45 protein-coding genes and 3 pseudogenes are annotated in these 57,671 nt (G+C 56.0%); 20 read left to right on the top strand and 28 right to left on the bottom strand.

Annotated elements, in window-relative coordinates:
• Positions 1–109 precede the first annotated feature (109 nt).
• Entirely contained in the window at positions 110–1,855 is a 1,746-nt protein-coding gene (locus ACOYW2_RS18685; RefSeq protein ID WP_482767531.1) for a sigma-54 interaction domain-containing protein, read from the bottom strand.
• Between the two features lie 690 nt (positions 1,856–2,545).
• Here ACOYW2_RS18685 and ACOYW2_RS18680 point away from each other — a divergent pair.
• The 6 genes and pseudogenes from ACOYW2_RS18680 to ACOYW2_RS18655 all read left to right on the top strand — a co-directional run bounded on the left by ACOYW2_RS18680 (position 2,546) and on the right by ACOYW2_RS18655 (position 6,505).
• Positions 2,546–2,968: a putative ATP-dependent zinc protease gene (locus tag ACOYW2_RS18680; RefSeq protein ID WP_482767530.1), complete on the top strand. Its 423-nt coding sequence runs from the start codon at positions 2,546–2,548 to the stop codon at positions 2,966–2,968.
• Positions 2,856–3,155: a putative ATP-dependent zinc protease gene (locus ACOYW2_RS18675; RefSeq protein WP_482771056.1), complete on the top strand. Its 300-nt coding sequence runs from the start codon at positions 2,856–2,858 to the stop codon at positions 3,153–3,155. Before ACOYW2_RS18680 ends, ACOYW2_RS18675 begins: the two co-directional genes overlap by 113 nt.
• Before the next feature lie 84 nt (positions 3,156–3,239).
• Positions 3,240–3,680, top strand: a pseudogene (locus ACOYW2_RS18670) (UUP1 family membrane protein); the annotation flags it as partial.
• Entirely contained in the window at positions 3,660–4,670 is a 1,011-nt protein-coding gene (locus ACOYW2_RS18665; RefSeq protein WP_482771055.1) for a 7TM domain-containing protein, read from the top strand. The pseudogene ACOYW2_RS18670 and the gene ACOYW2_RS18665, both read left to right, overlap by 21 nt.
• Positions 4,671–4,685: 15 nt before the next feature.
• Positions 4,686–5,807: an alpha-L-glutamate ligase-like protein gene (locus tag ACOYW2_RS18660; RefSeq protein ID WP_482767529.1), complete on the top strand. Its 1,122-nt coding sequence runs from the start codon at positions 4,686–4,688 to the stop codon at positions 5,805–5,807.
• Positions 5,808–5,824: 17 nt separating this feature from the next.
• Entirely contained in the window at positions 5,825–6,505 is a 681-nt protein-coding gene (locus ACOYW2_RS18655) for a spermidine synthase (RefSeq protein WP_482767528.1), read from the top strand.
• A 348-nt stretch (positions 6,506–6,853) separates the two neighbouring features.
• Here ACOYW2_RS18655 and ACOYW2_RS18650 read toward each other — a convergent pair whose 3' ends face one another.
• From ACOYW2_RS18650 to ACOYW2_RS18630, 5 genes are all read right to left on the bottom strand, one after another.
• Positions 6,854–7,744 (bottom strand): DUF1207 domain-containing protein, encoded by an 891-nt coding sequence (locus ACOYW2_RS18650; RefSeq protein WP_482767527.1) that lies wholly within the window; start codon positions 7,742–7,744, stop codon positions 6,854–6,856.
• A gap of 282 nt (positions 7,745–8,026) precedes the next feature.
• Positions 8,027–8,320 (bottom strand): hypothetical protein, encoded by a 294-nt coding sequence (locus ACOYW2_RS18645; protein WP_482419476.1) that lies wholly within the window; start codon positions 8,318–8,320, stop codon positions 8,027–8,029.
• 8 nt (positions 8,321–8,328) lie between these two features.
• Positions 8,329–12,018 (bottom strand): hypothetical protein, encoded by a 3,690-nt coding sequence (locus ACOYW2_RS18640; protein WP_482767526.1) that lies wholly within the window; start codon positions 12,016–12,018, stop codon positions 8,329–8,331.
• A 140-nt stretch (positions 12,019–12,158) separates the two neighbouring features.
• Positions 12,159–13,157 (bottom strand): hypothetical protein, encoded by a 999-nt coding sequence (locus ACOYW2_RS18635; protein ID WP_482767525.1) that lies wholly within the window; start codon positions 13,155–13,157, stop codon positions 12,159–12,161.
• An 81-nt stretch (positions 13,158–13,238) separates the two neighbouring features.
• Entirely contained in the window at positions 13,239–14,555 is a 1,317-nt protein-coding gene (locus ACOYW2_RS18630) for a LysM peptidoglycan-binding domain-containing protein (RefSeq protein ID WP_482767524.1), read from the bottom strand.
• A 708-nt stretch (positions 14,556–15,263) separates the two neighbouring features.
• Between ACOYW2_RS18630 and ACOYW2_RS18625 the strand changes: the two genes are divergently transcribed.
• From ACOYW2_RS18625 to ACOYW2_RS18600, 6 genes are all read left to right on the top strand, one after another.
• Positions 15,264–16,064 carry a hypothetical protein gene (locus tag ACOYW2_RS18625; RefSeq protein WP_482767523.1) on the top strand — a complete coding sequence of 267 codons (801 nt, stop codon included), beginning with the start codon at positions 15,264–15,266 and terminating at the stop codon, positions 16,062–16,064.
• On the top strand, positions 16,064–16,249 hold the full coding sequence (locus ACOYW2_RS18620) for a helix-turn-helix transcriptional regulator (RefSeq protein WP_482771054.1): 186 nt from the start codon (positions 16,064–16,066) through the stop codon (positions 16,247–16,249). Before ACOYW2_RS18625 ends, ACOYW2_RS18620 begins: the two co-directional genes overlap by 1 nt.
• A gap of 732 nt (positions 16,250–16,981) precedes the next feature.
• Positions 16,982–18,391 (top strand): TonB-dependent receptor, encoded by a 1,410-nt coding sequence (locus ACOYW2_RS18615; protein WP_482767522.1) that lies wholly within the window; start codon positions 16,982–16,984, stop codon positions 18,389–18,391.
• Between the two features lie 159 nt (positions 18,392–18,550).
• The gene (locus ACOYW2_RS18610; protein ID WP_482767521.1) at positions 18,551–19,021 is read left to right on the top strand and encodes a TonB-dependent receptor domain-containing protein; all 471 of its coding nucleotides are present in this window, start codon (positions 18,551–18,553) and stop codon (positions 19,019–19,021) included.
• A gap of 462 nt (positions 19,022–19,483) precedes the next feature.
• Complete coding sequence (locus ACOYW2_RS18605) at positions 19,484–20,443, top strand: AEC family transporter (RefSeq protein WP_482767520.1); 960 nt, start codon at positions 19,484–19,486, stop codon at positions 20,441–20,443.
• Positions 20,444–20,739: 296 nt separating this feature from the next.
• Positions 20,740–21,642, top strand: coding sequence for an ADP-ribosylglycohydrolase family protein (locus ACOYW2_RS18600; protein ID WP_482767519.1), 903 nt, complete (start codon positions 20,740–20,742; stop codon positions 21,640–21,642).
• Positions 21,643–21,662: 20 nt separating this feature from the next.
• Here the strand turns inward: ACOYW2_RS18600 and ACOYW2_RS18595 are convergent, their stop codons facing one another.
• From ACOYW2_RS18595 to ACOYW2_RS18580, 4 genes are all read right to left on the bottom strand, one after another.
• The gene (locus ACOYW2_RS18595; RefSeq protein ID WP_482767518.1) at positions 21,663–22,907 is read right to left on the bottom strand and encodes an APC family permease; all 1,245 of its coding nucleotides are present in this window, start codon (positions 22,905–22,907) and stop codon (positions 21,663–21,665) included.
• 334 nt (positions 22,908–23,241) lie between these two features.
• The gene (locus tag ACOYW2_RS18590; RefSeq protein WP_482419466.1) at positions 23,242–24,888 is read right to left on the bottom strand and encodes an alpha-keto acid decarboxylase family protein; all 1,647 of its coding nucleotides are present in this window, start codon (positions 24,886–24,888) and stop codon (positions 23,242–23,244) included.
• 303 nt (positions 24,889–25,191) lie between these two features.
• Entirely contained in the window at positions 25,192–25,569 is a 378-nt protein-coding gene (locus ACOYW2_RS18585) for a nuclear transport factor 2 family protein (protein ID WP_482419465.1), read from the bottom strand.
• Between the two features lie 62 nt (positions 25,570–25,631).
• On the bottom strand, positions 25,632–26,441 hold the full coding sequence (locus tag ACOYW2_RS18580; RefSeq protein WP_482767517.1) for a glycerophosphodiester phosphodiesterase: 810 nt from the start codon (positions 26,439–26,441) through the stop codon (positions 25,632–25,634).
• A gap of 384 nt (positions 26,442–26,825) precedes the next feature.
• Here ACOYW2_RS18580 and buk point away from each other — a divergent pair, with 384 nt between their 5' ends.
• From buk to ACOYW2_RS18565, 3 genes are all read left to right on the top strand, one after another.
• Positions 26,826–27,917, top strand: coding sequence for a butyrate kinase (gene buk, locus ACOYW2_RS18575; protein WP_482767516.1), 1,092 nt, complete (start codon positions 26,826–26,828; stop codon positions 27,915–27,917).
• A gap of 36 nt (positions 27,918–27,953) precedes the next feature.
• Positions 27,954–28,136, top strand: a complete 183-nt coding sequence (locus ACOYW2_RS18570) for a hypothetical protein (protein ID WP_482767515.1) — start codon at positions 27,954–27,956, stop codon at positions 28,134–28,136.
• Between the two features lie 69 nt (positions 28,137–28,205).
• The gene (locus ACOYW2_RS18565) at positions 28,206–29,702 is read left to right on the top strand and encodes a phosphate acyltransferase (protein ID WP_482767514.1); all 1,497 of its coding nucleotides are present in this window, start codon (positions 28,206–28,208) and stop codon (positions 29,700–29,702) included.
• A gap of 869 nt (positions 29,703–30,571) precedes the next feature.
• Here the strand turns inward: ACOYW2_RS18565 and ACOYW2_RS18560 are convergent.
• The 7 genes and pseudogenes from ACOYW2_RS18560 to ACOYW2_RS18530 form a co-directional block, all read right to left on the bottom strand.
• Positions 30,572–32,161: an N-acyl-D-amino-acid deacylase family protein gene (locus tag ACOYW2_RS18560; RefSeq protein WP_482767513.1), complete on the bottom strand. Its 1,590-nt coding sequence runs from the start codon at positions 32,159–32,161 to the stop codon at positions 30,572–30,574.
• 502 nt (positions 32,162–32,663) lie between these two features.
• Positions 32,664–34,094, bottom strand: a complete 1,431-nt coding sequence (locus tag ACOYW2_RS18555) for a sodium:solute symporter family protein (RefSeq protein ID WP_482419460.1) — start codon at positions 34,092–34,094, stop codon at positions 32,664–32,666.
• Positions 34,087–35,304 carry a YgeY family selenium metabolism-linked hydrolase gene (locus tag ACOYW2_RS18550; protein WP_482767512.1) on the bottom strand — a complete coding sequence of 406 codons (1,218 nt, stop codon included), beginning with the start codon at positions 35,302–35,304 and terminating at the stop codon, positions 34,087–34,089. Before ACOYW2_RS18550 ends, ACOYW2_RS18555 begins: the two co-directional genes overlap by 8 nt.
• Positions 35,298–36,530 (bottom strand): diaminopropionate ammonia-lyase, encoded by a 1,233-nt coding sequence (dpaL, locus tag ACOYW2_RS18545; protein WP_482767511.1) that lies wholly within the window; start codon positions 36,528–36,530, stop codon positions 35,298–35,300. Before dpaL ends, ACOYW2_RS18550 begins: the two co-directional genes overlap by 7 nt.
• 9 nt (positions 36,531–36,539) lie before the next feature.
• Positions 36,540–36,875 (bottom strand): annotated as a pseudogene (locus ACOYW2_RS18540) (Rid family detoxifying hydrolase); the annotation flags it as partial.
• 762 nt (positions 36,876–37,637) lie between these two features.
• Positions 37,638–39,071 carry a dihydropyrimidinase gene (hydA, locus tag ACOYW2_RS18535; RefSeq protein WP_482767510.1) on the bottom strand — a complete coding sequence of 478 codons (1,434 nt, stop codon included), beginning with the start codon at positions 39,069–39,071 and terminating at the stop codon, positions 37,638–37,640.
• Positions 39,072–39,098: 27 nt separating this feature from the next.
• Complete coding sequence (locus ACOYW2_RS18530) at positions 39,099–40,496, bottom strand: cytosine permease (protein WP_482767509.1); 1,398 nt, start codon at positions 40,494–40,496, stop codon at positions 39,099–39,101.
• A 625-nt stretch (positions 40,497–41,121) separates the two neighbouring features.
• On the opposite strand from ACOYW2_RS18530, the gene ACOYW2_RS18525 reads away from it, so the two are divergent.
• Both ACOYW2_RS18525 and ACOYW2_RS18520 read left to right on the top strand, forming a co-directional pair.
• Complete coding sequence (locus ACOYW2_RS18525; protein ID WP_482419453.1) at positions 41,122–41,508, top strand: GAF domain-containing protein; 387 nt, start codon at positions 41,122–41,124, stop codon at positions 41,506–41,508.
• On the top strand, positions 41,487–42,869 hold the full coding sequence (locus ACOYW2_RS18520; protein WP_482767508.1) for a sigma-54 interaction domain-containing protein: 1,383 nt from the start codon (positions 41,487–41,489) through the stop codon (positions 42,867–42,869). The genes ACOYW2_RS18525 and ACOYW2_RS18520 overlap by 22 nt, the downstream gene beginning before the upstream one ends.
• Positions 42,870–43,081: 212 nt before the next feature.
• Here the strand turns inward: ACOYW2_RS18520 and pdxR are convergent, their stop codons facing one another.
• On the bottom strand, positions 43,082–44,479 hold the full coding sequence (gene pdxR, locus ACOYW2_RS18515; protein ID WP_482767507.1) for a MocR-like pyridoxine biosynthesis transcription factor PdxR: 1,398 nt from the start codon (positions 44,477–44,479) through the stop codon (positions 43,082–43,084).
• 114 nt (positions 44,480–44,593) lie between these two features.
• On the opposite strand from pdxR, the gene ACOYW2_RS18510 reads away from it, so the two are divergent.
• Positions 44,594–45,514 (top strand): DMT family transporter, encoded by a 921-nt coding sequence (locus ACOYW2_RS18510; protein ID WP_482767506.1) that lies wholly within the window; start codon positions 44,594–44,596, stop codon positions 45,512–45,514.
• A 273-nt stretch (positions 45,515–45,787) separates the two neighbouring features.
• On the opposite strand, the gene ACOYW2_RS18505 is transcribed toward ACOYW2_RS18510, so the two are convergent.
• From ACOYW2_RS18505 to ACOYW2_RS18495, 3 genes are all read right to left on the bottom strand, one after another.
• Positions 45,788–46,180 carry a hypothetical protein gene (locus ACOYW2_RS18505; protein ID WP_482767505.1) on the bottom strand — a complete coding sequence of 131 codons (393 nt, stop codon included), beginning with the start codon at positions 46,178–46,180 and terminating at the stop codon, positions 45,788–45,790.
• Positions 46,113–47,183, bottom strand: a complete 1,071-nt coding sequence (locus ACOYW2_RS18500; RefSeq protein ID WP_482767504.1) for a class II fumarate hydratase — start codon at positions 47,181–47,183, stop codon at positions 46,113–46,115. The genes ACOYW2_RS18505 and ACOYW2_RS18500 overlap by 68 nt, the downstream gene beginning before the upstream one ends.
• Positions 47,184–47,565: 382 nt before the next feature.
• Positions 47,566–47,865 (bottom strand): hypothetical protein, encoded by a 300-nt coding sequence (locus tag ACOYW2_RS18495; protein ID WP_482419449.1) that lies wholly within the window; start codon positions 47,863–47,865, stop codon positions 47,566–47,568.
• Between ACOYW2_RS18495 and ACOYW2_RS18490 the strand changes: the two genes are divergently transcribed.
• Complete coding sequence (locus tag ACOYW2_RS18490) at positions 47,864–48,064, top strand: hypothetical protein (protein ID WP_482419448.1); 201 nt, start codon at positions 47,864–47,866, stop codon at positions 48,062–48,064. The two genes, ACOYW2_RS18495 and ACOYW2_RS18490, sit on opposite strands and share 2 nt — an antisense overlap.
• 240 nt (positions 48,065–48,304) lie before the next feature.
• Here ACOYW2_RS18490 and ACOYW2_RS18485 read toward each other — a convergent pair whose 3' ends face one another.
• Together ACOYW2_RS18485 and ACOYW2_RS18480 are read right to left on the bottom strand one after the other, a co-directional pair.
• A complete protein-coding gene (locus ACOYW2_RS18485) occupies positions 48,305–49,441 on the bottom strand; it encodes an MFS transporter (protein WP_482771053.1) in 1,137 nt (378 codons plus the stop codon).
• 459 nt (positions 49,442–49,900) lie between these two features.
• Positions 49,901–50,365 carry a hypothetical protein gene (locus tag ACOYW2_RS18480; RefSeq protein WP_482767503.1) on the bottom strand — a complete coding sequence of 155 codons (465 nt, stop codon included), beginning with the start codon at positions 50,363–50,365 and terminating at the stop codon, positions 49,901–49,903.
• Positions 50,366–50,807: 442 nt separating this feature from the next.
• On the opposite strand from ACOYW2_RS18480, the gene ACOYW2_RS18475 reads away from it, so the two are divergent.
• Positions 50,808–51,728 (top strand): LysR family transcriptional regulator, encoded by a 921-nt coding sequence (locus ACOYW2_RS18475; RefSeq protein ID WP_482767502.1) that lies wholly within the window; start codon positions 50,808–50,810, stop codon positions 51,726–51,728.
• Positions 51,729–51,995: 267 nt separating this feature from the next.
• Here the strand turns inward: ACOYW2_RS18475 and ACOYW2_RS18470 are convergent, their stop codons facing one another.
• The 5 genes and pseudogenes from ACOYW2_RS18470 to ACOYW2_RS18450 form a co-directional block, all read right to left on the bottom strand.
• Positions 51,996–54,203, bottom strand: a complete 2,208-nt coding sequence (locus tag ACOYW2_RS18470; protein WP_482767501.1) for a molybdopterin-containing oxidoreductase family protein — start codon at positions 54,201–54,203, stop codon at positions 51,996–51,998.
• Positions 54,204–54,208: 5 nt separating this feature from the next.
• Positions 54,209–55,165 (bottom strand): class I SAM-dependent methyltransferase, encoded by a 957-nt coding sequence (locus tag ACOYW2_RS18465; protein WP_482767500.1) that lies wholly within the window; start codon positions 55,163–55,165, stop codon positions 54,209–54,211.
• Positions 55,166–55,604: 439 nt separating this feature from the next.
• Entirely contained in the window at positions 55,605–55,805 is a 201-nt protein-coding gene (locus ACOYW2_RS18460) for a cold-shock protein (protein WP_482417514.1), read from the bottom strand.
• Positions 55,806–56,838: 1,033 nt separating this feature from the next.
• Positions 56,839–56,955 (bottom strand): annotated as a pseudogene (locus ACOYW2_RS18455) (DUF7661 family protein); the annotation flags it as partial.
• 96 nt (positions 56,956–57,051) lie between these two features.
• Positions 57,052–57,531 (bottom strand): GNAT family N-acetyltransferase, encoded by a 480-nt coding sequence (locus tag ACOYW2_RS18450; RefSeq protein WP_482767499.1) that lies wholly within the window; start codon positions 57,529–57,531, stop codon positions 57,052–57,054.
• Positions 57,532–57,671 lie beyond the last annotated feature (140 nt).

Genomic DNA, 57,671 nt, shown 5'->3' with positions numbered 1-57,671 from the left:
TTTTGCGTTTTCAATCTGTTAAACGAAATTGGACGCCCTTTTGACGGGCCGGGCATGATTCGCAATCTGAGAAGTTTCTCATCTTGCGAATCGTTGTGGCGCAACGCGCCTATTTCTCTATTTTTCGGTAGAGTGTCGCCAGGCTGACCCCCAGGGCCTTGGCCGCCTGCTTTTTCCCCTTTGTGGTGTCTCCGTAATAGGCGAGGGCACGCATAATGGCCTGGTGCTCAAGGGTTTTCAAGGGGATGACGGGCTGCTGGGGATCGGGCTCAGGGGGCGCTTTAGGAGACAGATTCTCATTTTGCAAAAAACCGGCGTGGAGGGTGGACTGGTTGATCTCCCCCTGGTCCGAGACCATGTTGACCAGGTATTCGATGGTGTTCTCCAGCTCACGGATGTTGCCGGGCCAGTCATAGTCCCGCATCTTCTGGACGATGGGGGTGGGCAGGGTAAACCGCTTTTTGCCGAAGAGGGTGCAGTATTTGCTGATAAAGTGGTCCACGAGCAGGTCCAGGTCCCCGAGGCGCTGGCGCAGAGGGGGCGTGTGCAGGGGGATGACATTTAAGCGGTAATAGAGGTCGCTTCGGAACATGTTCTGGGCCATGAGTTCCTGGAGGTTGTCGTTGCAGGCGGCGATGACGCGGATATCCACGGAGACGGGGCGGGTGGCCCCGAGGCGGGTGATGGTCCGCTCCTGGAGGACCCGAAGGAGCTTGACCTGGAGGTACAGGGGCATGGAGCCGATTTCGTCCAAAAAGAGCACCCCCCCTTCGGCCAGTTCGAATTTGCCGATCTGCCCTTTGCTCAAGGCCCCGGTAAAGGCGCCGCCCACGTAGCCGAAGAGCTCGCTTTCCAGCAGGGTGTCCGGGATGGCCCCGCAGTTGATGGCGATAAAAGGGGCGTCTGCCCTGTCCCCGATGGCGTGAATGGCCCGGGCCACAAGCTCTTTGCCAGTGCCGCTCTCCCCTGTGATGAGCACCGAAGAGCGGGTGTTGCCCGTGGCCGTGATCTGCTCTTTCAACTGGAGCAGGAGCGGGGATTGACCGATGATGTTGTCCAGGCTGCTGTCGAAGCTGGGGGCGGATCCCTGGGGGCTGTGGGATATGACCGACTGGATGGTGTCGAAGACAAAGACCTTGGAAAACCGGCTGGCGGCGGACTTGGGCTCCACGTACTTGCCCACGATGAGCTGTTGCCTGTTTTCCTGCTCCACGGTGTATTCGTTCAGGTCGGAGAAGGTGCAGCCCGTGGGGGTAATGGAAAAATTCTCAAATTGCGAAGGCAGGGTCTTGTGCAGGATTTCCCTTGCCCGTTCGTTATGATAGACGATGGCCCCTTTGGCATCGTAAATCAGGGTGCCCTTGTTGTTGGTGTTGACCACCTGGCTCATGATGTCCAGCAGGTCGCTGATGTCTTCAAACTCTTGGCGCTCATTGACGCGGGCCGCGATGCTGATGGCAAGAAGGGAAAGAAAATTTAAATAGATGGCCCGCTGGCTCAGGACCCGCTCCCGGGCTTCCTGGGAAAAACAGATGAGGTCGATGGCTCCGAAGGTGGTCTTGCCGTCGGAAATGGGGGCACACACAGACAGGAGTTCATGGCAGTCGGCTTTGGTCTGGCAGCCTTTGCAGATTTCGCTCTCTCTGGGATTGACGATAAAAAGGGGCTTGCTCCCTTTAAGGGTGGTCTTGAGCAGGTTGCCCGCGTTTTTGATGCTCTCGCCGATTCCTTTGGCGCACCTTCCCGTTCCAGCAATGCGAATCAGGTCGGTGTCCACAACATCCACGTCAAGCCCCGTCACCGTTGAGATGGTTTCGGCGTAATACTGTATCTGTTTCTGCAGTTTTAAAAGCATACCGCGGGTTCCTTGTTTGTCTATCAACGTGCCTTGGTCCCTTGTGCCTTTACACCATTTGTATGCGATCCGGGGAATAGGGCCTTACCGGAAAGCCGTTTAGAATCATGATAATATAGAGTTGGTGTCAAGAGGGAACATTGGTAACTTTTACATGCTATGGTTTTTTTAAGCGGTAAATGGGGAAGTATTGTTGAGAGTGATCCAGGGGTTGAGAAAAGGCGGGTTTGTGATGGCTTTTGGTGCAGGTGCACCGGGAAATGAGCACCGGGTGTTCCATGGGGTGCGCCGCGTGTTTTTTTTATCCCCCATGCGGGCGTGGGAAGGGTTGCTATTCCACTGCAGACGCGGTTGCGTGGGGGGGATTTGCCAATTGTTCCTTGACAATAATGACCGCCGGGGGCATTTAGGTCAGTGCTGATTTCGGTGTGTAGCCGCTTAATTAGACGTGAGGCCTCGGTGTGGTGGGCTCTGAACAACAGTGTATTATCGTTCCTTGAAAGGTTACGTCGTTTCGGATGGATCATTGTGGGGGGCATCTGTACAGGAACTGGTTGTACCAAGGTTATGAGGATTAAAATGGATCAAATGCCCTTGTCGTGGCGAAGCGTGTTTTTCATTCTGTTCATGCCGGTATTTTTTTATTCATGCACAACGGTCAGCCCGCCCGTGGCACCTGTGATAAAACCCGTGATTGAGCCCGTTGTCAGCCCTGAGCCCGAACCTGAGGCTGAACCGGATGTCTCTCCCGAAGTGAATCCACCTGAAAAATCAGTTGACGAGCCCCCGGTCAAGAGGTCTGTGGTCAAGAAGTCGGTACCGAAGACGCCTGTTCTGACACCGCAGGAGGCCCCAGCCGTTGACCTCCTTTCCGGCCTTCGCATCATCGGAGAAGTGGAGCCGGTGACCCTGGTTCCGTCCGGGGTGACCATGCCGGCACGCATCGACACCGGGGCCACCACCTCTTCCATTGATGCCACGGAGATCGAACCCTTTGAGCGTGACGGAAAAAAATGGGTGCGCTTTGTGGTGGCCGACAGGCGCAGCGGTGAGAAAGTACCCCTGCAGTGCCCGGCGTGTTGCGGCACATCAACGTCATCGTCATGCGGGTGAGTCCCTCAGACGCCCCGTGGTGATGATTAAGACCATGATGGGCGGAGTTGCTTTTGATCATGAATTTTCCCTGACCGATCGATCGGACTTTTCGTACCAGGTTCTCATCGGCCGAAATTATCTTCAGGGTGAGTTTGTCGTTGATGTGAACCGCAAGAATGTAACCAGCCCCATGAGTGAGAATTAAAATGAAAGAGCGGATTCAGATCATCGCCATTGTTGTTGTGCTTATTGTTGTGGGTGTGGGGGCGGCCCGGTATACAAACATAGAAACTGGGGTTTCCTTTTACCAGGTAAAAAACAGAGGGCCTGGACCGTTGAGGCAACGATCTCCTTTGTGGCCGACGGTGGCCCGGTGGAGGTCTCGGTGAACAGGCCCGATGAAAGCAACGCCGTGGCTGTGCTGGAGAAAAAATCCGTCACCCCCGGGTATGTGGTTTCGAAAAAAGGGGGCAGGACTGTCTGGAAAGCGGAAGACAGGCATGGGCCCCAGAAAATGTTTTTGAGGTCCACCACCTACCGTCGCAGCGGCGGTGAGGCAACGCCCCGCGGGAAGGTTACATACCCTGAGGCACCTGTTTTCAAAGAGCCCCATGAGCTGGCCGCCGACGGTATCGTCTTTGCCGCTCAAAGTGAAAACACCTCCGGTGAAGCGGTGGCCAGGGCGATTTTAAAGGCCTTTAATGACCCCATGAACAACAACGCCTCACTGCTCCTTACCGACGCCGATACCTATGGGGGCGTTGTGCCCCTTGCCTGTGGGCTGATGGCCAGAGCCGGGGTCAAAGCCCGCATGGTGAAAGGGCTCAACCTAGACGAGGAAAAGCCCAAACAGAAGCTGAAAAGCTATATCGAAATAGAAGATGGCTCCGGGTTCAAGCTGTTCAACCCGCGAACGGCAGAGCTGGAAAACAGGGATGCATTCCTGGCATGGCAGCAGAACGGGGAGTCTATCCTTGAGATCATCGGGGGAAGCGGCGGAGACATCTCGTTTTCCGTTATCGCCGATGAGATCGCCGCCCAGAAGGCTGCTGTGCAGCATGGCAAATACACCGGCCATGTGCTCATCGATTTTTCTATTTACAGCCTCCCCATTGCCCAGCAGAACGTCTTCAAGCTTTTGCTTCTCATTCCCATCGGCGCCCTTGTCATCGTCATCCTCCGAAACCTTGTGGGGATTGAAACTTCGGGGACGTTTATGCCGATCCTCATCGCCCTGGTTTTTCTCCAGGTCCATTTGCTGGTGGGGCTCTCCCTTTTTGTCATCATTGTGGGTATCGGCCTGATCCTTCGGTCTTACCTCTCCAGCCTGAACCTGCTCCTTGTCCCCAGGATTTCCGCGGTCCTGGTCTTTGTCATCCTCATTTATGTGGGGGTGAGCGTCGCCAGCATCCGCATGGGGTTCGAGGCGGGACTGATGGTGACCTTTTTCCCCATGATTATCATCTCATGGACCATCGAGCGCATGTCCGTCCTCTGGGAGGAGGAGGGGCCCAAAGATGTCTTTATCCAGGGCGGCGGCAGCCTTTTTTCCGCGTCCATGGTCTACCTTGTCATGCAAAACAGGGTCGTCGGCCACCTGACTTACTCCTTTCCTGAGCTGTTGCTGGTGGTGCTCGCCGCGATCATCATGATCGGGAGCTATTCCGGCTACCGCCTCACCGAGTTGAGGCGCTTTGAGCCGCTTGCAGGGGGGGAGTGATAGTCACCTCGCCCTATGGAAACAAAAAAAGCGGGTGTCGTGGGCATGAACCGGCGCAACGTGGTGCTCATCGCCCGGAACAACCCGCGGCAGCTTTACCCCAGCGTGGATGATAAGCTCAAAACCAAGAGACTCCTCGCAGAGGCGGGGATCTCCGCTCCACGGCTCCTGGGGGTGGTCAAAACCCAGGGCAACGTCCGGGAACTCGAATCCTTTCTGGGCACCTGCCCGCCCTTTGTCATCAAGCCGTCCCGGGGCAGCGGGGGAAAAGGGATCCTCGTCATCAGCGGGCACCACGGGCAGGACTACCTGAAACCCGACGGGCATCGGGTGACCATCGGGGAGATCAAGCGCCATGCCTCTAACACGCTGAGCGGCCTCTTCAGCCTCGGCGGCCACAGCGATGTGGCCATGATCGAAGAGATGGTGGATTTTTCCGACGCCTTTGAGGGCTTCTCCTACCAGGGGGTGCCGGACATCCGTGTGATCGTTTACAAAGGCTACCCCGTGATGGCCATGACCCGGCTCTCCACCGCAGCTTCCGATGGAAAGGCCAACCTCCACCAGGGCGCCGTGGGCGTGGGTATTGATGTGGGCACGGGTGAGGCACTGAAAGCCGTGCAGTTCAGCCGTCAGGTGACCCACCACCCGGACACGGGAAAAGAACTCTCCACTCTGTTTGTGCCCCAATGGCCCGATTTTCTGGCCCTTGCTGCACGGTGTTACGAGATCACCGGGTTGGGGTACCTTGGAGTGGACATCGTTCTGGACCGGCTTAAGGGCCCCATGATCCTGGAACTCAACGCCCGGCCCGGTCTTGCCATTCAGATTGCCAACGGGTATGGTCTTCAACCCCGGGTGGATCGTGTGGACGCGGAGGGGGCAAAAGAAAAAAGTGCCTCGGAGAGGGTGCAGTTTTCCATGGAGGGTTTTTTCAGTTTGCAAGAAATCTCTAGGGGGCGTGGCACCCTGCCTTGCCTTCGTCTGGCCGCGACCATCAAAAAAAATGAGAAGAATCAACCAGGCCAAACGCCGCACTCCGGTGCGGCTTTTTCGTCCGTCGCTACCCATGCAGCACAGGAGTGCGGCGCTCCAGAGGACAAGGGGCAAAGCACAGCGACATTCTATGGACATTGATTAATTAAAGGAACCCCATGGCTTTACCCTGGAAAACCCTGGATAGATTCACCGACGGCAACGAAACCCTGGAGCTGCGCCAGCGCGGAGCAAAGGATTTTCTTATTACCCTGGGCTCCCAGGTGCTCATGAACAGCATGGCCCAGCGCTCGGAAATGGCCCTGGGGACCATGGGATGCAAGGGCCTCGAAGGCCATGCCGCCCCCCGGGTCCTTGTGGGCGGCCTGGGCATGGGCTGCACCCTCCGGGCCGTTTTAGACGCCCTTCCCGAAACCGCCGAGGTGGTGGTGGCCGAGCTTAACCCCCGCATTGTCGAATGGTGCCGGGGTCCCCTGGCTCCCCTCACAGACTGCGCCGTCTCCGACCCGCGGGTGAAGGTCTCCGTGGGGGACGTGGCAGCCCTTATTGGCGGAACCGCATGCGGAACGGGCGAAAAGCCCTTTGATGCCATTATCATCGACCTCTACCGGGGGCCCCATCCCAAAACCGACAAAACCAACGACCCCTTTTACGGCTCCGGGGCCATCGCCAACGCCCGCAAGGCCCTAAAGCCCGGGGGCACCTTTGCCGTGTGGGGCGAAACATTTGACGAGGCCTTTTTAAAGCGCATGACCAAGGGCGGCTTTAAAGCCACCTGCGAGCGGCCGGGCAAGGGCGGGTATCGCCATGCGGTGTTTTTGGGGAAGAGGGCGGGGTAGGTGCGTCTGCACGCATCATGTTGATAAATTCGTTACGATTCAGCCGGTGCGGGAATGACGCGTTGCCAGCCCTGTCCGGACGGTGAGGTAGGGTGCGGCTCCCGCACCGATTAAGTAACGATCGGTGGGAATCCCTCGTTACACCAGATGGGCACGGCGCCAAGGATTTTGTCACTCGCGGGGGTAGCGGCTTGCCTTTGCCCATCCTACGGGGCACACGGGCACACGGGCACACGGGCACACGGGGACGCGGGGACGCGGGGGGCGATGGGGCCGATGGGGGCGCTTGTGCACCGTGGAAGGTGCGTAGCGGTCATGAAAACCCATGGCCGGGTATGTGTCTGGCGTTTAATAAAAATCAAAAAAGATGCCCAATGTCAGATAGGATTCGTCGTAATCCAGGGCGAACTCGCCTAAAATAGCCCTTCCGGTATAGGCATCCAGGCCTATCCGCAGATTCGAGCTGCTCTGGTCCCTTGTCACGTGAAAACCGGTCTGCAAGCTTACTCCGGGTTCCCAACTGGTTTCGTCAAACGTCCTCACATGGGCGGCAGCATAAAAGGCCGTGGAGTTGTTCCACAGGTTGTGCGGCCCCTGATACTGGATGCCGCCTTCGGCTGCCCATCGCTTCTGAAGGTCGTCATTGCCCAGGGACCAGGCCCAGCTGGGCTCGACATAGATAAAGATCTCCTGATTCAGGAAAATGCCCATGCCGAAGGCCAGGTCATCGCGGGTGTAACCGATGCGCTCCCGGCCGGTTTCCTCGATATATTCGTCACCTAAATGGGCTGAAATGTGACGGTAACCGATTCGTGCCACCACCTTATCGCTCCAGTCCCAGACGCCAAAGATCCCGTAGCGACCGTCCCAGCCAATGTTGTCCAGATTGTTGCCCGGATCAAACTGGGTGAAGAGGCAGCCCTCAACGTCCAGTGCAAATTCGTTTTTCCCTTCCTTTGTGGGGCTGACTTTGAACAGTGTGTAGCGCGTCCCCAGATCACACATGACACGGCCGGATGAGGTTTCCGGAATTTCGCTGTCGGTAACGGAGATGCCCAACTGCATTTGTGGGCGCCGCGGATCGGCCAGGTAGTCCGGGTAGGGCTGATCGTTCGGGTCCAGTTCCAGTACCCATCGGGACCCCAGGTTGAAGGTGGTGTCTGCCCGTTCTTCACTCTGGGCCGCAGCCCACTCAACACATAAGAGAACGGTGAGTATCGTCGCCATGAGTATTTTCATTTTAACCTCCTTGCTCGGCTCGCCCAAAGAATGAGAAAATTGACAAGAAAACTGTGGTTTATGTTTTTGCTGCGTTAGAATGATTGCACGTGTCTTTGGTCATCATTTTGGTTGAACCGTTTTCTCATGAACTACCCGGGTAGCTGACGGTTCGCGTAGGGATGTCTTCATACCCAATAAAGGAGCGACGAACACCCATGGACTCCTTCCTGATCATCCATGTGATTTTTATCCTGGCGGCAGTGCTTTGTTTTGCGTTTGGCTGAACGACAGGGGGATGGGTTATCGTGCATCAATACTACTCGGGATATTCCCGACCCATGAGTCGATGGACGCGATGCCGTTCCATTTCTCCACGGCTGAGTAGTCGGTGGGGGCCTGGAAGTGGAATTGATACTCCATGGTGGTTGTGTTTAATTTATTTCCCTCCACGCGGGAGACATCCAGGCCGATTCGATTCGGCATCGTGATGTCTGTGAATGCATAGGTGTAATACTCGGGATAGACAATGCGGTTCTTGCCGATGAGGTGCTTGCAAAAAGGCCGGATGCCCGAAACGTTTCGTTCGTCGGCCACATCATAGTTCATGGAAAAGTGAGCGGCAAAAAGTTCGTAACTTCCTGATTCATGATCGATGGCTTGGACCCATTCGTTTTCCGTCGCGGAAAATCCGATCTGCATGGCCAGGTCTCTTCGCGCGGAGTTAGATGATTCCAATGTAGAGACGGTGGAGGAGCGTGGTGGTGGCCGGTGTCGATTTTTTTAGTGAAGGTGGCATTGCCTCCGGGATTTGCGGGTTTGTCCATGGATCCCAGGTGATTCACGGTGCTTCTGACCAGGGGGCCGTTTGTGTCCAGAATACCCTCGCGATTTACCAGCCGGGCGGTGATGGGCAGGTCATTGTATGGTAGGTTAAGCTCTTCGTAACGCTCGAAATTGGTGTGGTCAGTCCTGCACCAGACGATCATGATGATTTCGAGTGGGGTATCCCAGCACGACGGCCCTCCAGGCACGATAAATGGCCCGGGATCGCACCGGGTGTAAGGCCCATGGTCGGCCGTTCGGATGTAATAGGGGCCCGCGCCTTTGATACTCGTGTTGAACGATTCCAAGGGGCCAGTGTCAAAGAGCTCAGGGTATTCGAACTGTGATGATCTCAGGGCCAAAAAGCCGTTGTCGAGCATTTTTGCCATTTTTTCTTTGTGTTGCGCAGAGTCACTCTTTTCCGTAGATAGCCCATTTCTGACGACCTTGATTAATTCCACTTTTGGTTTTTCGATGTCAATGGCAACCGGGATCTCCGTTTCGCCGCTTTTGACGCTCCGGCCAGCTTCGACTTTTCCCACATCCAGCATACACCCGGAGTTTCCCGTGCCCACAGTTGCATAGACAGCGTATCGCATCTTGCTGAATGAGCCGAGACGGTACTTGAAATCGGCATCGAGTACGTCAAATGCCAGGGGCTTTAAGCCGAAGATTTTCTCCTTTGTGAGGTGGTAAAAGGGGTAGAAGACACAGCCCCGATGTTTCACTGTCTTTCCGTTTACCACGGCCTCGGACCATGTTGGCTTCTCCGAGTCCAGAAGGGACGATTCAATATCATGGATGAATCGTTTGTACTTAGGTCCCTTGACATTGAAGAGACCGTCCGTTCGAACAACCCTTATGGAGGCGGGATAGATGCCTTCAGGGGTATCGGTCTTAAGGATGATGAGTACCCTGATCTGGTTAAGGGGGGTGATGGGCTCTTCCCCTCTCGTATGGATGGGAGTCCACCCTTTATCAGGGAGTCCCTTTTCGTCCGCTTCTTCATCGGTCATACCGCAATCGCGGTAGTAAATGGCCGAATGCTCAATGCAGTTGTGGTGGATGTCCGGAAAAATCGTTTTGAAATGCTCCGACAGGGCACGGTAACTATCGGAATGCGTCACATGCACAGGATAAATCTTCTGGAAATCAGCTGCGACATTGTTGGAGCTTCGCATCGATTCCTTGGTGTTGTTGCCCCACTCAAATTTATGCTTTGAATCGGAGTCGCTGTTGGCAAGGTCGTTTTCGTTGAGGTCGTTTTCATAATACCAGTCCTCGTCAAGTCCCACCGGGTTGAAACCATCCTTGTTGATTACCCACTTATCCTTCAGGAGATAGCGCCTGATATAATCATCGATACGGTACTCTTTGATGATGTCGGTGTAGCAGTATTTGGTGGCTTCTGCCGTCAGCCCAGCCCGGGTGATGAGCCTCACCAGTCCGGAAACGGCCTCATAGCGGATACAGACCTGGAGAACAAGGCGCTGGCCACCGTCGTTTATGTCCAAGGACCGCATGAAATTTCTGTTCTCCTCTCCGATATTGGCCAGCATGCCCAGCATCTTCTTGTTGTCTTTATAGTCCTGATACCTTGACTTGCAGATGGCAGAGTCGATGAGCTGAATGCCTGTTTTTACAAGGGTGTATCCGCCCATAAAAAAGGCGATGAGCATGCAGGCCGGCTGGATGGGCCCGGGAATGGCGCAACCGGTGGCAAGGACCGTAGCAATACTACTTTTGGTGAGTTTGATGGTGGCATCGTCGATGCCCGCTTTATCAAGGATGGTGGCCAGGTGGTAGGTTTCAATTTCAGCCATTTCCTCCCGGTTGAAGGTCTCTTCACCGTAACGTTCGATGTACCGATTGGCTTCGTTAAAGAGATGGACCCTGTAGTTTTCGACGTTTTGTGCCTTTGTGTCGATTTCTGCGCCGCTGGAGACGGCAGACGTGGCCGCTGTCATTACCTCAAGCCAGGCAACCGCCCTTGGGATATTGGACAGGCCCGGGACGGATTGGACGAATTTTTTCGTATTGACATGATACAGGGTAATTTTCTTGCCAAACTTGCTATCGGACAGGGCCTTTGACATTCTGTCCAGTTTCGCGCCCCGCATAAAAACGCGCGCATAGTTGGCGTCATCCAGTTTATCCACCCATACATACCCAGCAAGGTCCTTGAGGATGTGCGTGTTCATACTTTTGGCAAAGTCATTCCAGGCGTTGATGGTGTTTTTTGTAGAAAAGGCCAGGGCAATGGAGTTGCGAGCGTTTTCATTGAGAGCATTATCTCTTCGTATAAAGCCGTAAATGATGTTACCCAGCAACCAACCTCGTTCATATCCCCCATCGGCGTCGATGTATTCCAAGATCATATGCGCCTTTTTGCTCATCCAGTTCATGCGGTCTGCGATCACCTTGAGGGAACTCGGCAGGCTGGCGTACTTGTCGTCGCCTTTTCGAGTGTACTTGACGTCGGCATAGGGCTCACGATCTTTTACCGCCTGGATCAGGTGTGGGTAGGTGGATGAAAACGAGCACAGCAAAGACTCTTCTACGGATACGGGGTCGCAGCAGACAAGGTCAAACTCGCCGGCATCGTTTTTGATCTGGAAGTCAATTTTTTGGGTGAACTCGTATGAATTTTGTTGCTGAGGGCTGGATGAAGCGATGTCTCTGAATTCTCCGCCTTTGTAATCGTTCGGCAACATGACCTTTATTGAATAAATCCCACTGCGAAGTTGAATTGTTTCATTTTGAAATAGAGTTGTACTTACAACTCCTTCTTGTGTTTTTATGACATTAAGACGCCAAATTTCATTATCTGGTGTTGAAATGACTAACCTTGAGTTAACCATATATTGATTTGAAAAAAAGAAGACAACAGCTTTGGTTTTGAGCATGTGATAACCGTAGACTGTTTCGTTTTTTGCTTTGATGGCGTTGTACCAGGTTGTGTAGGATTTTTCTTCTTCAGAATCATTCGTTGGATAAGGTGTCCTGAATTTGTCATAGGTCAGAGCAGTAACTGGCAAAGATGTGAACTCAATGTCGGTATGATATTTGAAATAGGTCGAAAAGAATGTGGCCCATTTCTCTTTTTGAGCATACATGGTTTGGAGCACGATATCCCGGGGGGGGAGGTGAAAGGACCGAGATTGTTCGACTTTGGCCACGCGACCGGGGCCTTGCCCAAACCCTTTGTCCGAGACGTGGTGAAGCACCCCATTGACGTTGGTACACCAGGCTACGTATCGTTTTTCTCGTTTGAATTCAGTCGGGAGTTGGGGATGGTTGATTTTTGTTAAAAAAGTCTCTTCGGAAAAAATAATTCTGTTTCGGAGCAAGTCATAGCTGCCTGCTTCTGGAATGATTTTTTCCGTCTTTGGGTCCAGGGTTCCGTATCCTGAAAATATGTAGAGGTATGGAATTTTGGGGTTTTTGGCGCCGCCAAGTGAATATGTCATGATTGCTCACTGTTGAATAGTTATTATTGATGGAATTGTTTTGAACTTAGTATGTGACTGGTTTTATAGGCTAAAGAAAGGCTTCTTGGGGTGTTTATTATTTTTGTACTCATTAGGATTAGTTTTTAGGGCGGCCTAAGCTAAATGCGCGTGGTGTTATAAACCGATAGATAAATGATGGCACCACCGTTCAGACCAAATACTCTTTTGTCTTTTTTTGTTTTGAAATTTAATTTTTGAACCACGCCATTTGAATAGTATAAGTTCTTGTTTTCTGGGCCAAATGTGGGGTGTGAGTAGTCGTTCGTGGTTGACTTAAAGAGTATTTTTTTAGGGTCATTCAATGGAAATAAAACGTAAAGTGGGTCTTTGTGTCCATCTAAGAGGCAAAATATCATACCACCGTTTCGAGCAACTGTCTGGTATGTAGATGATACAACACCTCCTTGAATATCTTTATCAAATAGCTTTTTTCTCTCTTTGGAATAAACACTATAAGAACCAGAATGAAGAGCCACGAACCTGTCATCGTTCAATATATATAGCCCTCTTGAATAGATCACAGGGGTGTCATGGTTTGTTTTTGATTCGACATCGTATTTCCAAAATCCGTCGTCATTGTAGTAGTAGAGGTATCGGCTGTCCGACGTCCACTGAAAGTCTGGCACATATGCCCCCCTTCCCAACTCTGTGGCTGTTTTCTCTTTCAAATCGAAAAGCATTTTGATCGTTCCCATGACCTCACTACTGTCCAATGAAACCGCAAGATAACGGTTGTCCGGTGAGCGTATGGGCAAGTGAAAAATTACGCCACCCTTTGTGAAAAGCAGATCAGGAGGTAAAACCCTTCGAAGGTCGGACCCGTCAAGCCGCGTACTCCAGATGGTATATTCCTCCTCAGTGGGCGCTTGCCAGACAAACTGAAGCCTTGGCTCGCTAAATATGCCGGGGTCTCCGTAGATCTCTTCTTTGTACACCGGCTTTTGCGGTGGCTTTTCCGGCACGGTGAATTTTTCCCTGCGGGCCTGTCCGCCGGATTTTTCGGGGGTTGGGTCTGAACAGCCGAAGAGGCCGGTCATGATGATGAGGAATAAACCGGTGACAATGCAGATGTAGTTATATGGCTTTTTGGTGTTCACGGTGTGTCCTTGCGTTTCCATGAAAAGGTTTGTGAGGAGAGGTATGCTCCCTCAGGTTTCTGTCCAGCACGTGTCTTATTTTCAGGCGAACATCTCTGACTTCAGGGCCTTGGTTACGTCGTAACGCAAATGGTCCTCCGGCAAACTTTCGAATATAAACAAGGCCTCTTTGTCGACTCCCGGGTTGTGGATGAGCGAGTATTTTTTCTTTTTTGGAGGGCTCGGGAACATAAGCCGGACCCAGTCTTCTTCGACCTCCTGGAGGTCATTCAAAGGCAGGGTGTATTCCCAGGTGTTGTCGTCGCTGATCAGGGTGACGGTGTCGTTTTTTACTTCCGGGTCGTTTAGGTCGATTTTGTACATGTATGTCAGGTCGTAGCCGGTTTTTTTGACCCGGATGGTGTGCTCTGTGTTTGTGGGAAGGTCGGAGATGGTCAGGGGCGTGGGGATGTAGACAATACCGGGTGATTCGTCGCCCGTAAAGCGAAGGTCCCGGCCGTCCGGGGGGGGTGTTTTGCAGCCCACGTCGTGGGCCATGCGTGCCAGGACCTTTTTCCTGTCGTAGGTTCCCCAGTTGAAAAAGGCAAGGTCCCGAAAGGTGGTGTTGTTGTCCCTGGCAATGGAGGTGAAGGTTTCCCCTGCCGTGACCTTGTGCTCTGTGATATGGGCCATGTGGCGCATGTTTTGTCTGGCGTTTTCTTTTTTTCGGGTATGGACCCGGGTGGCGCCGGGGGCGCTGGTTTCGGCTTCGATGGGAGAGGTGCCCATGCCGACGTAGGCAAAGGTGTTGTCCAGGGTGGCGCCGAAGAGACTGGATGTGCTCAGGTCAAAACCGCTTGTCTTGCCCTTGACGTTTTTGAGGATCACCTTGCCGTCGTTGGCTGAGACCAGCTCCTTGTGGCGGTCTTCCGTGAGGGTGACGTTGACCCGCACGCCGGGGAGGATATCGCCGGGGCGGTCTTCCACGATTTTGTAAGTAATGGTGGCGCTCCCATAGTCAGGGAGCTTACTGCCCATGCTGAAGGCATTGGTGAGTGTTTCGGTCGGTACATGGTTGGCGGTGATGCCGTGGGCGGTGTTTGTCATTGCCCTGGGGTAGACCGCGATGTCCCGTTCCACGATGAGCTCCGCCGCCTGTTGGCGAAGGGTCATGTCCGATGAAATCCAGGCCGAGCCGTGATGGTGCCTGGCCACAAAACCCTGGAGTTCGTGGGTGTCCCCTGTGCAGCCCATGGATGTCTGGATCAGCTCTTCCGCCTCACGGGTGGATGCAAGGCGCATGACGTCGGCCTCGGAATCCGCCGAGCCGCTGGGATCCAAAACATGGTAATCGTAAACGCCGTCGGTAAGTATCAAGTCACATGCATCTTCAGTCGGTTCCAGATCCACAGTGTCCATGGTTCAGCCTCATTTTTTTCTGCTTTCAACTTCGCGTTATGATGAAAATTCCTGGGCAGGCAGCATGGCTTTGTGGGGGATACGTTTGCCGGTGCCTGCTCATTATGTCTCGTGTGTGGGGTTGATGGTGGAATGTATGCGCTTTTTTATGGTTGCGACAAGTAATTTACATAGGCTTATTGATGTTGTTTTGTCAATGAATATGAAAATTTAAGGTTTTCCTTTTTGATGTTATGGTTTGGGCTTCATACCTTGCTCTTGCGCGAATACCGCGCAATGGTATCAACACGCCATAAGCAGGCTTATGGAGAATCGCCCGACTTGTTCGGGTAAGCCGAGACAGTTGTCTGGTTGCAAGGCCGATACCGTAAATATGCGGGCAATCTTTGAGGAAATAAAATGTTAGTCAAACCAAAAAAAGCTTGACTTGCCTTTGGGGTGTTTTTAGCATGCACCTACTCGCTCCATGCCCACTGCAAAGAATTTACACCGGCACATGGAGCGTCTTCTTCTGAATGCTTTAGATGCACTGTGGGGGGGGGCATGTGAGGGGCATCGAGGGTATCAAGAAAATGGCAATGTGTTTTTTCTGAGCCTTACACGAAAACGCCCGTTTCACACTCCTCTATAAAACAAGGACCTTCCAAGACCCGCCGGTTTTCCTAAGGGGACGTGGCATGAATCATTTTTCGTTAATGGAGAGCTGAAATGTCCGATGCTGTGGCCATTCGTTTCAATGATCGGGACCTCCCCCCTGGGGGTGGCTCTTCAGAGGACGCACGGGACAATGAGCGGGAGGCATTCTGTCGTGTTTCCGGTCCAGATGGGTGCTGCACGCTGCGCCGGGTGATGATTCGGCCAGGGTTGCTCCTCTGGTTTTCGGACTGCATATACGACAGGAAGACGGTTTTTCATACCGAAAGAGAGCAGTCCTTTCTGAGTTTCAGTTTCATGCTGTCGGGGACCTGTGTTGCATCGGACCCTTCATCGGAGGATGCATCAGAATTTTCCTGCGGTCAGCATGGCCTTTTTTTCTTTCCCGATGAAGGGCAGACGGGGTGGGCCCTTGCAGGTCAGCCGTTTCAATGCGTCACTGTTCAGGTCGATCCCAAGCTTCTTTCTGCTTATGATGAAGAGGGATTGCAGCGGTTGCCTGCAGGTCTCTACCGTATTTTGAAAAAGAACCGCAAAAAATCTTACCAGCACACCGGTCCTATGACTTCTGTCATGCGAACCGCATTAAATCAGTTGGTCCATTGTCCCTATGGTGGGATGGCCAGATGGCTTTACCTTGAAAGCCGGGCCCTGGAGCTGGTCGCATGCCACCTGGACCAAGTCAGCACACAGTTGAAGGCAACGGCATCACACGGTGTGCTTCATCCTCAGGATCGCCTGCGGACTCTCCAGGCCAGAGAGTTTCTTGAAAGTCGCTTAGATAACCCACCTGATCATCTCGAACGCTGCGCAATGGCGGGTATGTCCCATCCAGAAAGCGGCGTTTTAAGGTGATGTTTGGGGTAACTCCCTTTGAATTTCTGCGGCATGAACGCCTCGAGTGTGCAAAGGGGCTCCTTGAGGAGGGCAGGAATGTAACGGAAGCGGCACTTTCCGTAGGATATTCCAGCCTCAGTCATTTCTCCAAGGCCTACAGGGCTCGTTTCGGTATCTCCCCCGGAGACCACTGCCGAAGGTGAAACGTGTACACAGGCCTTCTCTGCGGCGCGACGTGATGAAGACGGCAGCAACGGCTTTCATGCCTGCCGAGTCGAAGGGCGAAGTGCATCTTCGTCCAACCCGGCTACGTCATGAGAAAACAATTAGAAGCGAGTCCGGAACGTTGCGGCTGAATGTTGCAAGGCCATCGTGTGTCAATTCACCAAGTTGACTCTTGCCACAGACCAGCCAAGGCCCTGCACCCATTTTTCCCTGTGCAGAATCATCAGACTCACAATGGGAAGGAACCATGGATAGCCATGGAGGGTCGGCATAGGTGGTCTCCTTCAATGAACAGGTTTTGATTGTGCGTTTTAGGGATGGCAAAAATTTTATGTGGCGTCAATTTTTGTTGGTCTGTCGTTAGCGACTGTCATCATGCCCCTTTAGGACAATCGGGTCCGGTTGTTCAATCACATCCGTTGTGAATGAAATTATTGGATAAGGGCTCCGGCAGAGGCAAAAACAGCCATGCCGCAAAACGGTGAAATAGACGCGTATTCCTCGCCATTCAGAGTCTTGGTTTCACCGTTGAGAAGGTGGTTATCAACCCCACCATGCAATGGCCATTTGCCTGAGCCCTAAGCGGTTTTGATGAGGAGATTGAAGAAGAGGAGAATCCAGCCAAGAGAAGGGCGGAATCGTTCGCCGCTGCGTTTAATTTGTTTCATGGCGGTTCAGGCCCCCATGGCCGGAGCGGCAGGAGAAGAGATGTGAGCAGTTGCCCTGAAAGTGTCACCGTGACCGCCCAGAAGCGTGAAGAGAATGTTCAAAAGGTGACAAGCTCTATTACGGTGCTTTCGGACGTCGCCATTGAGGACTCTCAAATACAGACGACCCGGGATATTCAGGGATATGTGCCTAACATGCGCACACTGCACTCAGGCTCTCGGGATTACTTCAGCCGGATCTCCATTCGGGGGATCTCCAACACGGGCATCGGGGATCCAGCTGTGGCGCTTTACCTGGATGATGTCTCTTATGCTGATGTCTATCTGTTCGACATGCCGATTTACGATGTGGAACGGGTCGAAGTTCTGAAGGGCCCGCAGGGAACCCTCTATGGAAAGAACACCGAGGGAGGAGCCATCAATATTTTGACCAAGGAGCCGAGTAACAACGTGGAGGCAAAGGTCAGGCTTGAGGCGGGGGATTACAACAAACGTTATATAGACGGCCTGATCAATGCCCCTGTGGTGGATGATAAGGTGTTTGTGAGGCTTTCGGCTTTGAAATCATCGCGGGACGGATATGTTGAAAATGTTGTCACTCATGGTGATGTGGACAATCAGGATACCCTGGCCGGAAGAGCAAGCGTGATCCTGAAGCCAACCGGTAACCTGGACCTGAACCTCACGCTGGGTCTGAGCCGGTATGATGACGACGGCGGGTTTCCCATGGTCCCAAAGGATAAGGAGAAATACAAGGCGGGTACGGGGATCACCTCTCTGGATGATTTCCAGGTGGGTTACGATTATATAGGGAAAAGCAAAGCAGAGAGCAGGAACACATCACTTCGGGTGAAGTACGAGCAGGACCTTTTTGATCTGGTTTCGGTTACGGGGTACCGTGGCAATGAGGGTGATTCGACACTGGACGGAGATTTTACTCCGGCTGACCTGGCTATCGGTTTCAACAAGCACGATGCTGATGCATGGACCCAGGAGATGAGGTTGATGTCCAGGCCTGAGAATACCCGTTTGAAATGGCTTCTCGGGCTTTATTATGCTGACGAGGCGGTGGATGTGGAGACCGGGTACCGAATGGGCAAGGGCTACGCGGCATTTTATGGGGTCCCCATCGGTACTGAAGATCTGATGTCCGCTGATCTGGAAGCACGGGATTCCGCTGTTTTTGGTCAGAGCACCTTGCGATTCCTTGATGAATCTGTGGGTGTTACGGCAGGCCTTCGATACGAAAGGGCGAAACGCACCATGGATCGAACCCATACCTTCGGAGGAATCGAGACGGCCCCTGCCATGAGTGGACTTGAAAAGACGTACTCGGAGCTGCTTCCCAAATTTGCCATGGATTATCGTCCCACCGATGATGTCATGACCTATAAAACCGTAAGCGGATCGCGGGGTTACAAGGCGGGGGGCTTCTCCTATGCGGGCAGATAACCCGAGATTGGCCTGGCCTTTGACCCGTACGTCCCTGGCCTATGAGGTTGGTGTGAAGAGCGATTTTCCAGGCATCGGGCTGCGTACAAACATCGCGGCTTTCTATACCTGTGTGGATGACTACCAGGACAGGGTGATGCTTGACCCCACGCAAGGTGCTTGAGTAACGCCGCAGCGGCTATTTACGGTGCTGAACTGGAGACCCACTTTGCCGTCACGGATTATCTCTCACTCAATGCCGTTTTCGGGTACACCCATGCGACATATGAGGATTATATCGATCCGGTGACGAAAGAAAACTATAGTGACAACCATGTCTCCCTGATTCCTGAGTACGACTTGGGCGTGTTTCTCCAGTACCGCAACCCCTGGGGGTTGATGGCCAGGGTTGAGATGCAGAGAACGGGGGAAAGCTATCTGGACCGAAGCAATAGCGTAAAGCAAGAACCCTACACTCTGTACAATGTAAAAATGGGTTACGAAAGAGAGACATGGGATCTCTCCCTTGCCGTTCGGAACCTTACTGATGAGCAGTACCTCCTCGATGTGTTCGAGGATCCAACAATTGGGTATATGGGAACCGTTGGCGATCCGAGGACGGTCAGCGTATCGTTTAACTACCGGTTCTGATGTGGCCCTCAGCCCGAATATTTCGCGAGTCGAGTGCGCCTTTATTCAAGATTCTGATAGCGCAGACGATGGGTGTACTCGGCTCGTAAGAAAAGCGATCAGAAAACGATGAATGACATGTTGTGTTTTTCAAGTCATTGAATCTTTAGCAGGTAAAAGATTGCGGCGCTGTTTTATTGGCTTGATCTGATCCTTTGCTCATGAAATATCCGTAAATGAGATATGAAAGGCCGCCCCATCAAAGGGGCGGCCAACAGGGTGTGCGGATTAGATTTTCTAATAACTCGGTTATGATTACTGACTTGAGCTTTCCGTCGCGGCCTCTTATGGTTTGCACCGTTTTTTCCGATCGCTGCGGTTGACACCCCGATATACCCATACAGAGATGCCGACCCATGGTGAATTTTTCATTTGTTTTCCGGCGTGCAAGCCGGGAGACATTATCTTTTGGGAAGGTGTGGTATGCTGACGACGATGATCAATACGCTGTTGCCTCTGTTTGCGATGATGGGGTTCGGCCTTGGGGCCGGTTACAAGGGGATGCTGCCGGAAGAAAGCTCCTCCATTCTGAACACCTTTGTTTACAGGTTTACCCTGCCGAGCCTGATCTTCGGCTCCCTGGCCTCGTCTCCGGCCGCCGAGATCTTTCAATGGCAGTTCATGGAAGGGTTTGCCCTTGCCATGCTCTGTGCCTATCTGGTGGCCTTTCTTATCTCCTGTTTTTCCTTTAAATGCCATTTCACGGAAGGGGGCCTTCGGTCCACGGCGGCCAGCTTTCCCAACACAGCCTATCTAGGATTCCCTATCCTTTTGTCCCTGTTTGAGGGGAGCTCCCATGCGGTCATCGCCGTGACCCTGGCCACCTTGATGCCGACCCTGGTGCTGATGCTGGCCATCGGCAAGCTGGAGTTTCACCGGGCGGACAAGGGGCGATCTTCGTGGCATACCCTGGGGACGGTCTGTTTTTCCCTGCTGAAAACCCCCGTTATCGGAGCCTCTGTGGCAGGCATTCTCTGGTCCTGCCTCGGGCTGGGATTGCCCGAATCCCTCACCCTGTTTTTTCACGATTTCGGCATGGCGTCCGTGCCGTGCGCCCTCTTTGCCATGGGCATGGTCATCGGCAAAAGCGGGTTGTCGGTCTCTCCCATGGATCTTTTGTCCGTGAGCGTGGTGAAGATGGTGATCCAGCCCGTGCTGGCCGCATTTTTTCTCGTCATGTGCCACGTTTCAGGGGACTGGCTGATTATGGGGATTCTCCTTTCAGGGCTGCCCACGGCCATGGTCTCCTATCTGGTGGCCAAAGATTACGGGCTTTACGAAGACGGAAGCTCGGCAGCCGTCCTTGTGTCGACCCTGTTGTGTGTCGTGACCATCCCTGCCACCCTGGCCCTGGCGTCGCGCTTTGGCTTGGCCCTTGCCTGACCCGGATATTTCATGAGAAAACGACAGCCCCAAAAATACAAACTGTAATTCATCGTTTTCTGAACAATTTTCTCATCCTTCGGACGATGTAGCGATCCTCCTTCCTTCTGCCTCCGGCGAATCCGCCGGAGGTTCTCGTAAATTTATCAAAATATCAATGAGGTGTGTGCTGTCTCCTGCTATACTCGGTGGGTATGGTGTGGCGACGTGTGGCGTCGCCCGTGCGAACCTATCCGGGCCATGCTGGTCCCGGGTAACCTCGGCCGTATTGTTAACAAACCGTCAAGGAGGAGACCATGGAAGATCGCATCAGGGATGCCGTGATGGCGTCGTTTGTGGGGGATGCCTTAGCGCTGGGAGTGCACTGGATCTACAACGTGCGGGTCATTGACCGTAAATACGGGCGTGTTGAAGAGCTTCTGGCCCCGGAGCTGGCGTCGTTTCACAAGGGCAAGGCCAAAGGCGAATTTACCCATTACGGAGATCAGATGATGGTGCTTCTGGAGTCCGTGGCCCAAAACGGGGGATTTGATGCCAAAGGGTTCATGTCTGCCTGGGTGGGTCTCATGAAGGGGGGCTCTTGCTACCTGGATAAAGCATCCCAGGCGACCTTGGAGAATCTTGATGCGGGGGCGGCCTTTGACGGGGCTGGATCGGACTCCACGGACCTGGCCGGGGCGGCTCGGATTGCTCCGTTGCTGCTCGGCAACCATGCATCGGCCGGGGAGCTGGCGCAGCTGGCCACGTCCGAGACAGCCCTGACCCATGCCAACACGGCCGTGACCGATGCGGCGGCCTATTTTGCCTGCGTGGCCCGCCTCGTGCTGGACGGGTGCGGGCCGGTGGAGGCCTTAAGCCTCGCCCTGGATGAAGCCGGAGGCGGCGCCGAACTCAGGGAGGGGGTAACCATGGGCCTTCAGAGCCGCGAGACCCCGACCCGTGAAGCCATCGCCGAGTTTGGCCAGATGTGCGAGATCGAGGCATCTCTTCCTTCCACCGTTCACCTGATCACCCGCCATGAAAAAAGCCTGAAAGAGGCCCTCGTCGAAAACGTCATGGCCGGAGGCGATTCCGCAGCCCGCGGCATGCTTACCGGGCTGGTTCTGGGGGCGTGCCACGGGATTTCTGAGATTCCGGATGCCTGGGTTACCGGCATGACACGGTATCAGGACATCGTTAAGCTCATGGCGCCATCGTAAGTCCTTGGTCGACGTCATTGTCAATGGGTGAGGGCCGGGACCATGCGGCGGCCCCCCAGAAAGAGGGCGGCCACGGTAGCCGGGTACCACAGGGCCTGATAGCCCCCCATGGCGATGATGACCAAGGCCAGACTGGAAAGGGTCAGCTGGATTTTGAAGGGCTCGTGCACCAGCATGCGCCACGACGCCAGGATGATGATGACATAGGTGGTGAGAAAGTTGGCGCTGGCGAGCTTGAGGTAGTCGTCCACCTCAAAGCCGCAGCCCCAAAAAAGGAGAAGGGACAGGCCCCAGATACACCCCAGGGCCAGGAGGGCGCGACGGGGCGTGTGGGTTCTGGGGTCTACCTCTGAGAGCCAGGCGGGAAAGGAGCCGTCCCGGGCAAGGCCGAATACCAGGCGGGAGGCCCCTCGGACCCAGGAGATCATCATGATGAAGATGATGGAGATGGCAGCCACCGCCGAGATGCATTCCGCATGGGCACCGATGGAGACGCGCAACAGGTCGGAGATGGATGCGTTGCTCGATGCCAGGGTGGCTTTGGACAGAACGCCCACGATGGCAATAGAGAGCATGGTGAAAAGAACGCCTACCACGGCAACGGATGCCCCCAGGGCTTTGACCATGTCGTTGGGGTCGTGGAATTCTTCCCCGGAAAAGGCCGCGGTTTCCCATCCCACAAAGGCAAAAAAGCAGATGAGGGTGGTCTTCAGGATATGGCTCGGGCCCACCCCTTTGATGTCGGTGAACCGTGCGGGGTCGATGTGGGCAAAGGAGAGGAGGATGCCCATGGTCACCAGTACCAGGAACCCTATGAAGGTGTAGCGCTGGATCCGCATGGTCATTTCCACGTCCGCCAAGTTGATGCCGATGAGGGCCGCGAGGAAGCAGAACGCCACCAGCACCTGGCTGCCGTGGCTCAGCGCCATGAGCTTGGTCAGGTACTCGGAGAAAAAGAGGGCGGTGGCCGGGGCGCCCACGATGATGGCCGTCAGGTAGAGGACCCCGGTCAACTGGCCCATCTCTTTTCCCAGGCCGTGGGAGATGAACTCGATGACGCCGTTTGCCGAGGGGTGTCTGCGGGCCAGCTCGGACATGACCCGCGCCATGGGGTAAGAAATTCCCGCCAGGGCCATCCAGATGACGATGGACCAGGGGCCGGCCAGCCTGGCCGCGATGGAGGGCAGGACAATGATGCCGAGGCCCAGGACAGAGGTGGTGTACAGGACAAACCCGTCGGTTGCCGTGAGATGTTTGCGCAGCATGTGTCGCCTCGTGTGTGAGTATAAAAGTCGTGGTAACGGTTCAGCTCATTTTGCCGTCGGTGACCCTGTTAAAGCCTGCTTTATCTCTTTGTGTGTTAAAGCTGGATGGTTGTTTTGGCGGCTTTTATTAATGCATAGTAAATGGGCATAGAACCTTTAAAGCATATAATCGGGTGTTGTTGAATTCTCTTTGTTTTGTGGGAAGTTTTTTCTACCAGGAAATCCGGGTGAAGGTCAACGGGAAGGTTTCCCGTTGGGCGGGGCAAAACGAAAAACAACGGTGCAGGCCATCACATGGGCCTCCGGCGGATCTGCCGGAGGCCCATTGCTTTTTTTATTTCCGTACACGCTGGGCCAGGCGTTCGCTCAGGCGCAGGAGGGCGGGGGATCGATCGTCCCGGCCGATGGAAACATGGATCAGGGAGAACCCGTCCTCATAGGCCTCGGCATTGTCCAGGGCTCGGTCCAGTTGGGCTTCGGTGGTGACATGAAAACCCTTTCCCGCGCTCAGGACCTCGGGGATGCGGCTGAAGTTCCATGGCAGGATGTCATTGAAGGGGCCGTCCAGCATGGGGCGCTCCGTGCTGTAGCCCTTGTTGTCGAGCACGACGATAATGGGGTTGAGCTTGAAGAGGGCCAGGGTGGAGAGCTCCATGCCGGTCATCTGGAAGGAACCGTCGCCGGTGAGGACCAGGGGCCTGTGGCGGGGGTTGGCCAGCTGGGCCCCGATGGCCGCCGGAACCGCAAAGCCCAGGGACGCATAGTAGGCCGGGGACAAAAACTCCGTGGCTTCGTGGATGAGAAGGTCGTTGGCGCCGAACAGGGTATCGCCCACATCGGCGATGACCACGGTGTTGTTTTTCAGGAACCCGTTGAGCCTTTCAAAGAGCCGCTTGGCCGTGATGGGGTCGTTGCCGTTGCCCGCAGGTACGGGGTCTGGCTCTTCAGGTTGGGGCAGGGCTTCCGGCGTTCTGGGCTGTATGTTGGTTTCGTAGAGGCCGCTGACGAACTCTTCGAAGAGGATGTCGTCGTAGTGGTGGTGCTTGATGCTGACCCTCTCGCTGATGGCATAGATGCACCTGCCCGGGTCGATGTCGGCGGTGTAGACCCCCAGGTTCAGGTCGGTCATGAACGCGCCCAGGATGATCAGGCAGTCGCTTGATTCGACATATTCGCGAACCTCCTCCCGCCCGGTGGCCCCTTCGTAGATCCCTAAGTACAGCGGAGATTTTTCCGAGATAACAGATTTGCCGAGGATGGTGGATGCCACCGGGATCCCCATTTTTCGCGCAAACCCCAGGAGCTGGGGCTGCAACCCGAATCGGTGGATTTCCACCCCGGCAAGGATCACGGGGCGCTCGGCCTCATTGATGAGTTCGGCTGTTTCGGCCAGGGCCTCCTTGAGGCTCTCCGGGTCGCTCGTCTCTTCGGCCTGGGGGTGGGTGTGATGTGCGGGGCACTCCTTTGTCACCATGTCCCGGGGAATCTCAATGTAGACAGGGCGCTTGTACCTCAAGGCCGCGTGAATCACCCGATCGATCTCCGCAGGGGCCGTGTCCGGGTTGTCCAATAAGGCCGTTGCCACGGTAAACTCCTGGAACACGCGGAGCTGGGTGTCGAATTCCTTGACCTTGTGGTGGAGCATGGGGTCGTTGAGGCGCTCTTCCACGCCCGGAGCACCGCTGATCACCACCACCGGGGATTTTTCGGCGTAAGCCTGGGCCGTTGTGTTGGCGATTTTGAGTCCACCGACGCAATAGGTTACGCAGACGGCCCCCAGGCCGCGCACCCGGGCATAGGCGTCGGCGGCAAACCCGGCTCCCTGCTCATCGCAGGTGTTGATAAGGCTTAAGGTATCGTTGCGGGCCATGAGATCGAAGAAGGAGAGGACATAGTCTCCGGGAATGCCGAACACATGGTCGACGCCATGGCCCTGGAGTTGTTCGATCAGGTAATCGCCAATGGTCTTCGATGCGGTCATCGTAACCTCCTCAAATGGAAAAAACGGTTATGGGTGTGTCAATGAAACAGCCCTCACAGGAGGGCGGTGCGGGCAGGGCGTTGAGACATGGCGCTGTGTCGGGACGAATGCCCCGGAATAATAAGTGCCACAGAAGCGGCGGAGGCGAGGTCTTTGGTGATTTTTCAGGATGTGTGCGGGAAAAGGAGTTGTTGCTAATATACCAATTTTAATGGCCCTTTGGCAAACAGGTTGCCGAAAAGAAACAGGCTGAGGCGGGTGTTTTTTTACCCCCCCCCGGTACGGGCGGGGAGGGGGAGGCCGCTACGCAATGAGGGTGGAATGGGCGGTGGCAACCTGCCAGTTGCCGGACTCCGAAAGGGTCCAGGCCCGGGTGAACCGGAATTCGCCGTTTGCAGGCTCTCCGCCGTAGGAACCCGTCAGGTTTACCCGCACGGATACCGTGGCAACGGTGGCGCAGAGTGTGTTGATGCGCATCTCCGACGACACAATATCGTCAATTTTCAGTACGCCAGATTCATGGGCAGCCAGGTCGTCTTCTTTGCTGACGATGAGCCCCAGGTGGTTGGTAAAGACAAGCTCCGGGGACAAAAGCCTGTCCAGGGCCTCGACGTCTGAGCGAAGCATGGCCGAGCGAAGGGCCTCTTCAGCGGTTTCAATGGCTTTGTAAATGGTGGTCATGATGGCCTCCTTGAGGATGGCATGCGTTTCCAGTCATACGTGGGCATGCGGTAAATCGTTTGTTACTGGTTTTCGAGAATCGGTTTCAGCACCTGGGGAAAATCCGTAATCAGGGTGGTGACACCGGCCTCAATGAATGCCTGCATCCGCTCGGGGTCGTTGACGGTCCAGAGGTTGACATCTTTCCCCCTGGCGATAATGTCGCGAAGCTCGTCCGGGGTGATGAGGTCCTGGTTGGCGTTGTAGGTGTCGTAGGCAAGGTCACCCCAGTTGTTCTTGGGGCCGCCCGTGTCCCCGATGAGGGCCTGCACGGCAAACTCAGGGGCTTTGTCTTTGATCTCGTCCAAAAGGCTGTGGTCAAAGGAGGAGAAGAAGACCCGGGAGGGCTCAAGGCCGCTTCGGCGGACCTCGGAAAGGGCTTTTTCCACCACGGGAAAGCCCACGGCAGACCCCAGAAGGGTCTTGATCTCCAGGTTGACGGGCCAGTTTTTGGAGGCGGTAAAGGCCAGGCCCTCCTGCAGGGTGGGGATGGTGAGGCCCCGGAACGATGCGGCTTCTTCCTGTGAAATGGCACCGGATTCGATCTGGCCGAAGGGGTCGGTGCGGACAAACCAGGAGCCGGCGTCGAGCTGCCGGAGCTCGTCCAAGGTAAAGTCCGAGACAGCGTAGCTTTTCCGCCCGGGGAACCGGGTGAGGGCGTCGGTTGTGCGCTTCAGGGTGTTGTCGTGGAAGAGGACAAGGGCGCCGTCCCGGGTGACGGAGATGTCTGTCTCCCAGAGGTGGGCTCCCACGTGAAATCCTTTTTCGATGGCGGCCAGGGTGTTTTCCGGTGCGAGGCTTCGGGCGCCTCGGTGGGCTGAGTTGAAAACCATGATGTGGTGTCCTTTGCAAGGGTGACGGGCTGGGGGTCCCACCCCCGGCCCGGACACCCGTTATAATACAGAACCGGTGGTTAATCCAGGCGTGGTGGTGGGCTGGCAACGCTCTGTTTCCCTGACAGGAAGATGGCAAAGCGCGGGTGCACCAGGTCTGAGAAGGAGCTGGCGATACATGGTGGCGGTTTGCTCTGTATCTGTAAATAGATACAGAGTAGGGCTGAACGGTGTTAGTGTTTGGGGTGGTGGTTTTATCTCCTGCTTGACAAAAAGATAAACCTTACGTTAACGTAAAGTCCAAAAATCGCCGGTGGGACAACACGAAGCTCCGAGCCTGCCGGACTGTCACCGTTCATGTTCTGATGCTTTACCGGAGGGCGTATGAAGATACTGGCCATTGACCCCGGTTCCACATCGACAAAAATCGGGGTGTTTACCCACGGTGAGATGATCCAGGAGGGCATGGATCACGACCGGGACCTGATCGATTCATTTTCAGAGATCCACGAGCAGGAAGAGATGCGGTTTGCCTGCATCACCAGGGCCCTTGAAACCCGCGGTCTCGGTACGGTGCGGTTTGACGCCGTGGTGGGGCGCGGTGGATTGATACGGCCCGTCACAGGCGGTGTCTACCGGGTGTGCGACAGTCTTCTTGCCGACTTAAGGGAAGGTGTCAGCGGCAGCCACGCTTCGAACCTCGGCGGGATTCTGGCCCGTCGGTTTGCCGCCTCCTCCGGGTGCGAGGCCTTTATCGTGGATCCCGTGGTGGTGGACGAACTTGACGACGTGGCCCGGCTCTCCGGTCTCGAAGGCATCGAGCGCAAAAGCATTTTCCACGCCCTCAACCAGAAAGCCGTGGCCCGCCGCGTGGCCCAAGAGAGGGGCGGCTCCTATCATGAGGCCCACCTGATCGTGGCCCACATGGGGGGCGGCGTCACCGTGGGGGCCCACAAAAAGGGACGCGTGGTGGACGTCAACAACGGCCTGGACGGCGACGGGCCTTACGCTGCGGAGCGCTCCGGCTCCCTTCCGGTGGACGGCATGGCAGAGGCCCTGCGCACGGGCCGATTCACCCCGGACTCCCTGGTGCGTACCGTGAGCCGAAGTGGGGGGATCTTCTCCTATCTCGGCATTGTGGACCTTCGTGAGGTGGAGCGCCGCATGGACGAGGGCGATTCCAAAGCGGTGCTGGTCTGGCGCGGCATGGTTTACCAGATAGCCAAGGAGATCGGGGGGCTTGCCGCGGCCATGGACGGAGAGGTGGACGCCATTGTTCTCACAGGGGGGATGGCCCATAGCCGACGCCTCACCGAGGCCATTTCGGAAAAAACGGGGTTCATTGCCGACGTGGTTGTGGTGCCCGGTGAGTTTGAGCTGGAGGCCCTGGCCGAGGGGGCCATGCGGGTGCTGGAGGGGGAAGAGGAGGTCAAACGGTATGAAACGGGGGAACAGCGAATGGTGAATAGTGAGTAGTGAATGGTGAATGGTGAGTGGTGGGGGCATTGAACTGTGGTGGTGTTTTTGGGCTCGGTCGGGTACACAGGTTTAAAAAAAGCGTTTGCTAAACCCTACCTATTCAGCTTGCCTCCGGCGGGGCGTTTTTTTGAAAAAAAGCTCCGCAAAAATGTCGATATTGTTTCGGCGGAGCCTGAAAAAAAACTTGCTTCAGGCCTGTTTGTCGAACTTTTTTAAACGTTTGGCCCCGGCAGGGCCACCGGAAGCAAAGATGAACGGAATAGCTACAAAATCAGGAAGGACGATATGGATATTGGGAAGCACCTGAGGCGGTACATGGAGCGGGAAGGGGTCTCCGAGGCGGAGGTCATGGAGACTTTGGGGGTGGACGCAGGCCGGTTCGACGAGCTGGAGAGCGGTGAGCTGGCCCTGGGGGTTTCGGATCTGCTCAAGCTGGCTACCCTGTTGAAGACTGACCTTCCAGCCCTTTTGCACGGCAAGGAGTACAGGGAGCGAAAGGCGATCAAGACCTCGGTGGCCGACCGGGTGGTGGTGCGGAACGAAAGGGCACTGGACTACGAGAGCCTGGCGCCTTCCTATGTGGGGCGAAGCATGGAGCCTTTTCTGGTGACCATCTACCGCAGGGACGACGCCGAGGTGGAGGTGAGCCGCCACGACGGTGAGGAGTTTCTCTTTATCACCGAAGGCACCTTGAAGATCGTTGTGGACGGTGAGGCACAGATTCTGGAAGAGGGGGACAGCTTCTATTTTGACTCCAGCCTGCCCCACTCGGTGAACGCCGTAACGGACAAGGTGGTGCTGGTCTCCTCCATCTACAAAGGCGAGTCCATGGTCCACCGCACGCGGGGGCGGCGCATGAAGGCCATCATCGAGGCTGCCAAGCTCTTGACCCGCCGCAACATCGTGGTGATCTCGCCGGACAAGACAGCCATCTCCGCCATCAACATCGCCATTGAAGAGGAGATCATCGACAAGGCCTACCTCGTGGGCAAAAGGGCCTGGATCGACGAGCGGTGCGACGGAGAACTTCGGTTCCCCGCCGCCTACGAGTACGTGGAGGTTGCAGCCGAGGGCGACGACTTTGAACCGGCGGCAGCCCGGGCCGGTGTGGCCATCATCCGCAAGGGCCTTGGTCACATGATCATGAAGGGCAAGGTCAACACCAACGCCTTTTTAAAGGCCATCCTGAATAGAAACGAGGGCATTGGCACGGGCCGGAGGCTTTCTCTGGTGGGGATTTTCGAAGTGCCCGGCGTGGACCGGCTTCTCATGCTCACCGATCCGGGCATCAACCCCGAGCTCTTTGTGGGGGACGACGTGGCCAGCGGTGTGGATATTGTCCGCAACGCCATCGACGTGGCTCGTTCCCTGGGCGTGGCCCGCCCCAAGGTGGCCCTTCTGGACGCCAACGAGGTGCCCACGGACAGCATCCCTACCACCGTGTTCGAGCGGAACCTTTCGGAGATGGTGTGGGAAGACGCCGACGTGGCAGGGCCCCTTTCCTACGACCTCGCCCTTTACGACACCTTTGTGAAAGCCAAGGGCATCACCGGTGATCCCGTGGCAGGCAAGGCCGACATCCTCGTGGTACCCTACATCGCCACCGGCAATATCCTCTACAAAAGCTGGGCCATGACCATGGGCGCCGAAGTGGCCAACGTGGTTCTGGGCGCCTCAGCCCCCATCATCCTCACCTCCCGCTCGGATTCGGACATCGTCAAGTTTCTTACCATCTGTGCCTCTGCCTTGTATTCACGCTGGCTGGAGGAGAAAAGCTCGTAATGCAGCGCATCCACGGGGGCCCCGAAGCCTGTCGCGAATCGTAGGGTGCGGCCCCCGCACCGCCTGGCGTAACGCGGGCCACCGGCTTTTGCTTTTCATGGTCTCTCCCATCACCGCAATGGATACCGGTTTTCGAGACGCTCTGCGGTTCTCACGGCGCACCGACGGGCCCCCGAAGCGTGTCGCGAATTGTAGGGTGCGGCCCCCGCACCGCCTGGCGCAACGCGGGCCACCGGCTTTTGCTTTTCATGATCTCTCCCATTACCGCAATGGATGCCGGTTTTCGAGACGCTCTGCGGTTCGCACGGCGCACCCGACGGGCCCCCGAAGCGTGTCGCGAATCGTAGGGTGCGGCCCCCGCACCGCCTGGCGTAACGCGGGCCACCGGCTTTTGCTTTTCATGGTCTCTCCCATCACCGCAATGGATGCCGGTTTTCGAGACGCTCTGCGGTTCGCACGGTGCACCCGACGGGCCCCCGAAGCGTGTCGCGAATTGTAGGGTGCGGCCCCCGCACTGCCTGGCGCAACACGGGCCACCGGCTTTTGCATTTCATGGTCTCTCCCATCACCGCAAGGGATACCGGTTTTCGAGACGCTCTGCGGTGCGCACGGCGCACCCTACGGGCCCCGAAGCGTGTCGCAAATCGTAGGGTGCGGCCCCCGCACCGCTTTGCGATGGGTGACGGAGGCCGAATGATATGAGTCTTCATTTAATAGCGGTGGGTGCTTCAGGAAGAAAGACAAAAGCCGCCGCACGTTGACGTGGTCTACGATCAACGCGCGGCGGCTTTCGTTTTTTGAGGAGGCAATGCCTCGCAATGGCAAGGTGAAATCGAGGTGACCGGACGGCCCCCTCATGGCGACCCTTTTTACATGCGGATTACGCGTCCCGGGGCCTTGCCTGTGGTTTTGCCCTCTGATACCACGGGCGTGCCGTTGACCAGCACGTGGGAGATGCCGTCGGGGTGCTGGCAGGGGTCGGTGTAGGTGCCTTTGTCGCAGACGGTCTCGGGGTTGAACACGGTGACGTCGGCATGGTAGCCGGCTTTGAGCAGGCCCCGTTTGTCGATGCCGAAGACCTCGGCGGTGCGGCCCGTCATCTTGCGGACGGCGTCGGTTAAGGAGAGGGCTTTTTTGTCACGTGCGTAGCGGCCCAGAACGCGGGCAAAGGAGCCGTAGACCCTGGGGTGGGGTTTTCCGCCCAGGAGACCGTCGGTGCAGACGTTCATCTCGGGCCGCCTCATGAAGCCTTCCACGTGCTCTTCCAGTCCGTAGAAGTCCACCATGCCCACGGCGTTCTCTTCGGCCAGCAGGAGGTCGAAGGTGGCCTCGTAGGGGTCTTTGCCCCGCAGCTTGCCCAGCTCGGTGAGGCTTTTGCCGATGGCGTCCTTGTTGAGGTGGGTTTTGACGTCGGTGACGAAGATGCCGTCCAGGCCTGCAAAGTCCACGAAGTTGTCCCATCCCGGAATGCCCGCCTTGATGTCCTTCACCATTTTCTTGCGGAGGTCTGCATCGCGCAGCCGCGAAAGGAGCTTGTCCGTGCCGCCGTCGTGGACCCACGGGGGCAGGATGACGCCCAGCATGGTGCTGCCCGCCACATAGGGGTACTGGTCAAAGGAGACCCGGATGCCCTCTGATTTGCATTTCTCCAGGAGTTCGAGCACTTTCTCGTACTTGTCGGCGTTGTTTTTGCCGCACACCTTGAAGTGGGAGAAGTGGATCTTAGCGCCGGATTCGCGGCCCATGGTGATGACCTCTTCCATGGAGTCCAGGATGGTGTCGGCTTCGCTTCGCTGGTGGATGACCAGGGGACGGTCGAACTCTGCGCAGACCTTGCAGAGGGCCACCATCTCACGGGTATCGCTGTAGGCGCAGGGCATGTAGATGAGGCCGGTGGAAAGGCCCATACCGCCGGCGTCCAGTTCCCGCCTCAGGATGTCCTGCATGCGGGCCAGGTCGTCGTCGGTGCCGATCTTGTTGTCCAGGCCGATGCCCTCCATGCGCACGTTACCGTGGGGAATGAGGTAACCTTCGTTGGGGGCGGAGCCGTTGGCCTCCAGGAGTTTCAGGTAGCCGTCGGTGGTTTTGAAGGTCCAGTCCAGGTCTTCCACGTCGCCGTCGAGGCCGGCCAGGTTCTTGCGCCAGGGGCTGATGAACTCTTCGGGGAGGGGGGCGGCGGAGATGCCGTCCTGGCCGAGGATCTCCGTGGTGATGCCCTGGCGGGTTTTTGCTTCTACCAGGCGGTCTTCAAAGAGGAGAAGGTCGGAGTGGCTGTGGGAGTCGATGAAGCCCGGGCAGACCACCTGGCCTGCGGCATCGATCTCTTCGTCAAAGGTGCCTGCCGGTGCAGGTCCTTCTGCTACGGCCGTAATGCGGTCGTCTTCAATAATCAGGTTGCCGGAAAAGGCTTCAGCGCCGCTTCCGTCGATAATGGTTCCGTTTTTGATAAGACGTTTCAATGCAGGTCTCCCTTGAATACGTATCGTGTGTGAAGCAGGGTTCAGCTTGCCGGAGGGTTTTTGCGCAATACCCGATACCCGGCCGCGCTGAGGCCTCGGTGCCTAAACCCGGATATTTCACGAGTCGAGTGCATCCATATTCAAGGCATCAGAGCTGCAGATGTAGTGGTTTACCTCAAGGCTCTGATAACGCAGAAGATGGGTGCACTCGGCTCGCCCAAAGAGTGAGAAAATCGAGCAAAAAATCATGAATAACATTTTGTATTTTTGAAATGCCTGATTTTTTCACAATAACCGATTGTAATGATTTTTCATTGTTGCAATCGGGCCGTTTTCTAATGAAATGTCCGGGTTAAGGGCACCGAGGCTCTATTGTATTGATTCGGTGTGGTTTTCCCGGCCGGAAAGGGCATCGTTGCTCTTTTTCAGACCGGGGAAGGCATCGGCCGTGTCCGCATCATCCCGCCATCCGGGATGATGCGAACCGGCGTAGCCGTTGGTCTTATGCTGCGTCGTCCTTGGCCATGGCCTCGTGTTCATCGGTGATGGCCAGGGGGGCGGAGGGTTTGCCCATGGCGATCTCGATCTTGGCGATGACAAAGAAGGTCGCGGTGCTCACAAAGGACCCGAAGATGATGGACATGATGCCGAAGGGCTCGCCCATCTGCTTCCAGACAATGGCAGCCACCGAGCCCAGGATGATGGACCAGAGGCCGGCGTTCACCGTGGCTTTCTCATAGACCAGGCCAAAGACGAAGGCCGCAAAGGGACCTGCCGCCCGCATGGTGAAGGCCAGGATGAGCAGGGAGATGATGGGGTAGTCGTTTAAGGCGATGACAATGGCGCTTGCCCCCACCACCACGATGGCCCCTTTGCTCCAGGTCATGAGGTCTTTGTCGGCTGCTTTGGGGTTGAGGTACGCCTGGTAGACGTCCTTGGTGAACAGGGTGGAGACGGCCAGCATGTTGCCGGAGGCGCTGGACATGGTGGCTGCCACAACCGATGCCAGCACGAGCCCTGCGATGATGGTGGGGGCAAAGTGCTGGGCTGCCGTGGGCAGGGCGCTGTTGGCCGAGATGTCGGGGAAGTGGGCCAGGGCCACCAGGCCGATGACGGCCGGGATAAAGCCGTAGCAGGCCATGAGCAGGGAGCAGATGAAAGAGCCTGCCTTGGCCACCTTGGCGTTTTTCGCCGCAAAGTAGCGCTGAACCGCTTCCTGCCCGGTGGAGAAGGTCATGAAGTACATGAGGATCAAACCGGCGATGGTTTTCCAGCCCACCTTGGTGAGGCCAAGCTGTCCCGGAGGCAGGTTTTCCACCAGGTAGTTCCAGCCCCCGGCGTTTTTAAGGATAATGGGCATGGCAATGGCCATCCCCACGGTAATGAAAAAGATGTGGACAATATCGGTGTAGGCCACGGAAACCAGCCCACCCATGAGGGTGTAAGCTGTAACCACGCATCCGACGATGACCACCACGGTTTTGAGGTCGGCTCCGGTGACCACGTGGATCACCGAGGAGGTGGCAACCACCTGGGCGGCGGTGGCAAAAAAGAGCGCCGAGATGGAGAGGATGGTGGTGATCATGTGGGATGGCTTGCCGTAGCGGCGCCCGATGATCTCAGGGACGGTGGTGGCCATGGACTTTCGTAAGAAAGGAGCCACAAAGGAGACCAGGAAGATCCCGATGCCCGCGCAGACCACGTACCAGCCTGCGGAAAGGCCCCATTCGCCGTAAGCCTTGGAGGCCACGCCCAGGGTGGATCCGCCGCCGATCTCGGCGGCGGCCAGGGTTCCGGCCACCATGAGGGGACCGAGTTGCCGACCGGCCAGCATGAAGTCGCTGGATTCCTTGATTTTGCGTTTGGCAACCCAGAGCCCGATACCGACCATGCCTGCCATGTATGCGATGATGATGTAAAACGTGCTAGTCATGATACTCCCCCTTTTTGGAATCAGTCGTTGAGCAGGCTTTCGATAATGGCGGCATACCCGACCACGGCTTTTTCAAGCTGGTCGGTGGTGATGTACTCGTCGTCGGTGTGAGCCAGGGTCTCAAGGGAAGGTCCAAACCCCAGGGTCTTGATCCCTGCTTCCCCTGCGTAGTGGCTCCCGTTGGTGCAGAAGGCGTAGTGGGAAATATCTGACTGGGGTTTTTCCCCACGGTTTTCAGCCCGGCCAGGGCCTTTTGTACGAAGGGCTCTTTTTCTTCATAGAGCCATGCCGGGAAGAATCGTTCTGCGGAGATGGTTTCGTCGGTGTAGCAGGCAGCCTGGTCGGTGGCCAGACCCGCGGTGGCGGAAAACTCAGGATCGGCGGCGGCGCAGGCAGCCACGGCGTCGTGGATGGGGGCCAGCACGCTTTCAATGGTTTCGCCCACCAGGAGGCGTCGGTCGTAGGTCACCCGGCAGGATGAGGGCACCACCGAGGCTCCGGGGTAGGGTGCGGACTTGATGTCCGTGAGCACGTTGGTGCCCTTGCCGAGCACGGGGTGCTCAGGCGGGGTAATAGCTTCCACTTTTTCCAGGAGGGCCATCATCTTGTGCACGGCGTTGATGCCCTCTTCAGGGGATGCGGAGTGGGCGGGCTTGCCCTGGGTCTCCAGCACGATTTCCGCGCGGCCCCTCTGGGCGATTTTGAGGTTAAGCTGGGAGGCTTCGCCGATGATAACGTAGTCGGGGGCGACCCGCTTTGTGATCTCTCGGGAGGCCACGCCTTCAAAGCACTCTTCGTGCACCGCGCCCACTACGTGGATCTCGCCGTCGAAATCCCTGCCGGTTTTTTCAGCGACCTTTAATGCGGCGCAGGCCATGGCGGCCACGGCGCCCTTCATGTCCGAGGAGCCTCGGCCGTAGATTTTCCCGTCGATGAGTTGGGCACCGAAGGGTTCCTTGGTCCAGCGGTCAGCGTCCACGGGCACCGTGTCGATGTGGCCGTCCAGGAGGACCTTTTTACCGGGGCGCTTGCCGCGGATGGTGCCGGTGACGCTGCCGTAGCGGTCCACGAACACCTCGTCAAAGCCGCTGGCTTCCATGAATGCTTTCAGGACACCGGCAACCCCTGCCTCTTCGCCCGAAACGCTGGGCTGTTTGATCATGTCCCTGCAAAGTCCGATAACCTGTTCCTTGTGTGTCTCACTCAGCATGCTTCTTCCTCCTTTTCGGTGTGGTCACCGAACCAGGTGATGTTGCGATAGATGTCGGGGTCCGTGTCGCCTTCGGTGCTTATCAGGAGCACGCGCGAATCGGAATCAATTTTTAATTGTTCCCTGATACGGGACAGTTCCGGTCGTGTCATGATGAGGTGGAGCAGTCCTGCGGTGACGGCCCCGGATTCTCCGGAGATCACCTGGGGATCGCCTGACACGGGTGCGCCCAGGATGCGCATGCCGTTGGCCGCCACCCAGTCCGGGCAGGAGATGTAGCCGTCGGCGTAGTCCCGAAGGATGTCCCAGCCGATGATGTTGGGCTCCCCGCAGGCCAGGCCGGCCATGAGGGTGTCCATGTCGCCGGTGGTGAACCGAGGTTTACCGTCCCCTGCTTCGGCGGATTTATAGATGCAGTTGGCCTTGTGGGGCTCCACGATGGTGGTGATGGGGCGCTCGTCGCCAAAGGCCGTGGCCAGGAAACCCTGGACGCCGCCGGCATAGGAGCCGACCCCTGCCTGCAGGAAGACGTGGGTGGGGGCGCTCTCTTTGATGGCGGCCAGCTGCTCCAGGGCCTCATGGGCCATGGTCATGTAGCCCTGCATGATCCAGGCGGGGATGTCCTCGTAGCCCTCCCAGGCCGTGTCCTGCACCATGACCCAGCCCTTTTCTTTGGACTGTTTCCAGGCCAGGCGCACGGCATCGTCGTAGTTCATGTCCGTGATGGAGGCTTCGGCCCCTTCGGCCTGGATGTTGGCAAGGCGGGTCAGGGAAGAACCCTTGGGCATGTAGATGACCGCTTTCTGGCCCATCTGGCGCGCTGCCCAGGCCACACCGCGGCCGTGGTTGCCGTCGGTGGCCGAGACAAAGGTGATCTCTCCCACTTTTTTGCGGGTCTCCTCGGAGCGCAGGGTCTCGGCGGTGAGCTCCGAGATGTCGATGCCCAGCCGCTCGGCAATGACGCTGGCGATGGCAAAGCCGCAACCCAGGACTTTAAAGGCATTGAGGCCCATGCGCTTGGATTCGTCTTTGACGTAGACGCCAGCCAGGCCCAGGGTGCTTGCCAGCCCCTTCAGCGATGCCAAGGGGGTTGGGGCGTATTCGTCAAAGCTTTTGAAATAACGGCGAACCACGTCGGCGCGCTCGGGGGAAAGGAAGGCCGTGTCGGCCTTGTCTCCTTGGGTGCGTGCGGAAGGGTTTGCGATAAAATCGATGGATGTGGTCATGAATGGTCCTTAAATATCAGCAGTTACTTCTATCTCAACTTCGGCTCCCATGGGGAGGGCGGCCACCTGCACGCAGCAGCGGGCAGGGTAGTCTCCGTCGAAGAATGTGGCGTAGATCTCGTTCATGGCGGAAAAGTCGACCAGGTCGGTCATGAACACCCCGACTCGGCAGACGCGGGAAAAATCGGTGCCCGCGGTTTCCAGGATGGCCTTGATGTTGGAAAGGCTCTGGCGCGTCTGGTCCTTGATGCCCTTTGCCAGTTCGCCCGTTTCGGGGTTCACCGGAAGCTGGCCGGATAGATAGAGGGTGTCTCCCTTGATGACGGCCTGGGAATAGGGTGAGTTTCCTGGGGGCGTTGGGTGAGCAGACGATCTTTTTCTTCATGCGATCCTCCTGTGTGGCTTGGGGTTGATTCGTGGAATCTGTTCTGTAACGGGAATCTTTCATAAGCAATGCGCGGGCCAAAAATGAGAATTAGTTTATAAGTTGTAGGAAATAAATTACTTTATTTGATCGAGGGGGTGGCGTGTCATCCGTTGAAAGGATAAAAACCATTATTATTTTGATAATGATTATCAAAGTGATAATCCCCCGTTTGAGTGTGTGTTCAGAGGGGTGATGTGACGTTGAATGAATATTTTCGGTGATTGTAGGGGGTTGATGGGGTGCTTGGAATGTGAGGTGGTGTGTGTTTGTATCAAAATGATAATTTATGGTGAGGGGCGGGCGCTTTTTTTTGTGGGCGTTCATGGCCCGGATATGTCATGGGAGAAGAGTCTGGTGAAACCAATGCGGTGCCATTTATTGTTTTTCGTCCGATTTTTTCAGTCTGCCGTTCTGATGTTTTGGGCAGAGGGACTCGGCTGGTGACGTATTGGAGAGGTTGTGGGGCTGAGGCGAGCAAGGGGATGTAAGGAGCGGCATCCGTCAAGGTGACAAGATGCCGTTCCTTTTGAGGTTGGACGATCAATGAAAAGGCGGATCGGAGTATTCTGTGATGCGATATGAAGGCCACCTCTCTGACGGTAAGATGTTTACCGAGCCTGGTGGCTTAATCGTATCATTTGGGGAACGTCCCATGCGCCGAATAGTCGAGTGGGAACACATCACCGGTGGAAAGCATAGGAGGAGAGAACATCCTTATCGATTTGACGATGAATAAAGCGTCCACGCCCTTTCTCTCCCTTAAAAACACCATCTTCCATCACCACGTTTCCGCAAGCGATGGTCATGTCCACGGCCCCTTTTACCTTCATCCCTTCGTGAAGAGAGTACTCAATATTGTTGTGAAGGCTTTTCGGGGTGATGGTCCACTCCTTTTCAAGGTCCACCAGGATCATGTCTGCGTCGCTTCCCGGGGCGATGATCCCTTTTTGCGGGAAGCAGCCTGAAAGTCGGGCCACGTTTGTGCTGGTAATGGCAACCAGCCGGTTAAGGCTGATGCGCCCTTTGGACACCCCTTCGGAGAGGAGAATGGGCAGGCGGATTTCAAGGCCGGAGAGGCCGTTGACCACCTTGGTAAAGTCAGGAATGATGGTCCCTTTTTCATCTCGTTCAAGGAACATCTCCTTTTCTTTACGAGAGTAGGTGCAGTCATCTGAGCCCGTCACGCAGATGCTTCCGTCCGAAAGGCCGGCCCAGAGCTCTTCGGCCTCTTTTTTCGTGCGCAAAGGCGGGGAACAGATGGCCAGGTGCCCCCGGCTCTGGTCGTTGTAGAGATCCTGAAACAACGTCAGGTAGTGAGGGCAGGTTTCGACGTAAACGGGGTGCCCTTCGGTCTGGGCCCTCCGGGCGATATCCACTGACGGGCCGTTTGTGGTGTGGACCAGGAGCAGGGCGTTGCCGCAATACTTACTGAAGAGCACCGCCCTGCTTACCGCCTCGGTCTCGCAAAGCACGGGCTTGGCCCGGGCAAAGTCGGGCCACCCAAGGGTGCCGGCCTCTCGAAAACACTCAATGTTTGTCTCGGCAATGGCGTTTGACTCAGCATGAATCAGGGGCAGCCCTCCATGCTCTCTGGCCAGTTTGAAGATTTTCAAGAGGGTTTCGTCATCGGACATGACGCCCTCTTTTCGGTATGTCATAAACATTTTAAACGATGGGCATCCCATGCCGATGATTTCAGGGATTTCCTTTAAGATGTTGTCCGGCGCTTCCACGAACTTGCAGTGAACCCCGTAGTCCACCGCTGATTTGGACATCTCCTCCTTGCGCTTTTCAAGTTGTGTCTTCACCGAGTCACCGGGAAAGGTGTTGGTGAAATCCATGATGGTTGTCACCCCGCCAAAGGTGGCTGAAACGCTTTGGGTGAAAAAGTCGTTGGCACCGATGCACCCCTGGAACGGTGCTTTCACGTGCATGTGGGCATCAATGGCTCCCGGGAGAATGTATTTCCCCGTGGCATCGATGACGTTGGCTGCTTTTACGGTGTCGTCAAAAAGTCCCAGTTCAACGATTTTCCCGTTTTTGACCGCAACATCGGCGCGTATGGTGTTGTCGGTGGAGACCACGTGGCCGCCGCAAATCAATAGATCAAACATCTGCTTTACTCCTTAGCTTTGCGTAAATTATGCCACTTTTTCAGATGTGGATTCTTCTGCGTTCAGAAAAACTTCTTCCCCGATGTTCTGCTCATACCTGGGGAGAACCATTGTCTTCATGAGGCCCACGTACCCGAAAAGCCCGATGACAAAGGTTACGAAAAAGGCGTAGTCAGGAGTAAAATAGCCCACCACGAAGGCCCCGACGGTTGTGATGATGGCCGCGGGGTTAAACCCGTTTGCGTAGGTATACATGCCATCTGTCTTGTAGAGTTCTGCCACGTTGAGGGTCATCTTGCGGATGAGATAGTAATCCGCAATCATGATGCCACAGATGGGGCCGAGAAGGCTTGATGAGAAGACTTGAAACTGCACCAGGTAGTCGCAAAATTTCCACGGCATGATCACCAGCCCGATGATCCCGCTGATAACGGTGGCGCTGGCGTAGGTCAGCCGGGGGAATGAGTTGAGAAGAATATAGGTGGGGGGCATCAGGTTGGCCGCTGTGTTGGTTGACCACTGGGCAAAGGTGATGGTGATAAAACAGATAAAAAGGATCATGGGCTTGTCCGGCCCAAAGGTTTTGGCCACAACGTCAATGGGGTTCCACTCCCCCAGGAGAATGCTTGAGGTAAGCCCCACCAGGAGAATCAGGGTTCCGGCTAGAACCAACCCAAGAAACTGCCCCGCAAAGGGGATGGTGTTGCGTGCGACAAAGCCCCGGTCATTCTGAGGTTTGATCTTGAGCTGGCGGGTGAGATCGGGGCTGTTTAGGGCCATGGTAATCCAGCCACCTGCAATGCCCATGATGGCAAAGGTCATGGAGTATGTGTTCTCTGCCGGTGCGTAAAGAATATCGGCGATGAAGGACGCGTCGTTGGATTTTAACAGCCAGAGAAAGATGGCGATAAAGACAATGGCCAGCATGGGGATGGCCACCAGGTCGAACTTGGCCATGGCTTTGAGGCCGTAGACGGCGTTAACCACTTGTAGCGCCCCGAACAGGACAATCCATAGGGTAAGGTTTGAAAATCCGGTGAGCATGCTCACCACGGAGTCTAAAGCCAGGGCGCCTACCCAGGTTTGGAACCCGAACCAGAAAAAACAGGGAATGGTTCGGATCAGTCCTGGAATCCAGGAGCCTTTGTAGCCATAGCAGGCACGCATGTATACGGCAAAGGTGATGCCGTATTTGATGCCCATGTCTCCGTTCAATACCAGGAGCAGGGTGACCATCATGTAGGCTGCAAAAATAGCCCAAAGGACCGAAACCGGGGCCAGCTGGGGGTAGAGTTGGGCCCCGATGGCAAAACCTGCGATGTTCACCGTCATTCCGGCCCAAAGGAGGGTAAAGTCGATAAAACTCAGTGTTCTTCCGGACAGCGTTGTCGGAAGAAGGTCTTTGTTGCAAAGATCACTCGCCATTTCATACCTCATTGTCATCCATGGTGGCTTTGTAAGCATTTTTTGCTTCTAAAACCGTTGCGTTAAAACCCTGCCAAAGGGTTCTTCTTGAATTCTGTTTTTTGCAAACCTCCTGTGACGTTAGGCCGGATATTTCATGGGGAAATGGTCAGGCCAAGCCAATAAATCGTGAAATATCCGGGTTAGGGATTGCTGGGCGTAAATGTGTTGTCATGGGATCTATTCGATACAATCGATGCAACTCGCGGGCCATAACTGAAAATTAATGACTAAGACCTTGGAAATGAATTCTTTTCTTCTTTATGAATGCCTTGCATTGTTAGTTATAAAGTAACATGGTGTTATCGTTTTGATAAAAATTATCAGGGTGAGAATTCTGTGGAAGATCGAGATGTTTACGTGAAGTGGATGGTTGCTATTTCGATAACTCTTCTGATTTTCATCGATTGGTGCTATGTCTCTGGATTGGGAATCGGGGGCATTGGGCTTATCAAAATGATAATATCGGGGTGGGGCGGAGACGACTTCCTTCCCATGCGGAGTCGGGTGATGCGGTGGGACGTGTTTAAAAATCAGTAAAAACGGGCGCAATTACCCCAAGTGCTAAGAATGAGGTAAAATCATCATGCTTTACGCGATTGAAGAGTCCATCAGAAAATTTGCCCATGTCATCGCCGTGGTGGTGGGCATTGATGTGGAGGTGGTGGGGGCGGACTTAAAGCGCATCGCCGGTACGGGACGGTATGCGGAAGGGGACGGGAAAAGCATCGAAGACGAAGGGGAGGTCTACCGCCATGCCCTGAAGACCGGGCAGCCGGTGTGCATCGACAACCCCAAAAACGATCCCATCTGTTTCAACTGCAAGAACAGGGACGGGTGCGAGGAGAAGCTGACCCTTTGTTCTCCGATTTTGCGTGATGGGGAAGCCTTGGGGGTTATGCAGATATGTTACGGAGCAGGACAAGCAGACCATCCTGGAAAACAGAAACGATGCAGTCTACTCTCTCCATGATGGCGGACCTTATTGCGGCCAAGGCCGAGGATTACAGCCACATTGCGGAGACCACGCAGACACTGGATGTCTTGCGGCAGGTGATGGATGTGCATGCCGAGGGCATGTTTGTCTTCGGGGCCGACGGCAGCGTCACCTACGCCAACGCCCATGCAAGAAAGGAGCTGGGCATCGAGGGACCCGGCGATACCGTGTCGGTCCAGCTGATTCCCACGGGCAACACCGTGGGCGACGCAGAGGAGTACGAGCTGCACTTCGGTGAGCATCACCTGGTGATCATGGGGCAGATGGTGGATTTGCAAAAGGATGATCCCAGGTTTTCCAGGGTGATGCTCTTTGAAACCCAGACCGATTTTACACGAAAGATGTCTACCCTTACGTCGTCTGCCTCCGGTGAGGGCCTTGATGCCATCCTTGGCATGTCTCCTGCCATCCGGCAGCTCAAGGAGCAGGTGATGGCCATCACCACCTCGTCTTCCACGGTGCTCATCAGCGGCAAGAGCGGTACGGGCAAAGAGATGTTCGCCCGGGCCATCCATCATGAGAGCGACCGGCGGGAGCAGCCCTTTGTGGCCATCAACTGCGGGGCCATTCCCGACACCCTCCTTGAGAGCGAGCTCTTCGGCTACACCTCCGGGGCCTTTACCGGTGCAAGCCCCGGGGGCCGTATCGGGAAATTTGAGCTGGCCCATAAAGGGGTTCTCTTTCTGGACGAGATCAGCTCCATGCCCCTTTATCTGCAGGTCAAGCTCCTCCGGGTTCTTCAGGAACGCAAGGTGGAACGCCTGGGGGCCAACAAGCCCATTGACGTGGATATTCGCGTCATTGCCGCAACCAACGATGACCTGCCTGAACTCATCGCAAAAAACATGTTCAGGAACGATCTTTACTACCGCCTCAACGTCATCCCCCTGGATATTCCCCCCTTATGCGAGCGGCCTGAAGATATCGACCTGCTTGCAGAGCACTTTCTGGCCAAATACAGCGGTCGGTTCAACAAGCGGTTTCGAAGGATCGAGCCCTCCACCATGGACCGGCTCCGCAGCTATGCCTGGCCCGGAAACGTTCGGGAGTTTGAGAACATCATTGAATTCATGGTGAACATGATGCCTGCAGGCGGTGTCATCGACGACTCCCTGCTGCCTCCTCGAGTATTGGAAACACCAACGGAATGCGCCTGCGGCCGTTGCGTTTCAAAGTCTCCGGTTTTACCTCTGAAAGAGGTGGAAAAGCAGGTGATCATCGAGGCGGTCAAGCGCTTCGGCAGTGATACCAAGGGCAAGCGGACCGCGGCCTCGGCCCTGGGGATCGGGGTGGCGACCTTGTATCGGAAGATTCGGGAGTATGGGATTGAAGGTTGAGGGGGATGGGGGAATGGTTAAGGGCTAAGGGGGAAAGGCTAAAGGCAAATGGTCTTTCGCATCACCTTAAGGGATATCGGTTTTCGATACGCTTTGCGGTGCGCACGGCGCACCCTACGAGCCATTGATGCGCTCGTGAATTGTAGGGTGCGGCCCCCGCACCGCCAGGCGTAACGCGTGCCATCGGCTTTTGTCTTTTATGGCCCCTCTCCTCACCCCAAGGCATCCTTTAGCGCTTCGACGCCTCGCCTGATGGTATCCGAATCAAGATTTCCGTATCCCATGACCAGCGTGTCTCTGTGTTGTCCCGGCACGATGTTGTGGTGTGAGGCGGGGTAGACGCGGACCCCTTGTGCCTCGATACGGGCAAGGCGTTTTTCCGTGAAGGGGGTGTCCTGGAATCGGGCAGAAAGATGCAGGCCCGTTTCGCTTCCCAAGATGTGCACTCGGTCACCGAAGGCCTCCGTGAGGGCATCAACGGTGAACTGGCGTCTCTGGCGATAGAGCTTTTTCATTTTTGAGAGGTGCCTGAGGTAGTGCCCTCGGGTGATGAATTCGGCCAGGGCAAGCTGGGATGCGGTGTCATTGTGGAGATCGTTCTGCCATTTCAGGGATCGGGCAGGGGTGATGAGTTCCTTTGGAAGCACCAGATAGCCGGTGCGAATGGAGGGGCAAAAGGTTTTGCTGAAGGTGCCGATGTAGATCACCCGCTCCGGGCAGAGCCCGTGAAGGGAGCTGATGGGCGGGCCGTCAAAGCGGAATTCGCTGTCGTAATCGTCTTCGACGATGAAGGCTCCTTTGGCATCTGCGTAATGCAGCAGATCGATGCGCCGTTGAATGGGCAGGGTTCCGCCCAAGGGAAACTGGTGTGACGGGGTGACGAAAACAAAGGCGGGGGAAAGGTCCTGGGGAAGCAGCTCGGTAATGATGCCCGAGTCATCCACGGGTACCGGTCGTATCACCCCGCCATGGCTTCGGACGATGTGCTGGATATCCAGGGTGATGGGGTCTTCGAGGACCGCTTCCCGGCCTTTCTCGAGCAACAGGGCGCAGACAATACCGATGGCCTGTGTGGTTCCCGAGGTGATAATCACCTGATCCGGATGACAGCAAACCCCCCGACGTTCCACCACATGGCGGCAGATCGCTTCGCGAAGCTCCATGCGTCCCTCGGGGTGCCCATAGGCAAGAACCTCTTCCGGTGGGCGTGCGTAGACATGCTTGAGCATGGAGAGCCAGGTGCGGGCAGGAAAGAGGCGAAGATCCGGCGTCCCTGATTTAAAATCGACGAGATCTGGTGCGTGATCGGGCCTTGTGGCGACAGGGGGCGTTTCCGGGGGCCGGGAAAGAGAGGGGGAAGGATAGACGCTCCCCGGTGCGACATATGTGCCGGAGCCGGTTCTTGATTCGGTAAACCCTTCGGCATAGAGAAGGTCATAGGCTTCCAGGATCACATTCCTCGAAACCCCGAGGCGCTCAGAAAGCTCACGGCTGGAAGGCAGGCGGGTGCCTGCGGGGAGCTTTCCGTTCAAAATGAGTTGCCTGATCTGGCCATAGGCCTGGCGGATCATGGGAACCCTTGAACACTTATCCAATGTCAGCCAGAGCATGGATGCCTCCTTTGAGTGGTTCTATCGAAATAGTCCAAAAGTGGATCTTTGGTAAACCAATTGCGTTGACGTAAGGTACACGTATTTTCATGAAGCGTCAAAGGAGGCTTTTTTATGCGTGACCCAAACTCGTTCAACGAACAGGCCAGGGGCATGGTCCAGCTGGTCATGGCAATGATTCTGGCAGGCAGCTCTGTGGTGGTTGGAAAATTCCTGACGGCGGGGCTGCCGGTTTTTATGATCGGTTCCAGTACCCTTCTCGTGGCTTTCCTTGTGCTGCTGCCTCCGGCCCTTCTCCGGTGGCATGAGATTCGCGGATTAACACCTGATCAATGGGCATCTCTGTTTATGCAGGCCCTGTGCGGCATCGTTCTTTTTCGGGTGCTGACCCTCTACGGCCTGCAGCATACTGGAGCCGTGCAGGCGGGGGTGATTCTGGGAACCACTCCGGCTGTTCTTACCTTATGTGCGGTTCTTTTTCTTGGTGAGCGTCCCACCCCGTATGGCCTGGTCGGGGTCGGTTTAGCGGTATGCGGGATGATGGTGCTGAACCTTTCGTCTGGTCCGTCCGGCGGGAAGGGGCATCTTTGGGGGAGTCTTTTGGTTTTCGGGGCGGTGGTGGCGGAAGCCCTTTTTACCATTTTCAGGAAAAAGGTGGCCCATGAAATTTCTGCAGTGACCAATACCTTCGGTCTGGTGCTGATCAGCCTGATGATGATGTGTCCCTTTGCGGCATGGGAGTTCAGGGTTTACCATGTCCTGCCCGGTGTGCATGCCTTTACGGCCATTGTCTACTACGGTGTGTGCGCAACGGCCATGGCTTACCTGCTATGGACCCACGGCGTGGGCAGGGTCAGCGCCGAAGCGGCCGGGGTTGCCACAGCCGCCATGCCCGCCAGCTCCGTTCTCCTGGCCGCCCTCGTCCTTGGAGAGCCTTTGGATCACCGGCACCTTCTGGGGTGTAGCATGGTGATGGCCGGGATTGCCTTCAGTACCCTGTTTAAAAAGAGGGGCTATGTGGGCTGCGTGGAGTGAGCCGGGGCTGCTTTATTAAGACATATCCGGGCTAATCTGGATATGTCGACGAGTCGAGTGCTCTCGGAGCGCCCGAAAGGTGAGAAAAGCGATCCAGAAACTCGGCTTTTGCTTTTCATGGTGTCTCCCATCACCTCTATCGATAGCGGTTTTCGACACGCTTTGCGGTGCGCACGGCGCACCCTACGAGCCATCGATGCGCTTGTGAATGGTAGGGTGCGGCCCCCGCACCGCCAGGCGTAACGCGGGCCATCGATGAACGGTGAGTTGCCCTCAGTCCCGGGGCCCGATCATGGTTTCGGGTCTCACCAGTGAGTCAAATTCGTCTTCGGTGACCCAGCCACTGGAAAGGGCGGCCTCTCGCAGGGTGCATCCCCGGGCCATGGCCTCTTTGGCGATGGCGGCGGCCTTGTCGTAGCCGGTGTGGGGCACCAGGGCGGTGACGAGCATGAGGGATTGTTCCATGAGCTCTGCGATGCGCCGTGTGTTGGGCTCGATGCCTATGATGCAGTGGCGGGTGAGGCTGCTTGCGGCATCGGCCAGGAGCCCGATGGACTGCAGCACATTGTGGGCAATAACCGGCTTGAAGACGTTGAGTTCAAAATGCCCCTGGGCCCCTGCAATGGTGACCGTGGCGTGATTGCCCATGACCTGGGCGCACACCATGGTCATGGCCTCGCACTGGGTGGGGTTCAAGGCTGCTCGGCATGATGGAGGAGCCGGGTTCGTTCTGGGGAAGGGAGAGTTCGCCCAGGCCGGAGCGGGGACCGGAGCCGAGGAAGCGGATGTCGTTGGCGATCTTGTTGAGGCTGACGGCCAGGGTGTTGAGGGCGCCGGAGGTTTCCACCATGGCGTCGTGGGCTGCCAGGGCTTCAAACTTGTTGCCTGCCGTAACAAAGGGAAGCCCCGTATAGGTTGCCACCTCATTTGCAAAGGCCTCGGCAAAGCCCACACGGGTATTTAAGCCTGTCCCTACGGCGGTGCCCCCCTGGGCCAGGGGGTAGAGGCGCTTGAGGCTGTCTTGCAGGCGGTCTGTTCCGAGGCTTATCTGGGCGGCGTAGCCGGAGAACTCCTGGCCCAGGGAGAGAGGCGTTGCGTCCTGCAGGTGGGTGCGCCCGATTTTAACGATGCCGTCCCAGGCTCTGGCCTTGCTGGACAGGGCCGCGTGGAGGCTGTCCAGGGCAGGGAGAAGACGGTGGTGGATCTCTTCCACGGTGGCGATGTGCATGGCCGTGGGAAAGGTGTCGTTGGAAGATTGGCCCAGGTTGCAGTGGTCGTTGGGGTGTATTGGGTCCTTGGCTCCAAGGGCACCCCCGAGCCGCTGGTTCGCAAGGTTTGAGATTACCTCGTTGGCGTTCATGTTGGATTGGGTGCCGGAGCCGGTTTGCCACACCACCAGGGGAAAGTGATCATCCAGCCCGCCTTCGATGAACTGCCGGGCCGCATCCACAATGGCCGTTGCCAGGGTTTTGTGGAGCGTTTTCTGCTTGAGGTTGGCAAGGGCCGCACACAGCTTGACGATGCCCAGGGCCCGGATCATGGAACGTGGCAGGCGTTCGTTTCCAATGTTGAAGTACTGCAGCGAGCGCTGGGTCTGGGCGCCCCAATAGGCATCGGCCGGGACGGCAACGGGGCCGAAGGTATCGGTTTCCTGGCGGGTGTCGGGCATGGTTTTCTCCTTGGGTGATGATGGGGGTGTCTGGGCGAGAGAGGGCTCTGGGGGGGGTGGCATGGGAAAAGGATGCATCCAGGTAAATATACAGTGACTTGGGTGTGGGTGTAAAGCCTGGGGATATCACGTGTGGGGCCGGCCAGGGAAAACCACTTTCGGGGTGCTCCCAAGACGATATGTTCGCATCCGCGTTTCGCTTTGATGGCCCTTCAGGGCGATCGAAACGAAGCGCGGGTGTATCAGGTTTTTTTCAGGAAAACGACCCGCCGGGGGCAAAGGGAAACGGACCTTTTTCTTTATTTAAGGAACCCAGGTCACGATGCCCTCGTCGGGCTGGGCGTCTTTCCAGCGCCAGAACGAGTCGACATCCCGAATCCCGTCAGCAATGACGGCTTTGTAGATCTGGATGCCCATGACCTTTTTTTCTCTGTGGGAATGGCCTGATAGTGCAAGTGGCGCTGCGGGTTTCCGGGGTCAGCACCTGGGAGATGCGGTCAGCAACCCGCTCGAAGTAACCGACGTAGGGAGAATCCTCCAGGATATGGATCATGTCGATCTGCCAGGACTGGTTTTCGTCGTCTTCGTAAAAGGCGTGCCACTCGATGCATTTGTCCTCTGCCTCGATGAGGTTGGTGTAGGAGATGGACTTGATGCGAGGGTTCTCGGCAAGCCGTGCCATGGCTGAAAAACTGTCCGAGAGGCTGAAGGGGCTGCGGCTGAATATGGAAATCGATGTCCCGGTTGTTGATCAAAAGCCCTGTTACGAGAAGCGATCCCACCAGGTTGATCGTCGCTCCGATGGAGGTCCATATGTCGAGGACCTGTGTGTCCTCCATGATGGCCCGGGCTTTTTCCTGCATGCGTTCCGCTTTTTGTAAAATGGCTTCCATGGTGTTGCCTTCCTTCGGTTTGGGGGCCTGTCTCAGGCCCTATGCTTGTTGTCTTTTTTATCCGGGTCTTTTTATACTACCCTACGAAAGCAGACAATAAAAAAGCTCGTTTCCATGGTGACCACGGAAACGGGCTTTTTTACTTTGACAGCTTGGTTGGCGGCATCCTCCCTCACATGTCGGCGCCATCTGGCGTTCTGATGCCTTGACATGGGTGCTGCCCGCTCATCAAATACCCGGTCTATGCGGCTTCACGCTGCTCAACGCAAACCTGCCGAACAGCCGTTTCAGGCAATTGAATCTTGGCTTTGATAAACCACCATAAAATGGACGCCAAGCCTCCCGTGCCAACGGCAAGGACCCCGATAAAGGTAACCTTGTCGTGCCAGTCAAAGGAGACAACAGCCATGGCTGCGGCCCCAGGATAAAAATGAATAAACCCAAGAGGAAGCCGCGCACCGGCATCGCGTTGAACCTGCTCCAGGGCAAGGTTATTGGCCAGCGAGAGGGCGGCTGATACCGATACAAAACGTGATAAACCCCATGCGAGGTGCTGACCATGGGCGGGGAAAGATGAAGGGCCATGGCAAGCCCTCCGGCAGCGATTCCTGTCAGGCCTGTGGACATCAAGGTCACACTGCCTATCCATCTGCCGAACCGTGCACAGATCATGGCCCCTGCCATAAAGCAAAGGGCATTGGCACCGAAAAAGAGGGCAAAGGTGTTTTCACTGACATGGTAGTGGGTGATGTAAATGCTCGATGACGCAGCGATGTGTGCAAAAAAGGGAAGGCCTGTCATGGAGGTACAGATAACGACGGACATAAACCGCCCGTTGGTCAGGAGGCGGCCATAGCTTTTGATGAGTTCGGTTACGGGGACGCCCGTAGGGTTGGGGTGGGACTCGGGTGTGAACAGCATGCCGATAAGGGCCACCCCTCCCATGGCTGCCTGGGCCATAAAAATCCATGGACAGGTGAACCGGGTAATGATCAGGCTCCCGACCATGGGGGCAATCATGGGCGCCAGGGCCATGATGACCGACACATACCCCATGACCGACTCCCTCTCTCTGGCTTCCAGGCGATCCTTGGCTATTGCCATGGAGATACTCGATGCCGAGGCCGCTCCCGCAGCCTGGATGATGCGTGCTGCGATGAGCATGTGGATGCCTGTGGACAGGGCGCAGAGGATGCTGCCTGCAATAAAAATAAGGATGCCGGTGATCAACGGTTTTTTGCGGCCGTAGCGGTCGGACAGAGGGCCGTATACCAAAAGGAAGGCACAGTAGACCGTAAAAAAGAGGACCAGGGTCAGGTTGATGATGGCCAGGGGCTGATTCCACAGGGTTTGAAGAAAGGGAATGGCCGCGGGTTCAGTTACTCGGTGGACAGAGGCGGAAACGCTGCCAGAATAGCCAGTAACAGAATAAAACGAATCATGGGAAACGGGTATTCCTTAGATATTGGGGGTGATCTCTGGTCTTGCGCCAGAGGTCATGGGGGGTTGTTTTGTGGGTCTGATCCCGGATATCTCATGGGAAAACGACAGGCTTACCGCTATAAGACAGTATGACACACGGTTGCTGAGAACAAATCAGTTAATTCAAGAGAGCTACTTGGCATTCGCCGTTTTGGCTCGCTTTATTAACCCTTCGGACGATCCGAGTGAATGCTTGTACTCCACCTCGTGAAATCGGGCAATAAAAGAAAGCCCGTTTCCATGGTGACAACGGAAACGGGCTTTGTGCTTTGGCGTCACTGCTTTTTTATTCAGGGCTGATGCATTGGCCTGGCAGTGAGCAGCACGTTGTGCAGCAATGGGCTATTCGGCGTCCAGGGCCATGGCGATGTCTGTGCCGCACTGGAAAGCATCGGCGCCCACAGAGTTCGGGAGCAGGGTATACCCACCGAGTTTGTCGCCTGTCTGGGCCAGCTCATGGAGGTGGTCGTAGGTTGCCTCAACGGCCAAGGTGCCGTCATGGGTTCCGGTGACGTAGTTTCGGGGGATGTAGACGCGCTCAACAGAGACACGGACGCGTCCGTCATCGCACTGTTTGGCCTTGACATCCAGGACCCTGCCTTCGCCGTTGGTGAAGTAGGTATCTGCACCACCGTTCTGGTTCAGGGAGGCCATTGCCAGCTCATGGAGCTGGGTCCCTTCCTGGGCCACGCGTCCGAACATGGCTCCCATGCATCCTGCGTAAGCCTGGGTGGTGATGAGGGTGAAGGCGCAGAGCGCGAAAAGGGCTGACGCCAGACCTGATTTTTTAAATGCTTGTGTAGTCATGGTTGTGAACCTCCTGGTTCTATGGGTGATCTAAACGCTGTATCGCCAGGGCAGGGTTTTAAAGCCGTGCCGTACCTTTTGGCGATATGCGGTGATTGACGTGGCATGTTGCCAACCTGGGTGATGTTATACGGGGTTGATTTGTTGTCATGAAGGGGGTAATTAATCATTTGTTAATTGCGTTTTCTGCAATTAATCCCGGTGGGATGGGGCGTCTTCTGCAACGTGTTGAAATGCTTGGCAAGCACAGATGTGTTCCTGGCCAAGGGGGATGACGACCGTGTCAGGATGGATCGGTTTCGGAGCCGTCGAAACATCGGAGGGAAGAAGGAAGGGGCCTGACAGGGGTGTTTTGCTGGCAAGACGTGACACTGCATGGCCCAAGGCATTTGGGCGGAAACGTGAACGAAAATACAAGTGGGGTCGTTATCCCGGGAGCGGCATGGCAATGGAAACCAATGAGCAGGTTTTTTTAAGGGTGGTGGAGGCAGGGAGCCTCAAGGCAGCAGCTGAACAGCTGGGGACGGACCCCTCGTCCGTGAGCCGGAAGGTGGCAGCCCTGGAGGGGCGCCTGGGTGTGAAACTGCTTCAACGCTCCACTCGCCGCTCCGTTCCGACGGAAGCCGGGAAAAAGTACTACGACGGCATGCGGAGGCTCGTTGATGAACAGGCAGCCCTTGAGGCCTGTGTTGCGCGTGAGACCGACATACCCCGGGGGTACCTTCGTGTCACGGCACCGAACAACATAGGTGATGTGCATGTGGCCCCGGTTCTGACGTCCATGGCGGAGATGTACCCGGACCTGAAGGTCGAACTTATCCTCACGGGAGAGGTCCCGGATATGAGCGAGAAGGGCATTGACGTTTCCATCTGCATCGGGCACCTTCCCGACTCCAACCTCATCTGTCGCAAATTGATCGATCTGCCTGTGCTGCTCATCGCCTCAAAGAAGTACTTGGCTAAGCGGGGCACCCCTCGCAAACCCTCGGATCTTCATGACCACGACTTTCTTTTTTTCACTCGTTTCCAGCGAGATACCCCCCTTGAGTTTATTGGGCCGAAGGGCCCCGAGAAGGTGAAGGTGTCTTCTAAATTCATGGTGAACAGCGCTTCGGTGATTCGTAAGCTCAACCGGGCCGGGTTCGGGATCAGCGTCGGCAACCCCCGGGCCTTCAAGGAACTTCTGGACAGCGGCGAGGTGGTTCAGCTGCTGCCGGAGTACTCTTTGGAGCCGTACCCCCTTTATGCCACCTATGTGTCCACGGCCTTTGTCCCTGCAAAGATCCGGCGATTCGTGGATATGATGGCCGCCTATTCATCAGAAGAGTTGAGCGGGTGGACCATAGAGGAGATCGAAGAGTAAAATAGCACCCCTTCCAATGCTCCAAGCTGATTTTAGCTGATGCTGAACAGTGAGGCAGGCATGAACGGCACGGTTCCTATAAAATAGTTTTGATGAGATGTAAGGTAGGGCACTTCATAAAGAACACAAGGCGGGCGTTGTGGAGATGTGGATGGAGCAGATGGGACGTTCGGGTTTTGGTCAGGCAGCGAGCAAATCTTGCCCGGCCCCCGTTTCCCCATCACTATGAAAGGGGGGGAAGGGGGGCTCATTGTATGCTTCTGCTGATCAGCCCACACACCCGAGGCTCGGGTCCTGAGCGGCCGGGCGTCTGCGTTCCCGTTTTTTGTGCTTAACCTGGCACAGCAGCGTTTTGTAGACCGGGAACCCGGAGATCTCGTCGTATTGATCCAGGTCGGTGAGCACGTTGACGTTGGCATTCTGCCACGCCTCGGTCCCCAGGGGGCCGCCGCCGCCCACGGGGGCGTACACAAACCCTTGCATGATCTTGTCGGTGACATAGGCCCGCATCACCACCGATCCCCGGGCCGTCTTGATGATGACGGTGTCTCCGGTGGTGACCCGGCGTTTTTCCGCGTCTGCCTCATTCATCTCAATGACCGGGTAGGGGTATTTCTCCATGAAGCTCGGGATGGCCCGCAGGCATGATTTCATATCGGGCTTGAAGGGGCCTGTGCCCAGGATCAGGGGATAGCGCTTGTGGAGCTTCGGGTTGCTGACGGGGGTCTCAACGGATTCCTCATACTTTGGAAGGCCTTCGTACCCGTATTGTTCCAGCACCGTGGATTTGATCTCGAATTTGCCCGATGGGGTTTCAAATCCGGGTTGCCCGTCTTGCCGCAGCAGGCCTTTTTCCCATTTTCGGTAGGCCATCTCTTTTCTGCCGTTGCGGAGCACATGCTTGTCAGCCTGTTTCAAGTCCTCCACGGTAAAGCCGGTTCCATCCAGGATGTAGTGCAAGAGCTCTTCCTGGCTCTGGGGGAAGAGGTGGCCGTACCCCAGGCGATGGGCCAATTCTGCCAGGATCTGGTAATTGGGCCGGGCTTCGCCCACGGGGTCTGTCAGCTTCTCCCTCAGCCGGATGGCGTTGCCGTAGTAGCAGTAGGACTCCTGCTCAAAGGCTGTGGTTGCAGGCAGTACGATGTCGGCGTAGGCTGCGTCCCGGGTGAGCTGGAGATCGATGGAGACCAAAAAATCAAGGGCCTCCAGAGCTTCTTTCCAGACCCCCGGATCGGGCCAGGAGGTCATCAAAGACGCCCCCATGACAAACATGGAACGTATCTTATAGGGTTCTCCTTCCAGGATGGATTTCGGCAGGAGGGCGGCGTGGGGTTCGCCCCCGCAGTAATGGGAATAGACTGGGAACTTCCCGCTGCCGATGGATTTGTCATAGCCGGGGGTCTCCAGCTGACCCTTTCGGTTCAGGTGAAGGCGATTTTCCCGCCTCGCAAAACAGCGCCCCCCTTCCACATCCAGTTGGCCCGCCAACGCCCACAATACCATGACGGCTCGGATGTTCTGCACCCCGCTTTTGGTGTATTCCAGCCCGGTGTACATGATGTAGCTGGCACCTTCGGCGTCGGCGATGCTTTCGGCCAGGGTTTCGATGGTCTCCTCATCAATTCCCGTGACGGCGGCAACATGGTGTGGCGAGAACTCCTTCACATACGCGGCAAACTCATCAAACCCCAGGGTCCAGTCTGCCACAAACTCTTCATCGTAGAGATTGTCCCGTATGAGGATATGGGCAAGGCCGAGGGCCAGCGCCCCGTCGGAGCCGGGCCGGATGGGGAGCCAGGTGCTGCCCGGAAGCTCGGCTGCCTTGGTCCGCCTGGGGTCGATGACGATGATCTCCGCCCCTTCCTCTGCGGCCGTCTTCAGCCGTTCGAACATCTCGGGTGGTGTGGACGAGGAGGGGTCGGTCCCCCACACGAGGATCAGGTCCGAATTGTCCACATCCGAGAACATATCGATGTGCAGACAGCCCATGGTGAGTTTGGGGGCCAGAACGCCCAGGGCGGTATAACAAGGGGCTCCTACGCCGAAAGAATTGGGGGAGCCAAAGGGAAAGAGCACGCTGCTGGCCAGGTAGATCTCCGAGCCCTTGAGTTGAAAGATGTCTTTGAAGGATCGCTCATAGGTCCCTGTCCCCGCATAAAATCCCACCGCCTCAGGGCCGTGTTTTTTCTTTGTCTCGGTGAGCTTGTCCACGATAATATCAAAGGCTTCGTCCCAGCTGATTTTCTTGAACTCATGGGTGCCTTTGGGGCCCACCCGCTTAAGGGGATGCGTGAGCCGCCGCTCGGAATAGATGATCTCTTTGACGCTGTCTGCTATGGGGCACAGGATGCTGCCCAGAGGCGCTTCAGGGTCCGGCTCCAGTCGGTCGATCCTGTTGTTTTCATCAAAATGCGCAATGACCCCGCAACCGGGGCTATGGAAACAGATGCCGCAAATTCCGGGTTTTGGATCCACTGTGCTCATCTCCTGTTTTGCTGTCTGACCCCCACCACGAATTGTGAGGTGATGTGTTCCCACAGATTTTCTGTCTTCCGGATTCTCCAGTTTACATGGCCTTGGTCAACAATCTGAAAAGGCGGGTGGAAGGCTTCGCCCCCTTCGGACATGAGGCGGACAACGTTATCGATGCCCCGGCCTTGAAACGGGCCTTCGGTCCGGCCGCCCATCCACAGCTCCGGGTGGGAGACGGCTTCGTCCCAGGAGAAGGGGTCGGAGAAGACAAACATGGCGTTGTCGTCCTTGAGCACGTGGTTGATGTTGGCCAGATGCTGCATGGGGTGGGGCACTTTTTCCAGGACGTTGACCGAGGTGGCCGTGGAAAAAAGGGCACCCCGAAAGGGCAGGGCCATGGCGTCGGCCACCACAAACTCAACCCTGTCATCGTGCCAGGCCGGGGAGAGCTCGCAGGTTTTGCGCTCGGTGAGGTGCCCCTCCACGATGAGGTCGAACTCCAGGCGCTTTTCTGTCAGCAATTTCCGCGCTGTCTTGATAAACGACAGGGAGGTGTCCATGCCCACCACCCGAGAGTGGGTCCTGCTCAGTTCAAAGGATAGGCGTCCCACGGAGCATCCGATATCAAGGGCCCAGCCGTTGTTCTCCGAGAAATACGAGGACCAGGTCCTGTAGGCATCCGTGGCATTGGTTCCGTTGAAAAATTCGGCAAAATGGCTCCACAGATACGCCGAGAGCATGGCCTTGGAGTTGTATCCTGCATCATCGGACAGCAACCCCATGCTGCGTTCCGGTAAAAGAACGGCCACGCCATCGCGGATTCCGTAGGTCCTCCGGCAGGCCACGCACGTGAGTTCTCCCTCCAGAACATCATCGTCCTTTTCGTGCGTGACGGTAAGGATTAAGGGGTTTTCCTCAGAAGCACAGTCCGGACAGATCAGTTTTTCCTGTAACCATCGTTTCATATGCACCTTTTTCGGGCCCCTTGGAGGCGCGCTCCGGGGCGGAATCGTTGCCCCGTTACGTTTCAGGGGATGATCAGGTAAGGGGGGGAACGAACCTTCAGACGAAGGTCCGGTGTGCGGTTGCCACAGGGGGATACCGCAAGGCGGCACAGGTCCTCAGCACCGATGGGAGGTTGCCCCACCCCGGGTTTACTGGTTGTTGTGATGGAATGTTATGATTTTGGATATGATTGCAGGCTGTTGCAAGTTGTCTCTACCATCTCACAGACGGCCGGGAAAAGTCCAGCAGAAAGAGCCCGTTCCCCTGGTTGGGTTTCGGTGGGCCCCTTGTGGCAGAGAGTCAACAGAAGGGATAAAAAAGGCCCCCTGAAAATAAATCCAGGGGGCCTTTCATATATTAAATCACGCTACACTCTTTTAGAGGAGCATGATTTTTTTTCTACTGAACGGTGACGTTGGTAGCCGCAGGACCTTTCTGACCCTGCTCAATGTCGAAGGTAACGCGATCACCTTCGTTGAGGGTTTTGAAGCCTGAAGCATTGATGCCTGAGTGGTGTACGAATACATCGGGGCCGTTTTCCTGCTCGATGAATCCAAAACCCTTGCTCTCGTTAAACCATTTTACAATTCCATTGTTCATTGTGACGTTTCCTTAAAAATTAAATGATGTTTGTTGCATGTTCGAAACTTTCAGGTCTGGCCACTTCTTCAAATGGAAATTCCTTTGATAACGAAACACAAGCCTCCACATGAGGCACTAACGGGCGCACTATCTATGTGTTTGCGTAAGTTGTCAATAAGAAAGTGGATATTAAATTTTATAAATGGTTACCCACACGTGTAATTGCTTGACATAAAAGGGTTCCCAACGATTAATCACCCCTGAATAGATTGAAAATGATTCAGGGGTTTTTCGTGAATTTTACAAAAGATCTTTCCCTTAGTGTCGGTATCTCTGCTTCCGTTAGGAGGTCAATGATACCAGGGTACGGCCCCGCACCGCAAAAGGTTCAATTCACGTCCCCGCATGGATACCGCCAGCCATCGAAGAGCCGCCCGTCAATCCCCGCAATATCTCGCCCACGTAACCGCCCGTGCCGTGTCACCCCGTAGGGTGCGGCCCCCGCACCGGAAAAGGTTCAATTCACGTCCCCACACGGATGCCGACAGCCTCCAGAGAGCCGCCCGTCAATCCCCGCAATATCTCGCCCCACGTAACCGCCCGGGCCGTGTCACCCCGTATGGTGCGGCCCCCGCACCGGAAAAGGTTCAATTCACACCCCCGCATGGATGCCGCCAGCCCCTGGAGAGCCGCCCGTCAATCCCCGCAATATCTCGCCCCACGTATCCGCCCGGGCTGTGTCACACGGGTACCTGCTAGGCCCCGCACCGGAAAAGGTTCAATTCACGCCCCCGCATGGATGCCGCCAGCCCCTGGATAGTCGCCCGTCAATCCCCGCGAAATTTCGACCCCACGTATCCGCCCGGGTTGTGTCACACGGTAGGGTGCGGCCCCCGCACCGAAAAGAGTTTCAATTGACATCCCCGCATGGGTACCGACAGCCGCTGGAGAGCTGCCCGTAAAAACCCAAAAGCTTTCAACCCACGCCACTGTTATGGGGTCGATTTTCCCTTACTCCATTAGCCCATTGTGATGCAGGCAGCGCCTTAGATCACGAGACTCTGAAAATATCGGGATGCTTTTCGGTGGCCCACTCGTGGCAGAGGTCGCTCAGGTAGAGTTCCAGCTCGGAGCTTTGGAGGCCGGAAGGCACAACAAGGTCTGTGGCCGGGCGGCGCTTTGATCCTACTCATAGAACAATCACCAAGCATTCTCTTCGTGCAGGGCGAGAATGATCCTGCCAAACACATTAAATGTGATCTTTTTATCCATTTTGATCGTCCAGGGCCTTTGCCATTCGGATGCATGGCAGCCTCACCCCGTTGGGCAGTTCATGGGCGGACTCGCCCAGGCGAAGGTACCCGCAGTGACCATAGAAATCCACCGCGTTGATGGTGGCGCATAATCTCAGTTCATGGACACCGGCGCCCATGGCCCGGGTCTCCAGCTCCGTAATCAGGGCTTTGCCCACCCCGGTTCCCACAGCCCGGGGGTGAACATAAACGGCACCGATTTCACCGCTAACCGGGTTCAGGATGCCCAGGCCAAAGATCCCTTCGTTCTCTTCAGCCACGACCATAATCTTTTCACCTATGGCGTGCTCGTAAATATCGGGCGTCAAAAGTCCTGTCCACCCGGCAATGGCTTCTGGGGTGTAGTGGGGTGCGCAGAGGGTTTTAATGGACGCCCGATGGGTGACCGCGATTTTTTCTGAGTCGGTTGGGAATGCAGAGCGAATGAGCATGGGGGGTCCTTGACTTCATACCATGAAGAGCATGGCCATGTGACGGATCAAAAAGATAATACCTGGCTCCATCCGTCATTACCGTGCATGAGACTTATGCCGAGTAAATCATAACCGAGGCGGGCCTTGGAATCAATGTG

The sequence above is a fragment of the Desulfoluna sp. CLI2B genome (assembly GCF_056847375.1).
This window is presented reverse-complemented; position numbering and strand designations above follow the sequence as displayed.

Excerpts from the sequence above, each read along its gene's own strand:
- ACOYW2_RS18685 (WP_482767531.1), bottom strand. The coding sequence starts at position 1,855 with ATGCTTTTAAAACTGCAGAAACAGATACAGTATTACGCCGAAACCATC.
- ACOYW2_RS18665 (WP_482771055.1), top strand. The coding sequence starts at position 3,660 with ATGAACAACAACGCCTCACTGCTCCTTACCGACGCCGATACCTATGGG.
- ACOYW2_RS18660 (WP_482767529.1), top strand. The coding sequence starts at position 4,686 with ATGGAAACAAAAAAAGCGGGTGTCGTGGGCATGAACCGGCGCAACGTG.
- ACOYW2_RS18655 (WP_482767528.1), top strand. The coding sequence starts at position 5,825 with ATGGCTTTACCCTGGAAAACCCTGGATAGATTCACCGACGGCAACGAA.
- ACOYW2_RS18650 (WP_482767527.1), bottom strand. The coding sequence starts at position 7,744 with ATGAAAATACTCATGGCGACGATACTCACCGTTCTCTTATGTGTTGAG.
- ACOYW2_RS18640 (WP_482767526.1), bottom strand. The coding sequence starts at position 12,018 with ATGACATATTCACTTGGCGGCGCCAAAAACCCCAAAATTCCATACCTC.
- ACOYW2_RS18630 (WP_482767524.1), bottom strand. The coding sequence starts at position 14,555 with ATGGACACTGTGGATCTGGAACCGACTGAAGATGCATGTGACTTGATA.
- ACOYW2_RS18625 (WP_482767523.1), top strand. The coding sequence starts at position 15,264 with ATGTCCGATGCTGTGGCCATTCGTTTCAATGATCGGGACCTCCCCCCT.
- ACOYW2_RS18620 (WP_482771054.1), top strand. The coding sequence starts at position 16,064 with ATGTTTGGGGTAACTCCCTTTGAATTTCTGCGGCATGAACGCCTCGAG.
- ACOYW2_RS18605 (WP_482767520.1), top strand. The coding sequence starts at position 19,484 with ATGCTGACGACGATGATCAATACGCTGTTGCCTCTGTTTGCGATGATG.
- ACOYW2_RS18600 (WP_482767519.1), top strand. The coding sequence starts at position 20,740 with ATGGAAGATCGCATCAGGGATGCCGTGATGGCGTCGTTTGTGGGGGAT.
- ACOYW2_RS18595 (WP_482767518.1), bottom strand. The coding sequence starts at position 22,907 with ATGCTGCGCAAACATCTCACGGCAACCGACGGGTTTGTCCTGTACACC.
- ACOYW2_RS18590 (WP_482419466.1), bottom strand. The coding sequence starts at position 24,888 with ATGACCGCATCGAAGACCATTGGCGATTACCTGATCGAACAACTCCAG.
- ACOYW2_RS18585 (WP_482419465.1), bottom strand. The coding sequence starts at position 25,569 with ATGACCACCATTTACAAAGCCATTGAAACCGCTGAAGAGGCCCTTCGC.
- ACOYW2_RS18580 (WP_482767517.1), bottom strand. The coding sequence starts at position 26,441 with ATGGTTTTCAACTCAGCCCACCGAGGCGCCCGAAGCCTCGCACCGGAA.
- buk (WP_482767516.1), top strand. The coding sequence starts at position 26,826 with ATGAAGATACTGGCCATTGACCCCGGTTCCACATCGACAAAAATCGGG.
- ACOYW2_RS18565 (WP_482767514.1), top strand. The coding sequence starts at position 28,206 with ATGGATATTGGGAAGCACCTGAGGCGGTACATGGAGCGGGAAGGGGTC.
- ACOYW2_RS18555 (WP_482419460.1), bottom strand. The coding sequence starts at position 34,094 with ATGACTAGCACGTTTTACATCATCATCGCATACATGGCAGGCATGGTC.
- ACOYW2_RS18550 (WP_482767512.1), bottom strand. The coding sequence starts at position 35,304 with ATGCTGAGTGAGACACACAAGGAACAGGTTATCGGACTTTGCAGGGAC.
- dpaL (WP_482767511.1), bottom strand. The coding sequence starts at position 36,530 with ATGACCACATCCATCGATTTTATCGCAAACCCTTCCGCACGCACCCAA.
- hydA (WP_482767510.1), bottom strand. The coding sequence starts at position 39,071 with ATGTTTGATCTATTGATTTGCGGCGGCCACGTGGTCTCCACCGACAAC.
- ACOYW2_RS18530 (WP_482767509.1), bottom strand. The coding sequence starts at position 40,496 with ATGGCGAGTGATCTTTGCAACAAAGACCTTCTTCCGACAACGCTGTCC.
- ACOYW2_RS18525 (WP_482419453.1), top strand. The coding sequence starts at position 41,122 with ATGCTTTACGCGATTGAAGAGTCCATCAGAAAATTTGCCCATGTCATC.
- ACOYW2_RS18520 (WP_482767508.1), top strand. The coding sequence starts at position 41,487 with ATGCAGTCTACTCTCTCCATGATGGCGGACCTTATTGCGGCCAAGGCC.
- pdxR (WP_482767507.1), bottom strand. The coding sequence starts at position 44,479 with ATGCTCTGGCTGACATTGGATAAGTGTTCAAGGGTTCCCATGATCCGC.
- ACOYW2_RS18510 (WP_482767506.1), top strand. The coding sequence starts at position 44,594 with ATGCGTGACCCAAACTCGTTCAACGAACAGGCCAGGGGCATGGTCCAG.
- ACOYW2_RS18505 (WP_482767505.1), bottom strand. The coding sequence starts at position 46,180 with ATGGTGTGCGCCCAGGTCATGGGCAATCACGCCACGGTCACCATTGCA.
- ACOYW2_RS18500 (WP_482767504.1), bottom strand. The coding sequence starts at position 47,183 with ATGCCCGACACCCGCCAGGAAACCGATACCTTCGGCCCCGTTGCCGTC.
- ACOYW2_RS18490 (WP_482419448.1), top strand. The coding sequence starts at position 47,864 with ATGGCTGAAAAACTGTCCGAGAGGCTGAAGGGGCTGCGGCTGAATATG.
- ACOYW2_RS18495 (WP_482419449.1), bottom strand. The coding sequence starts at position 47,865 with ATGGCACGGCTTGCCGAGAACCCTCGCATCAAGTCCATCTCCTACACC.
- ACOYW2_RS18480 (WP_482767503.1), bottom strand. The coding sequence starts at position 50,365 with ATGACTACACAAGCATTTAAAAAATCAGGTCTGGCGTCAGCCCTTTTC.
- ACOYW2_RS18475 (WP_482767502.1), top strand. The coding sequence starts at position 50,808 with ATGGCAATGGAAACCAATGAGCAGGTTTTTTTAAGGGTGGTGGAGGCA.
- ACOYW2_RS18465 (WP_482767500.1), bottom strand. The coding sequence starts at position 55,165 with ATGAAACGATGGTTACAGGAAAAACTGATCTGTCCGGACTGTGCTTCT.
- ACOYW2_RS18460 (WP_482417514.1), bottom strand. The coding sequence starts at position 55,805 with ATGAACAATGGAATTGTAAAATGGTTTAACGAGAGCAAGGGTTTTGGA.
- ACOYW2_RS18450 (WP_482767499.1), bottom strand. The coding sequence starts at position 57,531 with ATGCTCATTCGCTCTGCATTCCCAACCGACTCAGAAAAAATCGCGGTC.